Origin of the sequence: Oceanobacillus halotolerans (assembly GCF_010993955.1) — a bacterium.
Taxonomy (GTDB): Bacteria; Bacillota; Bacilli; order Bacillales; family Amphibacillaceae; genus Oceanibacillus_A; species Oceanibacillus_A halotolerans.
On the sequence record NZ_WIXL01000002.1, the window covers coordinates 230,687 to 288,357 of the forward strand.

The 57,671-nt window shown below is 35.7% G+C and carries 54 protein-coding genes, 6 tRNA genes and 1 other annotated feature; of the genes, 6 read left to right on the forward strand and 54 right to left on the reverse strand.

What is annotated here, in order from left to right; all coding sequences use genetic code 11:
• The first annotated feature begins 248 nt into the window (after positions 1–248).
• Positions 249–473, forward strand: a complete 225-nt coding sequence (locus GHC26_RS04140; protein WP_163970009.1) for a hypothetical protein — start codon at positions 249–251, stop codon at positions 471–473.
• Between the two features lie 33 nt (positions 474–506).
• Complete coding sequence (locus GHC26_RS15785; protein ID WP_205599198.1) at positions 507–1,058, forward strand: hypothetical protein; 552 nt, start codon at positions 507–509, stop codon at positions 1,056–1,058.
• Between the two features lie 40 nt (positions 1,059–1,098).
• Here GHC26_RS15785 and GHC26_RS04150 read toward each other — a convergent pair whose 3' ends face one another.
• The 11 genes from GHC26_RS04150 to GHC26_RS04200 all read right to left on the reverse strand — a co-directional run bounded on the left by GHC26_RS04150 (position 1,099) and on the right by GHC26_RS04200 (position 9,687).
• Positions 1,099–3,207, reverse strand: coding sequence for a peptidoglycan D,D-transpeptidase FtsI family protein (locus GHC26_RS04150; protein ID WP_163970010.1), 2,109 nt, complete (start codon positions 3,205–3,207; stop codon positions 1,099–1,101).
• 70 nt (positions 3,208–3,277) lie between these two features.
• A complete protein-coding gene (locus GHC26_RS04155; RefSeq protein WP_163970011.1) occupies positions 3,278–4,549 on the reverse strand; it encodes an MFS transporter in 1,272 nt (423 codons plus the stop codon).
• A gap of 124 nt (positions 4,550–4,673) precedes the next feature.
• The gene (locus GHC26_RS04160; protein ID WP_163970012.1) at positions 4,674–5,285 is read right to left on the reverse strand and encodes a superoxide dismutase; all 612 of its coding nucleotides are present in this window, start codon (positions 5,283–5,285) and stop codon (positions 4,674–4,676) included.
• A 583-nt stretch (positions 5,286–5,868) separates the two neighbouring features.
• Positions 5,869–5,941: transfer RNA gene (locus tag GHC26_RS04165), tRNA-Phe, on the reverse strand.
• 47 nt (positions 5,942–5,988) lie between these two features.
• Positions 5,989–6,081: transfer RNA gene (locus tag GHC26_RS04170), tRNA-Ser, on the reverse strand.
• 10 nt (positions 6,082–6,091) lie between these two features.
• Positions 6,092–6,168 (reverse strand) — tRNA-Ile (locus tag GHC26_RS04175).
• Positions 6,169–6,184: 16 nt separating this feature from the next.
• Positions 6,185–6,260 (reverse strand) — tRNA-His (locus GHC26_RS04180).
• 8 nt (positions 6,261–6,268) lie between these two features.
• Positions 6,269–6,345 (reverse strand) — tRNA-Met (locus tag GHC26_RS04185).
• Between the two features lies 1 nt (position 6,346).
• A tRNA-Asn gene (locus GHC26_RS04190) sits at positions 6,347–6,421 on the reverse strand.
• Positions 6,422–7,087: 666 nt separating this feature from the next.
• Positions 7,088–8,713: a Na/Pi cotransporter family protein gene (locus GHC26_RS04195; RefSeq protein WP_163970013.1), complete on the reverse strand. Its 1,626-nt coding sequence runs from the start codon at positions 8,711–8,713 to the stop codon at positions 7,088–7,090.
• Positions 8,714–9,048: 335 nt separating this feature from the next.
• The gene (locus tag GHC26_RS04200; protein ID WP_163970014.1) at positions 9,049–9,687 is read right to left on the reverse strand and encodes an NfeD family protein; all 639 of its coding nucleotides are present in this window, start codon (positions 9,685–9,687) and stop codon (positions 9,049–9,051) included.
• A gap of 79 nt (positions 9,688–9,766) precedes the next feature.
• Between GHC26_RS04200 and GHC26_RS04205 the strand changes: the two genes are divergently transcribed.
• A complete protein-coding gene (locus tag GHC26_RS04205) occupies positions 9,767–10,120 on the forward strand; it encodes a hypothetical protein (RefSeq protein WP_163970015.1) in 354 nt (117 codons plus the stop codon).
• Positions 10,121–10,288: 168 nt separating this feature from the next.
• Here GHC26_RS04205 and GHC26_RS04210 read toward each other — a convergent pair whose 3' ends face one another.
• Complete coding sequence (locus GHC26_RS04210) at positions 10,289–10,705, reverse strand: DUF4190 domain-containing protein (RefSeq protein WP_163970016.1); 417 nt, start codon at positions 10,703–10,705, stop codon at positions 10,289–10,291.
• Between the two features lie 180 nt (positions 10,706–10,885).
• On the opposite strand from GHC26_RS04210, the gene GHC26_RS04215 reads away from it, so the two are divergent.
• A complete protein-coding gene (locus GHC26_RS04215) occupies positions 10,886–11,170 on the forward strand; it encodes a DUF2624 domain-containing protein (RefSeq protein WP_163970017.1) in 285 nt (94 codons plus the stop codon).
• A gap of 39 nt (positions 11,171–11,209) precedes the next feature.
• Here GHC26_RS04215 and GHC26_RS04220 read toward each other — a convergent pair whose 3' ends face one another.
• From GHC26_RS04220 to gpr, 38 genes are all read right to left on the reverse strand, one after another.
• Positions 11,210–12,103, reverse strand: a complete 894-nt coding sequence (locus GHC26_RS04220; RefSeq protein ID WP_163970018.1) for a deoxyribonuclease IV — start codon at positions 12,101–12,103, stop codon at positions 11,210–11,212.
• A 51-nt stretch (positions 12,104–12,154) separates the two neighbouring features.
• Positions 12,155–13,468 carry a DEAD/DEAH box helicase gene (locus GHC26_RS04225; protein WP_163970019.1) on the reverse strand — a complete coding sequence of 438 codons (1,314 nt, stop codon included), beginning with the start codon at positions 13,466–13,468 and terminating at the stop codon, positions 12,155–12,157.
• A gap of 48 nt (positions 13,469–13,516) precedes the next feature.
• Positions 13,517–14,626: a Nif3-like dinuclear metal center hexameric protein gene (locus GHC26_RS04230; protein WP_163970020.1), complete on the reverse strand. Its 1,110-nt coding sequence runs from the start codon at positions 14,624–14,626 to the stop codon at positions 13,517–13,519.
• A complete protein-coding gene (locus GHC26_RS04235) occupies positions 14,607–15,323 on the reverse strand; it encodes a tRNA (adenine(22)-N(1))-methyltransferase (RefSeq protein ID WP_163970021.1) in 717 nt (238 codons plus the stop codon). The genes GHC26_RS04230 and GHC26_RS04235 overlap by 20 nt, the downstream gene beginning before the upstream one ends.
• A 98-nt stretch (positions 15,324–15,421) precedes the next feature.
• Positions 15,422–15,802 (reverse strand): cytochrome c550, encoded by a 381-nt coding sequence (cccA, locus tag GHC26_RS04240; protein ID WP_163970022.1) that lies wholly within the window; start codon positions 15,800–15,802, stop codon positions 15,422–15,424.
• 380 nt (positions 15,803–16,182) lie between these two features.
• Positions 16,183–17,304, reverse strand: a complete 1,122-nt coding sequence (rpoD, locus tag GHC26_RS04245) for an RNA polymerase sigma factor RpoD (protein ID WP_163970023.1) — start codon at positions 17,302–17,304, stop codon at positions 16,183–16,185.
• Between the two features lie 31 nt (positions 17,305–17,335).
• Positions 17,336–19,150 (reverse strand): DNA primase, encoded by a 1,815-nt coding sequence (gene dnaG, locus GHC26_RS04250; protein WP_163970024.1) that lies wholly within the window; start codon positions 19,148–19,150, stop codon positions 17,336–17,338.
• Between the two features lie 536 nt (positions 19,151–19,686).
• The gene (locus GHC26_RS04255; protein WP_163970025.1) at positions 19,687–20,493 is read right to left on the reverse strand and encodes a pyruvate, water dikinase regulatory protein; all 807 of its coding nucleotides are present in this window, start codon (positions 20,491–20,493) and stop codon (positions 19,687–19,689) included.
• 20 nt (positions 20,494–20,513) lie between these two features.
• Complete coding sequence (locus GHC26_RS04260) at positions 20,514–21,143, reverse strand: helix-turn-helix transcriptional regulator (protein ID WP_163970026.1); 630 nt, start codon at positions 21,141–21,143, stop codon at positions 20,514–20,516.
• Between the two features lie 105 nt (positions 21,144–21,248).
• Positions 21,249–23,336, reverse strand: a complete 2,088-nt coding sequence (glyS, locus tag GHC26_RS04265) for a glycine--tRNA ligase subunit beta (protein WP_163970027.1) — start codon at positions 23,334–23,336, stop codon at positions 21,249–21,251.
• A 2-nt stretch (positions 23,337–23,338) separates the two neighbouring features.
• Entirely contained in the window at positions 23,339–24,214 is an 876-nt protein-coding gene (glyQ, locus tag GHC26_RS04270; protein ID WP_163970028.1) for a glycine--tRNA ligase subunit alpha, read from the reverse strand.
• 349 nt (positions 24,215–24,563) lie between these two features.
• Positions 24,564–24,737: a binding site (T-box leader), on the reverse strand.
• Positions 24,738–24,800: 63 nt separating this feature from the next.
• Positions 24,801–25,544, reverse strand: a complete 744-nt coding sequence (gene recO, locus GHC26_RS04275; protein ID WP_163970029.1) for a DNA repair protein RecO — start codon at positions 25,542–25,544, stop codon at positions 24,801–24,803.
• A gap of 38 nt (positions 25,545–25,582) precedes the next feature.
• Entirely contained in the window at positions 25,583–25,732 is a 150-nt protein-coding gene (locus tag GHC26_RS04280) for a YqzL family protein (RefSeq protein WP_163970030.1), read from the reverse strand.
• 97 nt (positions 25,733–25,829) lie between these two features.
• Positions 25,830–26,732 carry a GTPase Era gene (gene era, locus GHC26_RS04285; RefSeq protein ID WP_163970031.1) on the reverse strand — a complete coding sequence of 301 codons (903 nt, stop codon included), beginning with the start codon at positions 26,730–26,732 and terminating at the stop codon, positions 25,830–25,832.
• 301 nt (positions 26,733–27,033) lie between these two features.
• Positions 27,034–27,411, reverse strand: coding sequence for a diacylglycerol kinase family protein (locus tag GHC26_RS04290; protein WP_226376844.1), 378 nt, complete (start codon positions 27,409–27,411; stop codon positions 27,034–27,036).
• Positions 27,401–27,865 carry an rRNA maturation RNase YbeY gene (gene ybeY / locus GHC26_RS04295; protein WP_163970033.1) on the reverse strand — a complete coding sequence of 155 codons (465 nt, stop codon included), beginning with the start codon at positions 27,863–27,865 and terminating at the stop codon, positions 27,401–27,403. The genes GHC26_RS04290 and ybeY overlap by 11 nt, the downstream gene beginning before the upstream one ends.
• A complete protein-coding gene (locus GHC26_RS04300) occupies positions 27,865–30,006 on the reverse strand; it encodes an HD family phosphohydrolase (RefSeq protein ID WP_163970034.1) in 2,142 nt (713 codons plus the stop codon). The genes ybeY and GHC26_RS04300 overlap by 1 nt, the downstream gene beginning before the upstream one ends.
• Positions 30,007–30,078: 72 nt before the next feature.
• A complete protein-coding gene (locus GHC26_RS04305) occupies positions 30,079–31,041 on the reverse strand; it encodes a PhoH family protein (RefSeq protein ID WP_163970035.1) in 963 nt (320 codons plus the stop codon).
• 2 nt (positions 31,042–31,043) lie between these two features.
• Positions 31,044–32,279 carry a sporulation protein YqfD gene (yqfD, locus tag GHC26_RS04310; RefSeq protein ID WP_163970036.1) on the reverse strand — a complete coding sequence of 412 codons (1,236 nt, stop codon included), beginning with the start codon at positions 32,277–32,279 and terminating at the stop codon, positions 31,044–31,046.
• Between the two features lie 9 nt (positions 32,280–32,288).
• Positions 32,289–32,579, reverse strand: coding sequence for a sporulation protein YqfC (gene yqfC / locus GHC26_RS04315; RefSeq protein ID WP_163970037.1), 291 nt, complete (start codon positions 32,577–32,579; stop codon positions 32,289–32,291).
• Between the two features lie 96 nt (positions 32,580–32,675).
• Positions 32,676–33,215 carry a hypothetical protein gene (locus tag GHC26_RS04320; protein ID WP_163970038.1) on the reverse strand — a complete coding sequence of 180 codons (540 nt, stop codon included), beginning with the start codon at positions 33,213–33,215 and terminating at the stop codon, positions 32,676–32,678.
• A 30-nt stretch (positions 33,216–33,245) separates the two neighbouring features.
• Complete coding sequence (gene floA / locus GHC26_RS04325) at positions 33,246–34,238, reverse strand: flotillin-like protein FloA (protein WP_163970039.1); 993 nt, start codon at positions 34,236–34,238, stop codon at positions 33,246–33,248.
• A 12-nt stretch (positions 34,239–34,250) separates the two neighbouring features.
• Entirely contained in the window at positions 34,251–35,597 is a 1,347-nt protein-coding gene (locus GHC26_RS04330) for an NfeD family protein (protein ID WP_163970040.1), read from the reverse strand.
• Between the two features lie 791 nt (positions 35,598–36,388).
• A complete protein-coding gene (locus GHC26_RS04335; protein WP_163970041.1) occupies positions 36,389–36,838 on the reverse strand; it encodes a GatB/YqeY domain-containing protein in 450 nt (149 codons plus the stop codon).
• 18 nt (positions 36,839–36,856) lie between these two features.
• Complete coding sequence (gene rpsU / locus GHC26_RS04340) at positions 36,857–37,030, reverse strand: 30S ribosomal protein S21 (protein ID WP_163970042.1); 174 nt, start codon at positions 37,028–37,030, stop codon at positions 36,857–36,859.
• Between the two features lie 247 nt (positions 37,031–37,277).
• Complete coding sequence (deoC, locus tag GHC26_RS04345; protein ID WP_163970043.1) at positions 37,278–37,949, reverse strand: deoxyribose-phosphate aldolase; 672 nt, start codon at positions 37,947–37,949, stop codon at positions 37,278–37,280.
• Positions 37,950–38,068: 119 nt separating this feature from the next.
• A complete protein-coding gene (gene mtaB / locus GHC26_RS04350) occupies positions 38,069–39,421 on the reverse strand; it encodes a tRNA (N(6)-L-threonylcarbamoyladenosine(37)-C(2))-methylthiotransferase MtaB (protein WP_163970044.1) in 1,353 nt (450 codons plus the stop codon).
• Positions 39,421–40,179, reverse strand: a complete 759-nt coding sequence (locus GHC26_RS04355) for a 16S rRNA (uracil(1498)-N(3))-methyltransferase (protein WP_163970045.1) — start codon at positions 40,177–40,179, stop codon at positions 39,421–39,423. The genes mtaB and GHC26_RS04355 overlap by 1 nt, the downstream gene beginning before the upstream one ends.
• A gap of 17 nt (positions 40,180–40,196) precedes the next feature.
• Entirely contained in the window at positions 40,197–41,147 is a 951-nt protein-coding gene (gene prmA / locus GHC26_RS04360; protein ID WP_163970046.1) for a 50S ribosomal protein L11 methyltransferase, read from the reverse strand.
• Between the two features lie 50 nt (positions 41,148–41,197).
• The gene (gene dnaJ / locus GHC26_RS04365) at positions 41,198–42,322 is read right to left on the reverse strand and encodes a molecular chaperone DnaJ (RefSeq protein ID WP_163970047.1); all 1,125 of its coding nucleotides are present in this window, start codon (positions 42,320–42,322) and stop codon (positions 41,198–41,200) included.
• 193 nt (positions 42,323–42,515) lie between these two features.
• Positions 42,516–44,351: a molecular chaperone DnaK gene (gene dnaK, locus GHC26_RS04370; protein ID WP_163970048.1), complete on the reverse strand. Its 1,836-nt coding sequence runs from the start codon at positions 44,349–44,351 to the stop codon at positions 42,516–42,518.
• Positions 44,352–44,375: 24 nt separating this feature from the next.
• Entirely contained in the window at positions 44,376–44,999 is a 624-nt protein-coding gene (gene grpE, locus GHC26_RS04375; protein ID WP_163970049.1) for a nucleotide exchange factor GrpE, read from the reverse strand.
• 127 nt (positions 45,000–45,126) lie between these two features.
• Positions 45,127–46,155, reverse strand: a complete 1,029-nt coding sequence (hrcA, locus tag GHC26_RS04380) for a heat-inducible transcriptional repressor HrcA (protein ID WP_163970050.1) — start codon at positions 46,153–46,155, stop codon at positions 45,127–45,129.
• Between the two features lie 76 nt (positions 46,156–46,231).
• Positions 46,232–47,389, reverse strand: coding sequence for a radical SAM family heme chaperone HemW (gene hemW, locus GHC26_RS04385; protein WP_163970051.1), 1,158 nt, complete (start codon positions 47,387–47,389; stop codon positions 46,232–46,234).
• Between the two features lie 88 nt (positions 47,390–47,477).
• On the reverse strand, positions 47,478–49,286 hold the full coding sequence (gene lepA / locus GHC26_RS04390) for a translation elongation factor 4 (RefSeq protein WP_163970052.1): 1,809 nt from the start codon (positions 49,284–49,286) through the stop codon (positions 47,478–47,480).
• A gap of 150 nt (positions 49,287–49,436) precedes the next feature.
• Positions 49,437–49,766, reverse strand: coding sequence for a hypothetical protein (locus tag GHC26_RS04395; RefSeq protein WP_163970053.1), 330 nt, complete (start codon positions 49,764–49,766; stop codon positions 49,437–49,439).
• A 6-nt stretch (positions 49,767–49,772) separates the two neighbouring features.
• Positions 49,773–50,954, reverse strand: a complete 1,182-nt coding sequence (spoIIP, locus tag GHC26_RS04400) for a stage II sporulation protein P (protein ID WP_226376845.1) — start codon at positions 50,952–50,954, stop codon at positions 49,773–49,775.
• Positions 50,955–51,060: 106 nt separating this feature from the next.
• Entirely contained in the window at positions 51,061–52,158 is a 1,098-nt protein-coding gene (gene gpr / locus GHC26_RS04405; protein WP_163970054.1) for a GPR endopeptidase, read from the reverse strand.
• Between the two features lie 536 nt (positions 52,159–52,694).
• Here gpr and rpsT point away from each other — a divergent pair.
• A complete protein-coding gene (rpsT, locus tag GHC26_RS04410; RefSeq protein ID WP_163970055.1) occupies positions 52,695–52,961 on the forward strand; it encodes a 30S ribosomal protein S20 in 267 nt (88 codons plus the stop codon).
• Positions 52,962–53,008: 47 nt separating this feature from the next.
• Here the strand turns inward: rpsT and holA are convergent, their stop codons facing one another.
• The gene (holA, locus tag GHC26_RS04415) at positions 53,009–54,025 is read right to left on the reverse strand and encodes a DNA polymerase III subunit delta (protein WP_226376846.1); all 1,017 of its coding nucleotides are present in this window, start codon (positions 54,023–54,025) and stop codon (positions 53,009–53,011) included.
• A complete protein-coding gene (locus GHC26_RS04420) occupies positions 53,991–54,173 on the reverse strand; it encodes a hypothetical protein (protein ID WP_163970056.1) in 183 nt (60 codons plus the stop codon). Before GHC26_RS04420 ends, holA begins: the two co-directional genes overlap by 35 nt.
• 214 nt (positions 54,174–54,387) lie before the next feature.
• Between GHC26_RS04420 and GHC26_RS04425 the strand changes: the two genes are divergently transcribed.
• Positions 54,388–54,522 carry a YqzM family protein gene (locus GHC26_RS04425; RefSeq protein WP_163970057.1) on the forward strand — a complete coding sequence of 45 codons (135 nt, stop codon included), beginning with the start codon at positions 54,388–54,390 and terminating at the stop codon, positions 54,520–54,522.
• A 220-nt stretch (positions 54,523–54,742) separates the two neighbouring features.
• Here GHC26_RS04425 and GHC26_RS04430 read toward each other — a convergent pair whose 3' ends face one another.
• Positions 54,743–57,016, reverse strand: a complete 2,274-nt coding sequence (locus GHC26_RS04430) for a DNA internalization-related competence protein ComEC/Rec2 (protein WP_163970058.1) — start codon at positions 57,014–57,016, stop codon at positions 54,743–54,745.
• A 13-nt stretch (positions 57,017–57,029) separates the two neighbouring features.
• Positions 57,030–57,599 carry a ComE operon protein 2 gene (locus GHC26_RS04435; RefSeq protein WP_163970059.1) on the reverse strand — a complete coding sequence of 190 codons (570 nt, stop codon included), beginning with the start codon at positions 57,597–57,599 and terminating at the stop codon, positions 57,030–57,032.
• Positions 57,600–57,671 lie beyond the last annotated feature (72 nt).

A 57,671-nucleotide genomic window follows, 5' to 3' on the forward strand; every position in this document is an offset into this window, starting at 1 on the left:
TCCTGCGGGAAGGGAGGCATAGGTGAGACCCCGCAGTGTGAAGCGCGAGGAGGCTCTCCAGCCGCCCGCTAAAAAGCGTAGTGTATTTCCGCAGCGGAAACTCTTTACGACGTATAATATAAAAGATGCGACGTCATAATTTGACATAAAATTACTATTTTCTCTTCTCGAATAGTATGGTATAACTATAATGATGGAAAAAAATAATAGCACATTAGTGATTAATTATAATTGGGGGTAATTTCTAAATGTTGTTTGTTATACTAAGTATCATAATCATCGCGATTGCTTTGTTTGTTTTATCATTTTTCATGAGTGATAAGTTTGAATCATTAGAAAGTCAATTAGAACAATTTTCAATATCAACTATGCAAGAAACGTATCAAATGAAAAAGAAAATTAAAATATTAGAGGAAGAATTACTGACAGAAGATATTTCAAATGACATACTACAAAAGAAAGACGATCAGTAATCATCTATATTTAATGAAGAAAAGGAGATTATCATGAAACAGCCTATCCGTGCATTTGCAATAGGGTTATTTACTGCAGGTTTCATCATATTGATTGTTTTCTTCTTTACCAATCAATCCGATACACCATCAGCAGAAGAATTAGCAACAGAAGAAATGATTGATGCAATCGAAAATGAAGGTTATCGTGTTATTACAGAAACCGAATATATAACCATGTCCGTTAATAAAGAAAACAATAGTCATCCAAAAGAAGAAGATAAAAATGAATCAGATAAGAATAAAGATGAAGAAGAAGATAAAACAAATGATGATACATCTGATCAAAAAGAGGATGAAGAATCAGAAGAAGAGGATGAAGAATCAGAAGTGAGTTCAGAAAGGACTTACACCTTAGAAATTGAATCTGGAATGCCATCATCTGAAATCGGAACAATATTAGAAGAAAACAATATTATTGATGACGGAAATGAATTTACCCAATACCTTGAAGAAGAAGAGTATACATTACTGGTTCAAATTGGTGAACATGAAGTATCAAGTGACATGAGCTTCTATGAAATTGCAGAGACCATAACAAATTAAAAAACCGTATTGTGACAATAGCTGTCACAATACGGTTTTTTTATTCTTCCTCTTCTTTAGAATCATCATTATCGTCGGATTGGTTCTGTTGATCTCTTTCCTCTTTTAATTCAAAATACGTATCTAATATTCCTTCACCAATTAAATGATTAATTGGATGTCTACCATTGACTCTTCCATTGTTCGGGACAACTACTGCAAAAGCAACTTCTGGTTCATCATATGGTGCATACCCTACCAATGTTAAGTTTTCCGTTTCTGCTAATAATTTCCCATCTTCATAAACTTCATTTTCTGCTGTTCCCGTTTTTCCAGCAGGATTATAATCTTTATCAGCAAAGTAACTTGCTGCAGTTCCGCCAGATTCTTGGAAGACTTGACGAAATCCTTCTTGGACCCGTTCAACATAACTTTGATCCATTTGAACTTTGTTTAAGACTTCTGTATTATTTCGTTTATAAACAGATCCTAATTTATCATCATAGGAAGTTGGTTCACGAACCTCTTTTAAAAAGTGTGGTTGTACTCGGTAACCATCATTAGCAATGGTAGCAACATATTGTGCTAACTGCATTGTTGTATACGTATCATACTGACCGATGGCAAAGTCTAATAATTGCCCTGCTGTCTTTTCACCCACATAGCCAGTAGCCTCATAAGGAAAATCAATTCCTGTCCGGCTACCCAAGCCGAATTGTCTGAAATAATTTCGCATCTCCTGGAACGGATCTCCCGTAAAGGATAGTGGATCGTTTGACTGATGATTATAATGTCCACCTATACGCATTGCTATATAAAACATATAGACGTTTGAGGAATATTTTAATGCATCGTAATCATTAACTAAACCAAGATTTCGATGAGATGCTTTAGGTTCTGTGTCCTTTATTTTAATTGGAGCATCATAAAATGTTTGACCAGGTGAAATAACTCCAGATTCGTAACCTGCTAACACGGTTGCACCTTTTATAGCGGATCCTGGTCGATGCTGATCATATAGTGTTTTCAATGCTGCATCCGTAAACTCGCCTTCTTCCCGATCATAATGCTGACCAGATACTGCTAGTAATTCCCCTGTTTGTGGATCTATTACAACTGCCAAGGCATCTTCTAAATATCTCTGTTGGCCTGGATGTTTTTGAATCGCTGTTTCTAGCTCTTTTTGTACAATTTCATCCACTCGTTCTTGTAGTTCCATATCAATGGTTAGAACTAGGTCTTTACCTCGTTCTCCTTCCACTACAACTTCAGAATCAATGACTTTCCCATTTTTATTTGTTGTATGCTCAATTTGTTCCTTTCTGCCTCGTAACAAGTTTTCATATTGCTCTTCTAGCCCACTCCTACCAACACGATCATTCCGACTATAACCTCGTGTTAAATAATAATCTTCTTTTTCGGCTAAAATTCCTTGTTCTTCTGATGTTATCGTTCCAACTATATTTCTTAGTGTATTATTGAAAGGATAAGACCGGTTCCAATCAGTGGTTGCATTAATCCCTGGTAATTCATCAAGATGTTCTGCAACTTGTGCGTATTCCTTTGGTGTTACATTTTCATTTTTTACGGTTTGTGGTGTTAACGAATAAGCCTTATCTAATTCTTTTTTAATCAGGATGATTTCTAAATCTTGTTCTGAAAAATCACTTATTTCTTCCTCTGTTATACGTTCTAAGATAGTGTTATACTGATCTGCTGGTTCCATTTGAGCAGCTTCCTCTTCAGATAAACGACTATCTGCTTCTTCCTGATTATTTAAATACCAATATTCTTTCTTATCCCGTTCAGTAATTGTCTCTAAAACATCTTCCTTATTGGATTCATCATACATTGAAATATATTCCGATAATTTAGTTGCTACATCCAAACGATCATCAGCTTGAACACCTTTAGCAGGCGTATACGTAATCGAATATAATGGCTTATTATCAACAATTACATTATGGTTTCGGTCTACTATTTTCCCTCGTGGAACAGGTATTTTTGTGGTATCTTGAATGGTTCGATCTATTTCTTCCTGGAAATCCTCCCCATTTAAAATTTGTACAACACCTAATTGTAAAATTAAAACGGAAAACAAGAGGAAAACAACAAAAAATAATATATTTAGACGAAAAGGTAACTGTGCCTTTTTCTTTTTCTTATTCAACGATTTTCTCTCCCTTTATCAAATCCTCTCTAACACATTATAACATTTCCTTCAGCAAATTCTATAAAATTTAGCGATTTTCTTCATCGGTAATCTGTTCTTTAACCATCATATCTTTTTTCTGCCCACTTGTTAAATAAATGTCTTTCATAAAAAAGTAAATAAACAAGTGGCCTGTTCCAAAAATGACTAACAAATAAGGGATGACATTTTCGGCATTAGCTAGCATGACAGTTACTAAAAATGTGAGAATGGAAAAAACCCTTCCGATATTAATAAATAGTTCACGCACTACAATATATTCTACCCGTAGGTCTTTTGCCTTCCATGCCTTTCCAATAACATCATAGGTTAAAGATGCATAAGGCACATTAATAATTGGATATGCAATACCAATTAAGATTGCATAAATAATTAGCTGTGTATACGTAATATCAAATAAAATGATAAAAATCGAACCATAAAGAATAACGGCTCCTGCAAGTATTGCTCTTTTTCTTAAAGAAGGTTTGATAAACTTTGTCACAATAAAATAACAAACAAAAGAAAGACCTGATAAAACTAAATTAAACATCCCTAGAGAAAACTCACTACCTGTTACAAGGAATACCCAAATGGAAATAACAAAAACAAAAATACCCTCTCTTAATCCTTGGAAAGTATGTGCATTTAGAACTCTTCTCCAGTTTTTATTGTGACGTCTTTCCTCCAAAATACGTCTAAAATAAAAGCTTCCTTCTGCTTTCCGACGTTTAATAAAGAAACTCGTTGCTACTGCACAAATAAATAAAATAAATGAAATAGTAAAGATGGTTGTATAACCTGCATTATCTGTCATCTTACCAATGATAATACCAGCTAATAAGGGGCCAATCATCCCACCAAATGATTGTAAAACACCTAAAAACCCATTAAAGAAATCTCTCGTTTCAGGTTCTGTTATTTCAAAAGTTAATACGTTATATGCCAACCAGTAAAAGCCATACCCTATTCCCAATAAGCTACCTAATATAAAATTATATTTAGCTGCCTGATCGGCGATAAGTAAAACACTTAAAAAGAAAAGTGATAACGTAATAACTCCTAAACGTAAAACAATGACACGATCTACTTTCTTTGCTACTTTTCCCGCTAAAATAAAGGTGATTGGCTGAAATATATATACAGCTAAATTATAAATCGCGATTGTAATGTAGTCGCCTGCTTGTTTCCACAAATAAATATTAACGAACGTATTTGAAAGAAAAATTCCTAAAGAATAAAGTCCTCCAATTACAAGCAATAATATTAAATCACGATTTATATCCACCTTTCCTGCTAAAAACTGTAACCCTTTTTGCATATATCAAATCCCCTTTTATTACACTTATAGTTTGGTCAATATGGGATGAGATATGCAAAAGGTGTGGTTAGCTTTTGATGTGAATTAAAAAAACGCGGGAATTATTCCCACGTTTTTGTAAGTATTATTTTGCATTGTTATAGTTGTTTGCAACTTCTTCCCAATTTACAACATTCCAGAATGCTTTAATATATTCAGGGCGTTTATTTTGATATTTTAAGTAGTAAGCATGCTCCCAGACATCTAATCCTAATAATGGGGTTTTGCCTTCCATAATTGGTGTGTCTTGATTAGGTGTACTTGTTACTTCTAATTCTCCATTATTAGATATTAACCAAGCCCAACCAGAACCGAAACGTGTTGTTGCTGCCGTTTCAAATTCTTCTTTAAATTTAGCAAAGCTACCAAATTTCTCATTGATTTTTTCTGCTAATTCTCCTGTTGGTTCTCCACCACCATTTGGTGATAATACTTTCCAGAATAAACTGTGGTTTGCATGGCCACCACCATTGTTACGGACAGCGGTACGAATATTCTCAGGTACGGCATCAAGATTACTTAATAAATCCTCTAGTGATTTTTCTTGAAGATCACTTTGACCTTCTAAAGCACCATTTAGTTTTGTTACATATGTGTTGTGATGTTTCGTATGGTGAATATTCATCGTTTCTTTATCAATAGATGGTTCTAATGCATCATATGCATATGGTAATTCTGGCAATTCAAATTTAGCCATGTTCATCGTCCTCCTTTAATTCTTTTAATCAAAAGGATTACTTTATCCTCTTTTAATCAAAGATTATCAAAGGTTTTTATAACTTGCAAATCATATGCATATTTTTACAGTGAAGATAGTAAATACTAAAAGGTTGGACTGTTTTATTCAAAAACACATTTCGCAAACGCTCCGGAAATACACTTCGCTTTCCGCGGGCGGCTGGTGAACCTCCTCGTGCTTACGCACTGCGGGGTCTCATCGATGCCTTTGTTCCCGCAGGAGTCTTCGTGTATTTCCTCCGCTGATTTTGTGCTATTCTACTATGGCTAATATAAAGGTTGATTGGAGCATAGGCTAGTCGCTTTTCTTCCGAGGAGACTGAAACGTTCACGTGGCAAAGAAGACACTGTAAAAACGAACAAGTTTGAACAGATGTCGCGCTTGTGCTCGTGGTGAAAGCGACTGTCCTTAGGTCGAAATCAACATTATTGTTACATCACACTAAAGTTACGTCGTAATCTATAGAAGCTACGACGTTAACAACAAATTATGCAAAAAATGCCTTACAAAAAAACAAGCATTTTCTGCTTGTTTTGGAGGATGGCTCGGGACGGAATCGAACCGCCGACACACGGATTTTCAGTCCGTTGCTCTACCGACTGAGCTACCGAGCCATATTGTTTTCTGCTATTATCAGATAATTTTCGGACTATATTATGTATGGAGGAGGTAGAGGGATTCGAACCCCCGCGCGGTTTGACCCGCCTGTCGGTTTTCAAGACCGATCCCTTCAGCCAGACTTGGGTATACCTCCGAGTAAAAAATGGTGGACCCTGCAGGATTCGAACCTGCGACCGATCGGTTATGAGCCGATAGCTCTGACCAGCTGAGCTAAGGGTCCTTATATTTTGTTTTAATGGGGCGACCGGTGGGAATCGAACCCACGAATGCCGGAGCCACAATCCGGTGCGTTAACCACTTCGCCACGACCGCCATATTTTTGGTGGCGGCGGAGGGGATCGAACCCCCGACCTCACGGGTATGAACCGTACGCTCTCGCCAGCTGAGCTACGCCGCCATGGCTCCACAGGTAGGATTCGAACCTACGACCGATCGGTTAACAGCCGATTGCTCTACCACTGAGCTACTGTGGAATAATCTAATATGAATTTCATTGTATTATAATCAAATGCTGTTGTGTTCGTCGTGTTGCTTGATCATTCAATGAAGCCGCACTCCTCACAAGCCTGCACATGGTTGTTATTCCTCGGATGTCTGCGGCTAGCTACTGTGGAATAATCTAATATGAATTTCATTGTATTATAATCCAATGCTGTTGTGTTCGTCGTGTTGCTTGATCATTCAATGAAGCTGCACTCCTCACAAGCCTGCACATGGTTGTTATTCCTCGGATGTCTGCGGCTAGCTACTGTGGAATAATCTAATATGAATTTCATTGTATTATAATCAAATGCTGTTGTGTTCGTCGTGTTGCTTGACATTCAATGAAGCCGCACTCCTCACAAGCCTGGACATGGTTGTTATTCCTTGGATGTCTACGGCTAGCTACTGTGGAATAATCTAATATGAACTTCATTGTACTGCTTGAGATGCATGTTTTTATTTTAACGACGAGATATAATTTATCATGTCTAAGAAGTAATGTCAATCATTTCTTATAAAAAATATCAAAAGTTTTTATTAACTTTTAAACAAGCGACAATTAATACTATAACATGTCCAACTAATAAATTCAATAGTTAATTTTTATGTTTACAAATGGAAGGAAGGATAATATCCTTCCTTCATTCTTCAACATATTATTCTCCTATAACCTCTTCTGCAATGTTAACCGCATGATCCCCTATTCGTTCTAAGTTACTGATGATATCTACAAATACAATGCCAGCCGAACCTGTGCATGTGCCTTCATTCATGCGAATAATATGTCTTTTACGGAAGTTACGCTCCATCTTATCAATTTGATCTTCTTTTTGAATAACGGCAAGCGCCTCTTCTCGATCCATATTATCTAAAGCTTTTATTGCTTGTTTTAATGTTAAAATGGTTAAATCAAACATATTATTTAAGTCTTCTTGTGCATGCTCTGTAATTTGAACTTTGTTGGAAATTTTATAATCGATTAATTCAATAATGTTCTCAAAATGATCTCCAATTCGCTCTATATCACGAACAGAATCCATTAATGCTGTATGTTTACTACTTTCCAATTCTGACATTGATCTTCCTGATAATTCGACTAAATACTCCGTTATCTTACGGTCTAAATTATTTAGTGCACCTTCAATTTGCATTGCCATTTCAGAATGCTTTTGCTCATTAGTGGTTAAATAGAGATTTGTTTCCTCCAATCCTTTAGATGCATATTCCCCCATTCGTATTACTTCAGCTTTAGCTTGATCTAATGCTAACGATGAAGACTGTTGAATAAAGATCGGATCTAAATGTTTTGGTTTATATTCCACTACAACATCTTTTCCTGGAACAAGTTTGGTTACTAACCATGCTAAAGCGCCGATAAATGGAAACTGAATAATGGTATTGACAATATTAAAGCTTCCATGTGCAAATGCAATCGTCATTTCAGAATTTAACTCTAATTGTCCTTGTAGCCACACTACATAATTTGTAAATGGTACTAATAAAATGAGGACAATCGTTGTACCGAGTAAATTAAATATTACATGTGTAAATGCGGCTCTTTTAGCTGCTACTGTTGCACCTATTGAAGCAAGTATGGCGGTAATTGTAGTACCGATATTGTCACCAAATAATACTGGTAAGGCAGCCTGTAATTCAATAGCTCCTTCTGAGAATAGGCCTTGTAAAATACCAATTGTTGCTGAAGAGCTTTGAACGATAAAGGTAAATACTGTACCGATTACAACACCTAATACTGGGTTTGAGCTCATACTGACTGTTAAATCTTGAAATGCTTGTACCTCACGTAATGGGGACATACCACTACTCATTAATTCAAGCCCAAAAAATAGAGAACCAAATCCGAACACGGTTTGTCCAATCGCACTTACTTTCTTATTATTAAAGAAGAATATTAACATTGCTCCTGCCGCCATAATAGGAAGTGCGTATTCTCCAAGATCAATCCCAATAATAAACGCGGTTACAGTGGTACCAATGTTAGCACCCATTATAACGCCAATGGCTTGCCTTAACGTCATAAAACCTGCGTTTACTAACCCAACAGTTAGCACAGTCGTTCCAGAGCTACTTTGGATCAATATCGTTACAATAATTCCAGCTAGTACTCCTAAAAAAGGATTACTCGTGAAACGATCTAAAATATCACGTAATCGATCGCCTGCTGTTTTTTGCAATCCATCACCCATGTATTTAATCCCTAACAGAAAGATTCCAAGTCCACCTATAAATTCAAAAAGTAATGTTTGTATATCAATATCCAAAGGCTACCCCCATCCCTTCATTTTATGTTGAAAATTGTCAAGTCTCATTATTCATTATGAAAAGCCTTTTGTAAATATATATATAGAATTCTTAACATTAAATTTACAAAAGTAGTTCGGATACACATTTTTTGTTTACATTTCTTTAATACTACATACTTTATTTATTTCAAGAAAAAAAGATAATAGTCATGAATCAGGTACTTTTCATGAAGATTATCTTTTCCTTTTATTTCTTCTATATAAAGTGAACTCATTCAGTGGGGGTTCGACGCACAGGACGTGGCGTTCCTAGTCCGCTTGCCAATTACATCCAGAATAAAGCTTTTTACAGCTTACCTCTCTTCTTCTATTCTTTCAACTTGAATTTTCGTCCCATCTACATATACAACCCGTATTTGGGTATTATGTGGAATCCATTGACCATTTGAAATAGCACTATACTGTTTATTATTTACACGAATTGTACCAACAGGACGCATATCACTAACTGTTATCCCTTTTTCATGTAGCAAGGTTTCATACGTTTCATTCATGGAATTATATCCATCCTCTTTTGTGAGGCGATCCATTAGCGTCATTTTAGACCACATGTCCCTTCGTTTAAATACCTTTAAAAAGAGTAGTGAACATCCAGCACCAATTAAAACACCCATTACGGCATACATTCCAGCAAAAAAGTTAGGTGCAGGTAGTGCTACAGCCAAAATCATACTCGCGATACCTAACGTAGCCAATGTGCCATCATTGACCAATTTTCCATCTACAACTATTAGTAATAATCCGACAAAGTAAATAATAAGCATCAACATAAGGGAGCTTGTTTCTAAATAAACAGTAAAATATACTGTCATAAATCCAATGCCTAAAATTGCAAATAATCCACGCATATTTACAACAATCTCACCAAGTAAAAATAACGTTCCTAATCCTGTAATAATAAAAGCAACCCAATCCGATGTAAAAATTTCCACTTTTTATCACACTCACTTTCCATATTTATACGAATGATATATCGCATATGTTTCATTTTTCCGAAAAGGAGTTCCTAGAATGTTCAAACGAATAGGAATATATATTGTTATTATACTATTCATTATGAGTATATATAAGGACTTACAAAGAGAAATACCGAACATGTCCAGTGAAGAAAACACAACTCCTAGTTCTATACCTGAAGAAAGAGCAGATTACACGATCTTAAAGGTAAAAGTATCAAGTGGGGATACAGTTTTATCTGTTATCGATCAGATTCATAATAAGTCGTTGGAAACGGTGGACATTGGTACCATTATGGCTGATTTCCATGAATTAAATCCAAATGCTGATCCGCATCATTTATCACCAAACACCTATTATTTCTTCCCACAATATCATACCACAGATCCACCATATACCAACGATTAGAAAAACTTGCATTCGCTCGACCTTACGAATGTGTTCGTTTTTCTTATACTTGGGACATTAAAATTTTAGCCACGTCGAATCCACTTCTTAGCTAAAAATTTTATGCTTTCCTAATCTAAAAAAAAGGCTGACAAGTAGCGTCAGCCTAAAAAAAGGATTAATTTTGTTTTAGACAAATGGAAGTACAAACATGGTAATTAAAATGGAAATAGCACCAGCTATAATCGCCGTATTTCCTAACGTCTCTGCACCTCGATTTCTGGAAATAAACCCTAAAATAATCCCTGCTCCACCTAATATAATAGGCATAAAGAAAAAGGAAACAAGTGATAGTACAAGGGCAAACCAGCCAACAGCACTATTTACTTGCGTATCCGTTTCTGTTTCGTTCTCTTCTCTTTCAAGTGTACCTTCATAGTCATCTGCAGTTAACTCTGCAGCAATTTCTTCATTTCGTGTACTATGAGGATCTATATCTTCAAGTTGATGATCTTCTAAATCCGTTGTAATAATATCTTTATTTTCTTCCTCACCGTGATTGGGTGCTTCCTCTACATTATGATGGTGATTTTTTTCGTCAGCCATAAAGCAAAACCTCTCTTTCCTTTTCGAGGTGCATTATTAGTTTATGGCTTGCTACACTATTTTACTTACGTTAGATGTTGGTAAATTTTTGGTTAAAATTAACAAAGATAATGGTCAAGTTTACTTTATTGATCCTGTTGCATATAGTGTAACAGTATATATGTAAAGGGGAATTGCACCATGTCACAGTTTGTGAAGGAAATGATTAACAAAAAGGCAAAGACGCTTTCCGTAAAGGAAATATTGGAATACAGCAAAAAATATGATTTCCATATAAATCAGCAAGAGGCAAAAGCAATTGCAACCTATTTAAAGCAACACAGCATAGATCCATTTGATCCTAATGAACGTGCTCAAATGCTTAAAGAACTAGCCCGTATCACTGATATTCAAACTGCAAAAAAAGCACAGAAGCTCTTTTTTGAGATTATCAAGTCATACGGGCTAGAGCATTTACTTAAATAAGTACTGGTGGGAATATTGCGCGAAAGCATGTTCCCACCTTTACTGATTTACAATGGTCTCCTTTAAACCTTGTATGAACGAACCATCTTTAATCATTTGAATCTCATACTTATATGGAGGTTTTTTATTTTTCTTATCTTCTCCAACATAAGGAGTTTCTAAAATCTTTGGCAAATCCTTTAACTGCGGATGATAAATTACACCATGCAATGCCTCAAAGCCGATGTAGCCAAAACCAATATTTTCGTGACGGTCTTTTTGAGCGCCTCTTTCATTTTTACTATCATTGACGTGAACCACTTTAAGTCGATCGATTCCAATGATTTTGTCAAACTCATTTAACACACCATCAAAATCTTCAACAATATTATAGCCAGCATCATGAACATGACATGTATCTAAACAAATAGATAACTTTTCATTATGTGTAACACCATCAATAATTTTTGCTAACTCATCAAAACTACGTCCAATTTCTGATCCTTTTCCAGCCATTGTTTCTAATGCAATTTGGACGTTACGGTCTTTTTCAAGGACTTCATTTAGACCTTCAATTATTTTTTTAATCCCCGCTTCCTGACCAGCCCCAACATGTGCCCCAGGGTGTAAGACAATTTGCTTAGCACCTAATGCAACAGTGCGATCCATTTCATTACGTAAAAAATTAACCCCTAGTTCAAATGTTTCGGTTTTTACAGTGTTCCCGATATTTATAATATACGGTGCATGCACAACAATATTATCAATTCCATTTTCATTCATATGTTCCATACCCGCATTAATATTTAACTCTTCAATTGGCTTTCTACGTGTATTTTGTGGTGCACCAGTATAAATCATAAATGTATTTGCGCCATATGAAGCTGCTTCTTCACTTGATCCGAGAAGCATCTTTTTCCCTTTCAATGACACATGTGATCCAATTTTTACCAATTATAACACCTCTCCCAAGGAAATAATTTCACCTTATTATAGCATTCATATTTATTTTTTGTATTTATTTTTCTTGATCATTTGCTTTTTAATGGTCTCCTGCTGTCTTTTCATTTTTTTCTTATATCCAGGTTTAACTTTCTTCTTTTTCTTTACTCTTTTCCATGCTTCTCGGTCTACATTTGTTGACACCTTTGTTCGCATCTTCCGTTCATTATAAGGTTTAGAAACAACCCATTCTCCTTTTTTGACATCATAAAATGTAAACGAAAGTCCTTTTTTCTCTAATTTTTCAATCAACGGAAGATCCGTATCTTGATACAGACTAACAGCAGTTCCTTCCATTCCTGCTCTTGCAGTACGCCCTACTCGATGAATGTAAAAATCTTCCTCTTTCGGCAATTGTGCATTTATCACATGACTTACACCTTTAATGTCGATTCCCCTAGCAGCTAAGTCTGTTGCAACAATGTATTGGTAACGTAGCTGTTGGATGTCTTTTAATGCTCTTTTTCGCTCCCTAGGGCTTAATCCGCCATGTATAATACCAACATCTAACCCTTTTTGTAGTAACTGGTCAGTCAATTGATTAGCTTGTTCTTTCCCATTTGTAAAAATAATGGCTAAATATGGATGAATGGCTTTGGTAATCTCCATAATGATATCAGCTATTTCACGGTGTCGCACTGGAATTAATCGGTGTTCCATAGTTTCTGGAGATAACTGGTCGTCTATTTTTACATGATATGGATTTTCTAAATATTTACGAAAGAAATGTTCTAATCGTTGTGGAATTGTTGCAGAAAAGACATGCAGTTGTATATCTGTTCGGCATCGAATCAATAGTTGGTCAATATCCTCTATAAAACCCATATCTAACATTAGATCAGCTTCGTCAACTACAAAAGATTTGGCAGTATAAATTGATAAGACATCTTCTTTAACCATATCTAAAATTCTACCAGGTGTACCAACGACAATATGTGGTGGTTGTTTCAATTTTTCTGTCATTTTTTGTTTATCTGTCCCACCAACTAATAACTTCGCCTTCCATTCATTACCTTTTCCGGCAAATTGAATTATTTTTTTTACTTCATCATAAATTTGCATAGCCAATTCACGAGTTGGAGCTGTAATGACAAATTGTACCTCTCTTCTGGAACTATTTAAGTTATCAAACAATGGTAGTAAATAAGCATGTGTTTTGCCAGATCCAGTATGGGACTGTCCAATAACACTTTCTCCTTTAAGAATAGCTGGAATAATTTGATTCTGTATGTCCGTAGGTTTATGGAATTCTAACTTTTTAATAACGTCCATTATATGTGATTGAAATGAAAACTGCTCGAATTGATTATTTGTCATGATGAAAATACTCCTTTTGGTAATTCTAACAATTTATCTATTGTTAATTTACATAAACTGAAATGGATCAGTATCAATTTCTGAAACTAAAACGTCTACCTCACCAAAGTGCTCATCTAAGTATTCCTTGACACCTTGTTTCATTACCTTTTCAATATGGTGACCAGGATCAACAACAGATATCCCTAAGTTCCAAGCATCTTGGGCAGAATGAAATGTCATATCACCAGTGATATAGACATCGGCGCCTTTTTGATATGCTTTGGAAAAATACTTCTCTCCACTACCACCTAAAACGGCAATCTTTTGAACCTGTTGATCTAAATCACCAGTTACTCGCAAATGATTTATATCTAATCTTTCTTTTATCTCTTCACAAAATGCTCGTAATGTTATGGTTTGGTTCAATGATCCAATTCGCCCAAGGCCATGACGCTTTCCTTTATTAGCTAATGGATATATATCATAAGCTGCTTCTTCGTAAGGGTGAGCCTTCACCATTTCTTTAATAACTGTGGATAACTTGTCTTCTGGTATGATTGTTTCTATTTTGATCTCATCTACTCGAGCTAATTCATTTTTTGCACCAATAAATGGATCAGTACCTTCTTGCGGCATAAAGGTACCTTGGCCCTCTGTTTGAAATGTACAGTGACTATAATTCCCAATAAATCCTGCTCCTGCTTTACCTAATGCATTTTGAACAGCATCTGCATGGCTAGTAGGGACAAACACAGAAATCTTAAACAAATTTTCAACATGCGTTTCGACTAGTACTTCAGTTGATTCAATTCCAAGTGTTCGAGCTAACATATCATTAACACCACCTGAAGCAATATCTAAATTCGTATGGGCAGCATAAACCGTAATGTCATGCTGTAATAACTTCCGAAGAATACGGCCCTGTGGTGTATGTACATTCATTTGTTTAAGAGGTTTAAAGAGTAATGGGTGATGTGCAATAATTACATCCACCTTAGCCTGGATTGCTTCATCGACTATCTTCTCTGTTACATCTAATGTAATCATTACTTTGTTAACATGTTTGTTGTAAGATCCAACCTGTAACCCAACATTATCCCAATCATAGGCAAAATGTTTCGGAGCCCATTTTTCGATTAATTGAAATATATCGCCACTACGTACTTCTTTTGACATTTGACAATACCTCCTCTATCCATTTCCTTTCTTTTTCAAATTCGCTTGTTTTATTTTTGTCGGGGTACTTTGCATTTTTCAATTGCCGGAGAATATAGTCATATTTTTGTTTTTCCTGATGCCATTTATCATAAAACGGAGTTGACCTTTCTTTTAATAGGATAGGACCAAAAAGTAGTTCTTTCTCCGATAACGTTGGAAGATATGAATCTGCCTTACGATCCGCTACAATTATTTCGTAAATATGCCCATTTTCCTCTAGAATGGCTTCATCTGTAATCTGAAATTGGAGCCTTCCAAAGCACTTCCTTAATGTTCGAGCATCAATATTTGGTTGTGCAATAATTCGATTTACAGATTGTAATTGCTGCTGTCCTTTCTCTAGTATAGTGTTAATCAGACTTCCACCCATTCCTGCAATCACAATTTGCTCAATACCATCTTTTTTTTGAATTACTTCTAGACCATTTCCAAGGCGTACATCAACTTTGTGTGTTAATTGAAGTGATTCGACCGTTTCTTTAGCACTTTGGAGTGGACCCACCTTTACTTCTCCAGCAATTGCTCTTGCTGTATCGTCACTTAAACATACATAGCAGGGTAAGTAGGCATGATCTGATCCGATATCCGCAAAAATAGCACCCTTAGGTAAAAAAGATGCCACCTTTTTTAACCGATTAGATAGCTTTATCTCCATTATTTGCAATCTCCTTTATTTGTCAGCAACATCTTATCGCGATAAAAGAAAAGCTTTCTGCATGATATCAGAAAGCTTACTCCATTCGTATACGTTTATTATTTCATTTCGGAAAGCCAATCTGCAAGTACTTCTGCCTCTTCATTTGTAGCCATACCTGCTGGCATTCCTCCATCAGTACCATTAATAATAATATCTTGAATTTCATCTTTTGATCGATTGCTTCCAACTTCTGTCAAAGCTGGTCCTCCACCACCCGATAGGTCACCACCATGACAGCTAGCACAATTGCTTTCGTAAATTGCTTCTGGATCATCAGCAGTTTCTCCTTCTTGTGCATCATCCTGTTGCTCTGCTCCGCCTTCTTCTTCATTTTGAAGGGTATCACGCTGATCCAACCCTATGAATGAAACACCAATAACTAGAAGAATTCCTATTAACGCAATAATTGCATATGGTATGACTGGATTTCTCTTCATTATGTTTCCTCCTTATGTAATCCCCATATTCTATTTTGTTGAAAAGCTATATCTATTTTACTCGAAATTACAATTAGTTTAAAGCAATAAGATGTGAATATTATTCAACAATACGAAACTGTAGTGGCATAAGGCTCATCGTCTTTATAAATGAGGAAGATGATAAAAATCTTCAAAACCAATTTGCAAAACAAGCAGAATTTGCGTAAAATAGATAGCAAGAAATGAAAACGCCAACAAAAAACGTATGACGATTTGGGAGTCGTTGAAAAGGGTAATATGACAGCGTTACCTTCTCAACTAATCCCGACAATCATCTATTGTGCTAATGACAAATAAAACAAACGTTAATCATAAACGGATTTTTAGATCATCCATTCCTATTCAAGGAAATCCTTTAATCGTTTACTACGACTTGGGTGTCTTAACTTTCGTAAAGCTTTTGCTTCGATCTGACGGATACGTTCACGCGTTACGCCAAACACTTTACCAACTTCTTCTAGTGTACGTGTGCGGCCGTCATCAAGGCCAAAACGAAGACGGAGAACATTTTCTTCTCGATCTGTCAGTGTATCCAACACATCTTCTAACTGTTCTTTAAGTAATTCATATGCAGCATGATCTGATGGAGACACAGCCTCTTGGTCTTCAATAAAATCTCCTAAATGGGAGTCATCTTCTTCTCCGATTGGTGTTTCAAGAGAAACTGGTTCTTGTGCAATTTTTAGGATGTCTCGAACCTTATCTGGTGATAAATCCATTTCTTTACCAATTTCTTCTGGTGTTGGTTCACGTCCAAACTCTTGTAGTAATTGACGTTGAACTCGAATCAACTTGTTTATTGTTTCCACCATATGAACTGGAATCCGAATTGTTCTAGCTTGATCTGCAATTGCCCTAGTTATTGCTTGGCGAATCCACCAAGTCGCATACGTACTAAATTTATATCCTTTTCGATAATCAAACTTCTCAACAGCTTTAATAAGCCCCATATTTCCTTCTTGGATTAAATCCAAAAAGAGCATCCCACGACCTACATAGCGTTTCGCAATACTAACTACTAAACGTAAGTTCGCTTCAGCCAAACGCCTTTTTGCCTCTTCCTCATCATTTTCAATTCGTTTAGCTAACTCTATTTCCTCTGCAGCAGACAATAAATCAACTCGTCCTATTTCCTTCAAATACATACGGACTGGATCATTTATTTTAATACCTAATGGTACGCTTAAGTCATTTAAATCAAACTCTTCTTCTTTTGCAATTTGTTGCATACTTGGATCTTCTTCTGATTCACCTATTACTTCTACACCTTGTTCGTTTAGGTACTCATAATACTCATCCATTTGATCGGATTCTATTTCAAAGCTAGATAACCGGTCTGCAATTTCTTCATATGCTAAAACACCTCGTTTTTTGCCAATTTCAAGTAATTGATCTTTTACTTGTTCGAGTGTTAGCTCATTTGCATTTTCCTTCGTTTGTGAAGGTTTCTTTTCAGCCATGAGTCCCCCTCCTTCCAGACTACATTTTCTCTCAATTTGATTTACTTAATTGTTTATGGATATCAATAATTTTCATGGCAATTTGTGCCGCTCTTATTGGATCATTCTGCTGCTCAGCTATTCTCTGCTCTTCTTTTAATGATTCCAAATGGACCATATCACTATTTTGTGTTTTGATTAGTCGAATGTAATCATTAAGTTCCTTATCATTAATATCTTCTTGTAGAGAAGTCATTGCAATCTCTGCCACTACTTGTTTGATGTGTGTATCTGTTAACCATTCAATAAACAAACTGACATCTGGCGGATTGCCTTCTTCATAAAACGCATATAAATGCGTGACAATAATTTTATGTTCATCAATATTAAATGATGCCCCAATTTCTTCTTGTACTTTATCTACAATCGATGAATCCTGTAACAAATAGGCAATTAACATTCTTTCTGCATTATGAAATGCTGGCAATAATTTCTTGGAAGCGTATGTTGCTGTTTTTTTATTAGTATTTCGTTCCCTGTTACGCTTATCCTTTTTAGTACCTAACTTTTGACGATACGCTTCTAATTCTTCCTTTAATGTTTCCATTGATACATGATATTCATCATGCAATACTTTCATATAATATTCTCGTTCAATGGGACTTTCAATCGTTGCAAGCTGTTGTAGAATCTTTTCTATATAGTTAATGCGATCTCCTTCGAGACTAAGGTTATAGTCTCTTTTAAAATATCGCATGTAAAAACTCATAAATGTATGACTTGCTTTTATCACTTCATGTTGAAAGGCATCTGGACCATAGGTATTAATATAACTATCTGGATCCATTCCATCTTTTAAATTTGCAACTTTCACCTGACATCCAACTTGTCTCAGTAGGACAGCCGCTTTATATGTTGCCTCTATTCCAGGCTTGTCAGCATCGTAACAAATTATAACAGTATCAACATAACGTTTTAGCAGCTTTGCCTGCATTTCCGTAAGTGAAGTACCTAGTGTCGCAACACCATTTTTCACACCTGCTTGATAGGCTGAAATCGTATCCATATATCCTTCAAATAAAACGACTTCATTCAATTTACGGATATGTTTTTTTGCTAAATCAAAGTTATAGAGCATTTTTCCTTTTTGAAATAAATCACTCTCAGAACTATTTAAGTATTTTGGTTCCTGGTCATGTATTGTACGGCCGCCGAATCCTACCGTTTTTCCTAAATGGTTGCGTATCGGAAAAACTACCCGACCACGAAACCGATCTGTTACATGCCCATCATCATGTAATGAAAGAAAACCAGCTTTTACTAAGGTTTGCGCTTGGTATCCTTTTTTCTTTAAGAATTCAGTTGTAAAGTCATTTACATTTGGCGCATATCCTAACTGGAATTTATCAATGATATCATCTGTGATACCTCTTTCATTAAAATATTGATACCCTTCCTTCCCATCTTTTGTATATCGTAATAGATGGTGATATAGCTTTGTTAACCATTCATATGCCGATAATATGTCTTGGTTTTCCTCTGAAAGGGAATTTTCTGTATTTAAGGCTGTCTCAGGTAACTCAATTCCATTACGTTCGGCCAGATATCGTATTGCTTCCTGGAAAGAAAAATCTTCTATTTCCATTAGAAATGTAACTACATTTCCGCCTTTGCCACACCCAAAGCAACGAAAAATTTGCTTCTCCTGAGTCACAGAGAAAGACGGTGTTTTTTCCCCATGAAACGGACACAGACCAAAGTAATTCCGCCCCTGCTTTTTAAGTTGTACATATTCCCCGATCACATCAACAATATCAGTTGATTGTCGGATTTCGGATATGACATCTTCTGGTATTTGATTTGACACAAGAACCACCATACTTCACTCTTAATATTCGTGACGAACGAAATAAAATCCTTCGTCATTCGACAAATTTTTTTATTATGCGAAAAAAATTTCCTTCTAACATATTGCTGAGACTTAGAAGGATTATCATCTTGAATTTACAGGTTATCCACAAATGGCAAATCACTACCCATTGTACCCAGGATATCTACCCGTAAACCTCCTTTATGGAATGTGAGTTTATAAATAGAAGTTCTAGTGTAAACTATCCTAATGGTACATTATTTCTACACGTTGTCGGCAGATTCCTTCTTATTTCTCAATGTTTTATTTTTCTGAATATCTGACTTACTCACCGAAAAAGGACCTATATCGAATTATTATTCTATTTTTACACAAATATTAATTATAATACAATATTTTATAAATTGCTATAGATTTTTTTAATTTTTTAAGGTTTTTTTGATGATTTAGGCATAAGAAAACATTCTGCCTCTGTTTCTGCAGAATGTTTTCCTCCATGTCTAGATACGTATGAGCATTTCTTTCTTTTATACTTAATGCTTATTGATTAGTTGTAAAATAATATTTGCAGTCTCTTCAACTGCTTTATGCGAAACATCTACAACTTGACAGCCAATCTTCTCCACCACTTGATCAAAATAATCTAACTCTTGGTGGATTCTAGACAAATTCGCATAGGTTGCTTGGTCTCCAAGTCCTAATGCTTTTAATCTCTCTTTTCTTATATTATTCAGTTTCTGTGCGTTTATTTTTAGCCCTATACATTTTGCTGGGTCAACTTCGTATAACTCTTCTGGTGGATCGACTTCTGGGACAATTGGAACATTTGCAACCTTTAATCGCTTGTGTGCTAAGTATTGTGATAGTGGCGTTTTAGACGTTCTTGACACACCGATTAGTATAATATCGGCTCTTGCTATTCCTCTTGGGTCACGGCCATCATCGTATTTTACTGCAAATTCAATTGCTTCTACCCGCTTGAAATAGTCTTCATCTAATTTATGTACTAAACCAGGTTCTAACCTTGGATCTTTTTCAAACACCCGTTCCATTGCATCCATCATTGGACCCATAATATCGATTGCTTCAATGTTTAATTTACCTGCTTGTTCATTGGTATGCTGTCTTAAAGTGGGATCGACTAATGTGAATCCAACAATTGCTTGGTTTTCTTTTGCTATTTGTAGCGTATCATCAATTGTTTGTTTATCTTCCACATAGGGGATACGTTGAATTTTATAATCACTATGATTAAACTGACTTAACCCTGCTTTAATAACTAGTTCAGCCGTCTCACCAACAGAATCAGATATAACATAAACAAGTGGTTTTTGAACCATGTTTAAGCTCCTCTCTTATCCTATATACGATCTTCTGTAACTAATTCAACAAAAACTTTTGTAATCGTTGTTTTTGTAATGCGTCCAATTACTTCTAAACCATTGGCTGTATCCTTAATTACTGGAATTCCATCAATTTGTTTAACAATTAATTGTTTGGCAACATCAATCAATAAATCATCTTTTCGACAAACTGTAATATTTGGCATTCTAGTCATAATGATATGGACGGGGACAGCATTTAGATCTTGGGAACCAATACTGGCTCTTAATAAATCTTTTCGAGACAATACACCTGTTAGACAAGCATGCTGATCGACAACAAATAACGTACCAACATCCTCCAAAAACATTGTCGAAATCGCATCATATACAGAAGTATCTTCTTTTACAACAACCGGTACAGATTGAAATTCATGGATTTGATATTGTTTTATCTTTTCCGTTAATAGTTCGGTTCCTGTTTTACCTGTGAAAAAATACCCCACACGCGGCCGTGCATCTAAAAAGCCTGCCATTGTTAAGATAGCTAAATCCGGCCGTAATGTTGCACGTGTTAAGTCAAGCTTTTCTGCTATATTCTCTCCTGTTATCGGGCCATGTTCTTTAACAATGCTCAATATTTTTTCTTGTCTATTTGATAATTCCACTTTTCCACCACCTACGAAAACAATGTGCCCTACTATTTATAAATATTATATACTAAATAGAGTGAAAAGGGAAATTTTGTTATACAGTTAACTCCTTCACGGTCATTAAAGTTGCTGTTGTTTCCATTCAATGGCAGCTAAATCTGCAAAGTCATAAATTAATTGTGCGATCAATGTAACGAGTGATTGTCGATTATTTCTTATCGTTTCGTCCTTTGCCATAACCATGTTATTTTCAAAAAACTCATGGATAGGCTGTGCTAATTTATCTAGCTGATTTAAAGCATCTAATGCATCCTGATTTTCTTTTGCCTTTTGATATGCCTCTTTAGCAATATCATACATCCTATATAATTCTTTTTCTGAACTTGTTTCAAAAATGGACTCGTCTACCTTAGTAGGATTATCCGCTTTTGATAGTTTCAAGATCCTCACGAATGATTCCTGGTAAAACTTATATTGTTCATCATGGCGTTTTTTTGATAACAAGCGCGCCTTTTCGATGGTATAACTAATAACTCCGATTTCTTGATGTAATACCGCATCAATCACATCTTGTTCCACTGCTAGTTCTTTTAGCATATATGTCATACGAAGTCGAAAGAATCCATTTATATCTTCTTTAACTTGATCAAACGAATTCTGTTTAATATCCAATGTTTGATAGAGGTCATACGCTATGTCTAGTAAGGACTCAAGGGATATTTGCCACCCTTTTTCATGCATAATTTTAAGAATACCAATTGCTTGTCTCCTCAAACCATGTGGATCTTGTGAACCAGTTGGTAGTAACCCAACGGAAATACAACCGACAATGGTATCTAATTTATCTGCAATACTAACAAAAGCACCTTCTACTGATGTTGGTACACTATCACTCGCTTGCACTGGTAAATAGTGCTCACGAACAGCTTTAGCAACACGTTCATTCTCCCCAAATTTTAGTGCATATGTTTCTCCAATGATTCCTTGTAACTCCGTAAATTCATTGACCATGTTTGTTGTTAAATCAAACTTACAGATTTCTGCAGCACGCGTAGCAACCTTTTCTGTGTTCGTATCCGCCTTTAATAAACGAGCGAAATGTTCTGTTAAATGTACCACACGTTTTACCTTATTGCTAATGGTTCCAAGCTTATCTTGGAAAACGACCTTCTCTAGTTTTTGTAAATAATGATCTATAGAGTGTTTTTGATCTTCTTCAAAGAAAAATTGTGCATCAGATAGCCGTGCGTGTAACACTTTTTCATTCCCTTTAATAACAGTGTCAATTGCTGTATCATCCCCATTACGAACACCAACAAAATGTGCTAGTAATTCTCCTTCATGACTACGAACAGGGAAATACCGTTGATGTTCCTTCATTGATGTGATTAAGACATCAGATGGTAATGTTAAGAAGGAAGATTGGAAAGAGCCAATAAAAACAGTAGGGTATTCCACTAAGTTGCGTACTTCATTTAGTAATCCCGGATCAACGGGAATGTGTATATCTTTCTCTTTTTCCATGTCATGTAGCTGTTCTTCAATATATTTTTCTCGTTCATTTGGGTCAACAATGACGTAGTTTTGCCGTAACATATCAACATATTGTTCTGGATTTGTTATCGTTATCGATTCTCCTAGAAAACGATGACCATAGGTAACATTACTAGACTTTACGTTTGTTACCTCAAGTGGAATTATTTCATCCTCATATAACGCAACCATCCATCGAATTGGACGTGCATAACGTAATGTTTCTTTGGCCCATCGCATATTCTTTGGAAATGTTAAATTTTTAATGACGTTATCAAAGGCTGGCAGCAACTCGGAGGTTTCTTTTCCAACAATTTTCTTTTTCACAAAAATATAAGGTGTTCCTTTTATTTCTTTTGTGTAAATATCTTCTGTTGATTTTCCTTGCCCTTTTGTAAACCCAATTGCTGCCTTTGTCCAATTACCTTCATCATCTTTAGCAATTTTAACGGCTGGACCCTTTATTTCTTCTTCTATGGTTTGTTGTTTTTCTGCGACAGCTTGTATCATTACAGCTAATCTCCTAGGTGTTGAAAAAGATATAACAGAATCATAATCAACACGCAATTCATCTAGCCATGTCTTTGTTTTTTCTTCTAATTGTTTTTGTGCATCATCAACAAAACGTGCTGGTAGTTCTTCTAATCCTATTTCAAATAGTATATTTTTTGTCATCTCTAATCCTCCTCTTTTAGCATTGGAAATCCTAGTCTTTCACGTTCGGCTACATAGGTTTTTGCGATACTCCGAGCTAAATTACGTATTCTTCCAATATATCCAGTTCTTTCTGTAACCGAAATAACTCCCTTTGCGTCCAATAAATTAAAGGTATGAGAACATTTTAAAACATAATCGTAGGCTGGGAAGACTAATCCCTTTTCCATTGTTTCTTTAGCCTCTTTTTCATACATCGCAAATTGTTGAAATAACATTTCTGTATTAGATTCTTCAAATGTATACGTTGAATGTTCATACTCTGGTTGGAAAAAGATATCATGAACGGTTACGCCATCCGTCCACTCTAACTCAAACACATTATCTTTATCTTGTATATAGGATGCTAAGCGTTCTATACCATATGTCAACTCTACTGTAACAGGATTCGCTTCTAACCCACCAATTTGTTGAAAGTAAGTAAATTGGGTTATTTCCATCCCATCTAACCATACTTCCCAACCTAAACCGGCAGCGCCTAGTGTCGGGTTTTCCCAGTTATCCTCAACAAAACGGATATCATGCTTTAGTGGATCAATCCCTAATGCTTTTAAAGAATCTAAATATAGTTCTTGTATATTATTTGGAGAAGGCTTCATGATAACTTGGAACTGATGATGTTGGTATAGCCGATTAGGATTTTGTCCATATCTACCATCAGCTGGCCTTCTGGATGGCTCTACATATGCTACATTCCATGGTTCAGGACCTAAACTTCGAAGTAATGTCATAGGAGACATTGTTCCTGCACCCTTTTCGACATCATACGCCTGCATTAAAATACAGTTTTGCTTCGACCAGTATGTTTGTAAGGTTAAAATCATTTCTTGAATATTCATCTTATGATACCTCCTGTTTATATTGAATTGCTGCTGTTTTTATCATATGACTGTTTTTAAGTCGATTGTTGCTTTCCACATCTTATTTAAAGTGGGTAAGTTTTAGCTTACAGATGATAGATGTCGCACTTGTCTCCATGGTGAAAGCGGAGTATTCTGCTGGAACGTATCAAAGCACTCAACTAATCATTGAATGAGAAAAACAACAATCCGGAGTGGAAATCATACCTACACTATGTTCCGTTGCAGTTTATATCAACTCCGATGGTGAGAAAACAACATAGTCCGCTGAAATAGTCTATTATATAAAACATTAAAACCCGTCCCTATGCCTAGTATCCTTTCTAGGCATAGGGACGGGTTTGTTTTTCCCGCGGTTCCACCCTATTTGCTTGTATACACAAGCCTCTTTATTATTAATGCTCCAGAGTGCCATTCCTTACTGATTATTATCCAGCTTTCACCCTCCTGGACTCGCTATGAATAACTTCTAGTAAGTACTACTCTCCTTCACCGCAACATTAATTATCCAAAATATGTACAAATCATACGTCAATCATCTAGCTCATGTCAATTGAAACACATTTTACATAAGCTTGTCCAATTGTTGCAGGAACTTCCTTGACTTTATATAATAACCTCCATATTGATCATAATAAGCATCTAATAAAGTACGTAATTTTGTTCGGTTCTCTTCTTTTACTGATATATTCCCAACTTGTTCTAACCCTACATTTAGAAATAGCTGTAAAAGTTTTGGGATAACTGGTGATACATCTCTTGATTGTGGGTCTAGATACTGACACCTCTCACATAATAGTCCGCCTTCTGCAATAGAAAACGTATAGGAGGAAGCTTTTTTGCCACAATTCACACAATGATCTACTGTTGGGGCAAACCCTCCTTTTTGATACATCTTTAGCTCATACATCATCATCGGTACTTCACTTTCCTCATTGTCCGCAATCCAAGTTAATGTTTGAAACAATTGATCATAAAGATATCCATCTGGTTCTCGACTTTCCAATAGTTTATCCGTTAATTCAATGATGTAAGCGGCATAAGCAGTTTTTATAATATCTTCCCTAATGGCACGTAATGACTGAATAACCTCTCCTTGTTGCATCGTGCTTAAACCTGATTGGACATATACGAGAAATTCTCCATATATGAATGGCTGCGTAACAGCAGCCATTCGGCTTTTTGGCTTTTTTGCTCCCCTTGCTATACCTGAAATCTTACCAAGCTTTTTCGTAAATAATGTAACAATTTTGTGTGTTTCCCCATAATTCTGTGTTTTGATAATAATGCCTTCTAATTTCTCTAACACACAGTTTCACCTATCCCTATTTATACAATTTTAATTGGTTACATTTTGGTATCAACTGTTGAGCCATCTTCATGTTGTTCTAGCTCTTCTTTACTACTATTTATTCCATCCTTTTCTAATTCTTTTAACAATAAATAGGTTTCAATGTTTCCTGTTTGACTAAATACTTTCCACGTAAAGTCGATCACAAGAAACCCCACCTTTCTATGTCTGATTTTGAGAATGTAACGTATTCATAGGTTGACACACATCCGATAAATCCATTAGTTAAAAAATTTTCCATATCTAATACTCATCATTTCGATACCCATACTCCCGTAGTTGTGTTTCTTTATTACGCCAATCCTTTTGTACCTTCACCCATAGCTCTAAATAGACCTTTGAACCAAGAAGTGCCTCAATATCTTTTCTGGCACTTTTTCCAATATTTTTTAGCATCGAACCTTGTTTTCCAATTAAAATCCCTTTTTGTGTTTTCCGTTCTGTAATAATCGTTGCTTGAATAAAAATAGCATTTTTTTCCCTTTCTTCCATATTTTCTAACACAACTGCAATCGAGTGTGGAATTTCTTCTCTTGTTAGCTGCAATACTTTTTCTCGAATTAATTCTGTAATAATAAACCGCTCAGGATGATCTGTTACTTGATCACTAGGATAATATTGTGGACCCTCTGGCAGATGTTCACGAATGACATCTAATAAATGACTAACATTATTGCCTTCTAGTGCGGATATTGGAACAATTTCTTTAAAATCATGCTTATCTTTGTATTGGTCAATTAAGGGAAGGAGATCATCAGGATGAACTAAATCAATTTTATTAATAATTAAGTATACTGGTCGCTTCACCTGTTTTAAGCGATCTAATATAAATTGATCCCCTTTACCATACCCTTCTTTCGCATTAATCATAAACAAAATCGCATCTACTTCGTTTAATGTGTTCTCTGCAACCTTCACCATAAAGTCACCTAATTGGTGTTTTGGTTTATGGATCCCTGGTGTATCAATAAACACCATTTGTGCATGATCTTCCGTTAATACACCTTGAATTTTATTACGTGTTGTTTGCGCCTTATCACTCATGATAGCAATTTTTTGACCAATTACGTGATTTAAAAATGTGGATTTACCAACATTTGGTCGTCCAATAATGGCAATAAAGCCTGATTTAAAATTTGTCTCCATTGTTGAATCCTCCGAAGCAGTTATTTTTATTCTATGATACTACAAAAAATTTGTTGTTTCATATAATCGACAAAAGCTGTAAAAAGTTCTTGTTTTTTTACATTTCTTGACGTAGATTGTGAAATAGTCCTCACCTAGCTATCAATACTTTCTGTAGCTGTCTTTTAGAAAGCCCTTTTTATATTCTTTGTTGTTTTAACGTCGCATCTTATCAACTATGCATTAATATTTATACTTGAAAAAGCAACAGTATTTTAGAAAACAGCCTACCTTACAAAAGAAACCCATCTGTCATATGGGTTTAAAGGAATAGGTGAAGTAGTTTGGGGCCAAAAAGAAAAATCCCAATAAAAATTGCTGTAATTGCTGCTAGTAAAACACTAGCAGCAGAAATATCTTTTATAAATTTTGCGATTGGATGTATCTCTGGTTTAAGATAATCAATTAATTTTTCAATTGCGGTATTGACAATCTCTACAATCAGTACAAGACCTATTGCAAATACAAGTAATGCCCACTCAAGTCTGGTTATCCCCGTATAGAATCCAGTTATGACTGCTAGAGTGGCCATTATTAAGTGAACTTGAAAATTACGTTCCGTTTTGGACATGGTTATAAGTCCTTCGATGGCATAGGAAAAACCAAAGCCTTTTTTTGTTTTTTTATCTTTATCGTTCAATGCCAAATTCACCTAAAATCGTTTCTTGTTTTTGAAACATTTGTTTTTCTTCATCCTCTGTCATATGGTCATAACCGAGTAAATGTAGAAAACCATGTACCGCTAAAAAAGCTAATTCCCTCTTAAAGCTATGACCATAATCGGTTGCCTGTTCCTTTGCTTTTTCAACAGAAATAATAATATCCCCTAAAGCTACTGGTATTTCCGCACCTTTAATGGTTACTTCTTCCTCAACCTGTTCCTCCAATGCAAATGAAATGACATCTGTTGGTTTATCCTTCCCGCGATAATCCCGGTTAATTGTTTGGATTTCATTATTGGTTACAAGTGTAACAGACAGCTCTGCATTAGATGAAACATCCTCTTTTTCAGCTGTAAAGTGTAATACACGTTTTAGTAAATCAACGTAATCAGACTCTATCGTGTTTGTTTGATCATGAAAATCGACATTCATTAGTTTGCCTCCTTGGCAGGATACTGAATTCGTGAATGGAATATACCCTTTAATGTTTCACAGACAGCTACTTGTATGTTTTTTATCTCCATTAATGTTAATGGACTTTCATCCAATTGGCCATCCATTAACCGATCATTCACAATAGATGAAACAATTTCCTCTATTTTCTCTTCTGTTGGCTCTTGTAATGATCTTACTGCAGCCTCAATTGAATCGCAAATACATACAATAGCTGCTTCTTTTGTTTGAGGCTTTGGTCCTGGATAGCGATAATCTGATTCTTTCACGTTTGGATTAGTTTCTTTCTCTTTATAATAAAAATACTTTAACAATGTTTTTCCATGGTGCTCCTCTGCTATATCAATAATTTCCTGTGGTAATTTGTATTTTCGTAACATGTCAGCTCCATCATAAGGATGGGCAATAATAATTTCAGCACTTTGACTTGGTGCCATTACATCATGTGGGTTTTTTATTGCCATTTGATTTTCAATAAAATATTGTGGTCTTACCGTCTTCCCAATATCATGATAATAAGCTCCTACTCTTGCTAATAACCCATTTGCCCCAATTGCCTCACAGGCTGTTTCACTTAAATTCGCTACCATTACAGAGTGATGATAAGTTCCAGGTGCTTCCGTTAATATTTTTCGCAATAAAGGTTGGTTAGGGTTAGATAATGAAAGTAATTTAATATCAGATAGAATTCCTAAACCTGTTTCAAAAAAAGGCAATAATCCAATTGTTAATACGGCCGAAAGAAAAGCCGCAGCAAGAGCAAAGCCAGAGTGAATTAAGGCATCAATCCACGTATATTTCTCAAAAGATAAGAATATAAATAGTAGTACGGTTAATATATTAGCAATTGACATGCCTATCCCAGATCGGACAATTGATAATCTATCTCTCACATTTCTAAGGAAAATAATTCCTGCAATTTGTGAGAAGAAGAAATAAATCCCTGCTTCTATATTAAAAGCTTCTGGTATAGCTTCATTAAAAATAATGCTTCCTAAAATAGCATATAGACTAGCTAATACAATGGCTAGACGCTCATGGATTAATTGTTTTAAAAGTAATGCACCTGTTGCTGCTGGTACAACGAAAAAGAGTTGATTAACTTGTGTTGTGTATAGGCTAACAATTTTCATCAATGAGATGACGACAAAACTGATTAATAAAATAGCTATTACTTTCCGTTTATCTAGTTGTTTTTTCTTAGCCAATCGCATAATCTCATACCCGATAACACTAGTGGTCAATCCAATCAATAACAGTAAGCCAATAATCGGAAACACATTTCGCTCGGTATTGAGTAAGCCTACTAACTCTAACTTTTCATATACTTCATTCGTAATAGTTTGACCTTCTCGAATAATTACCTCTCCAGCACGTATGAGGACTGGATCTACATTACTTGCTGCTTCTTTACGAGCATCCATTGTTTTTTCCACATCAAAAAAGGAGTTTTCGACAATTGCAAATTCACTTAATTCCGTTAAAGATTCTTTTATGTTTGGATCTAGAGTTGAATATTTAATTTGCTGTTGTACATTATTTCGCGCACTTTCGATATTTTCCGTTCGAACTCCATTTTCAAAGACAGTCGTTAATGACGATAGTAATAATTCTTTTCCTTCTTCTCGCTCACTTTCTGTTGAGCCCAATAGTTGATAAAATACACCATCATTAACGTTATCTGTTATTTCTTCTGACAACATCTCCTTCAATAATTCTACTTTATCTTGATTAGAGAGGCTTTCTATATCCTCTTTTTGTAGGTTATCTTCATTTATTATATCTTCATTTTCCATTGTATTGATGGCATCGAATACTTCACTAACATATTCAATTTGTTCTGTCGTAATCTCCTCAGATATAGTAAATCGATCCTCTACAGCTTGAACCGTTTCCCTTGTTTTTCGCTCTGTTTCCTGTTCATTTTCAATGGTAATTGGGGAATAAATCGTTTCCTTTGCACTAGTAAAGCGTTCAATCTCATAGGTTTCTGTTGATACATTGTTCATGGTGACTAGAAAGAAAAAAATACCTAGAACAATAACTGGTATCCATATAAAAAATTTACTAAATTCACGGTCTCTGATCCAATTTCTAACGTTTCTTATGTATTTTTTCATTCGTTTCCCCCCAAAGAAAAGGCATATATATAGAAATAAGACCCATCATCTTAGGGTCTTACATAGGCATCGTTAATCATTTGTTTGTTCATAGGCATCAATTATTCGTTGAACTAGTGGATGGCGAACCACATCAGTTTGCGTCAAATAAATAAACGAGATTCCTTTTACAGATGCTAATCGTTTACTTGCAACGTGTAACCCTGACGTTACACCTTTTGGTAAATCGACCTGTGTGATATCACCAGTAATAACCATTTTGGAACCAAATCCTAAACGTGTTAAAAACATCTTCATTTGTTCCGGTGTTGTATTTTGTGCTTCATCTAAAATGACAAAGGCATCATCAAGGGTTCTTCCACGCATGTATGCTAAAGGCGCAATTTCTATGGTGTCCCGCTCCGTTAAACGAATGGTGTGTTCTGCACCTAATACATCATGTAATGCATCATATAAAGGTCTTAAATAAGGATCGACTTTCTCTTTTAAGTCACCTGGTAAAAAGCCTAAACTCTCACCAGCTTCAACAGCTGGTCGGGTTAAAATAATCCGTTTTACTTCTCCATTTTTTAATGCATGTACAGCCATGACCACTGCCAAATACGTTTTTCCTGTTCCAGCGGGTCCAATCCCAAAAACGAGATCATTTTCCTTAATAGCTGTAATATAATTTTTTTGTCCTAATGTTTTGACACGAATCGATTTGCCTTTTACATTCTTCGTAATTTCATCCTCAAATAAGGTTTCAAACTGGTTGATTTTCCCATCCTTTGCTAAATCAACTGCATATACAACATCACGTTCAGAAATGGTTAATCCTTTGCGGACGACAGAAAGCAAGGTTAGCAAGATGTCTTGAACAAGTACAATATCTTCTTCTGAACCAGATACACGAACCTGTTCTCCTCTGGTGACAATCGAGACCTGTAATTGTTCTTCAAGCTGTTTTAAGTGTTTATCATTTGTTCCAAATAAAGTCAGTGCTTCATTTGGATTTGTTAATTGCAAATCAATGACACTTAGGTTTTCTGACATAATCAATCTCCTTGATTTATAGGCTCTTCTTTTACAATATCTTCTTCTACAGTAATATACAACGTTAATTTAACTTTACCATTCTCCGTAGTTTCATGCAAAACTTTTTCAGAAATTATTTCTGCTTTTGGACCTAAGTGAAGTTGCAATTCTTGTTTAGCCTGTTTAATCCCATAATCGATTGCCTCTTCTTTCGTTCTTTCCACTTCATGGTATTCCTTTTCGCTTAATGTAGTGGTAACAAATTTAATAGGCAATTCCCATGTAAGAAAATGGATTGGTTGTTCATATTTTTCGCGATGTATTTGATCATATTCAGGTGACTTAAATCCCCAAATCGGAAATTCGATGTTCCCAATCCTTATGGCATATTTTTTTTCTTTATTTCCAGTTAACGTCTCATTATTCGTACTTAATGGAACTTCTACATTTGTCTCATACCATGTTTTAGCAGTGATGTCGCCTTCTGCAGCAATCAACTCCACTTCTTCCTCATCTTTTTCATCATCATTTTCTTCTTCCCCTTCAGATGCTTGTCCAGATGGTATTTCGCCAGATACTAATACGTCACCTGGTTCTACATAATCATTAACTTGTACTTTAGGAACACCTTTTGACACATACATTTCTTGAATAACACCTTTTTTTGTTGCAACCAGGTTACGCGGACCATCCACCTCTTCTTCTTCTACTACTACTTTTTCGACACCTTCTAACATATAAGTTGTCCCTTTTTTATGAACACCAACCCATAAAAGTTCAGGTACATCGTTTAACAACCTCTGTTGAATAACACTTGGTGAGTCAATTGTGAAAGACCATGAGCCACGATGCACACCATATTGTTCTAATTGATTAGTTATTTTCTCTTCTAAATCGTTTGGAACGCCAGTAATCTTTACTTCCCAAACAATATTAGATAAAAAAACAATTAATAATAGGCTTAAACACAATCCAAGTAAAAGTGGTTTTTTTTGAAAAAACTGATTAATGAGAAATGGATACCCTTTTCGACCTATAAAACGCAACTTATAGTCGTTTGTTTCTCGTTTAATCTGCTTTAAGTATTTCACATCCCCTAATGCAACATTTCCTGAACAAGTGTTATTTGTTTCTTTTTTTATATCCCAAACTGCAATTCCTCTATTCGTACACGCTTGGAAAAACCGCTCTGGTCGTTCCCCTTTTACTAATACTTTTACATATCCTCTCAAATAAGACCCTTGTATACGTTTCATTTTCCCCTCCTACTCTTGAATATCCGGCAAGAATTTTATATCTGAAATATGACCTTCTAATAAAATTTCTTCAGGTAACATCATCTTTAAAACGAAGGAAGACCCTTTGATTTGAATGTAGCCTTTATTTGCTTTTAGCGTTAATTCATTATCTGAGTAGACCGCTATCCCCTTATGATTTTCTATGTATACATGTAATTGTCCTATCACCGTAATTCTGGGTAGTTCCAACATCACATCAGAAGGAAGTGCTAAGTAGTTAATTAACCATGATTTAATACGATGTTGCCAATTTTTCAAGGCGCAACCCCCTCTCTACATCATAATTATGACGCAATAGAGAAGATAAGAACAAAAAACCACCAACAATTTATATTGTTGGTGGTCACAAAATCGCTATTTATTTCGTTCATGGATAATGCTTTGATATGGCTTTCTTGACCTAGGGGGTCCAAGTACTTCGGCCATAACAATACCATTTACCAATCCCTTTTTCGTTAAATTGTGTTTTATTTGCTGCTTTAATTGAAATTGTTCTTCTGTTAATTGTTGTTTTTGTCTTTTATCCTCGTTTGTCTGCATTATATCTTGTATTGCTTCATTTTGTACTTTTTCATCTAAGTCTTGTTTACCTTCTGTTTGGATTTGATCTGCTAACCGCTTCATTTGATCTTCTCTTTGTTGTTCAATAGAAGTGCTTTGAATCTGGCGTGATGAATCAACTGGAGAAGAGTCTACTTTTTTTGCTTGAGTAGGTCCACTCGGTGTTCTTGATGGTCTTGGTTGACGTGTTGGACTTGGCCGCTGTTGTCTAGGTCTTTGCTCTTGTTTTTTATTACCTTTAGCAGCATTGTCACGCAAGAATCCTAATAAACCAGCAATAATCACAATAATGATGAAAAAGTTACTAAAAATTGCTTCTAGGAGACCTTGCATGAAAACCCTCCTCTTGCAGGAGATTTAAAATTACTGTTCATTTTCATCATTCTCATCTTTCGTTAATTTTCCGATTGTGTCACGCATATCGGTATCGGCATTTATATTTTGGTAATTCATATAATCCATTACACCCATGTTTCCTGAACGTAATGCTTCTGATAGAGCTCGTGGAACATCTGCTTCTGCTTCCACAACTTTTGCACGCATTTCCTGCACACGTGCAACCATTTCTTGCTCTTGGGCAACAGCCATTGCACGTCTTTCTTCTGCTTTAGCCTGTGCAATATTTTTATCTGCCTCAGCTTGGTCAGTTTGTAAAATAGCACCAATGTTCTTGCCGATATCAACATCTGCAATATCGATGGACAAAATTTCAAAAGCAGTACCTGCATCTAAACCACTATTCAATACATTATGGGAAATGGAATCTGGATTCTCCAGCACTTTTGTGTGTGCATTTGAACTACCAATTGTACTTACGACACCTTCACCTACACGGGCAATAACCGTATCCTCACCAGCACCCCCGACTAAGCGGTCAATATTTGCGCGCACGGTGATTCTAGCTTTCGCTTTTACTTCAATTCCATCCATGGCAATACCAGCGATAAACGGTGTTTCAATAACCTTTGGATTAACGCTCATCTGTACTGCCTCTAAAACATCACGGCCTGCTAAATCAATTGCTGCACAACGTTCAAATGATAGCTCGATATTGGCACGGTGAGCTGCAATCAATGCATTAACTACACGGTCCACATTACCACCAGCTAAATAGTGACTCTCTAGTTGATTGGTTGTTACATTTAAACCAGCTTTATGCGCCTTAATTAGCGGATTGATCACACGTGATGGTACAACCCGACGTAAGCGCATTCCAACTAAAGTAAAGATACCGACTTTCACACCAGCAGCTAATGCGCTAATCCATAGCATGACAGGTATAAACGTAAATAAGACTGCAACTGCAATTATAATAACTGCAATAACAATAATTGGTGTTAACTCTTGAATACTCATATGTAATTCCTCCTATTCATCTTTGTTAACTATTTCGCGAACAACAATACGAACTCCTTCAACTTTAACAATTTTCACTGGTTTATTAAGTGCAATAAATCCCCCCTCTGATATAACATCTAATCGCTCATTGTCAAATATTGCAGTACCAGATGGCCTTAATGGGGTCACGGTCGTACCTTCCAAACCAATTAATTCTAAACGATTTTCAGAAGACACATAGCCTAGTTCGGTTGTTGTTTGGTCCTTTAAAATAATATGTCGAAAAAAACCTTTTTCCATACCAATTGTTTTAAATAAAACAACCGAGGCTACTACTGCTACAATAAATGCGATAGCAATACTCATAGACATATGGCCAATATCATATCCAGACATAATAAGGGATGCGATGACAGCCCCAATACCTATCAGTCCGATAATCCCACCTGGTACAAAAAACTCGGCGATAATCAGTACAATGCCTACAATCAGTAGAACAATAGCTTCCATTCCAGCTAATCCTGCAACAATATGTCCATAGAAAAATAAAATTAATGAAACAATTCCCATGATACCTGGAATTCCAAATCCTGGGGAATATAACTCAACAATCAATCCCAGACTTGCTACTGACAACAATATCGGGATAACGACAGGGTTTGTTAAAAAACGCGCAATTTCTTCTGACAAGGTCGTTTCTGTCTCCACCACTGTCGCATTCGACAAGCCAAGTTGATCTAACAACTGTACACGATCTTCGACAATACCTTCTGCATAATCTACTTCAACTGCAGTATTTGGTCCTAATGTTAAAAATTCCCCTTCACCTGCACCGTATTCAGGAAGGTCGATACTTTCATCTGCCATTGCTTTAGCATAAAGTGGATCTCTTCCTTTCGATTCTGCAGCCGATTCCATTTGAGCTAACCAGGCAGATTGTGCCTTTTTATCTGCTGCCGTACCATCTTGATTAATGACCCCACTTGCGCCCATACGAGCATGTGGTTTCATATAAATATGATCCGTATTTAAAGCGATATAGGAGCCCGCAGATAATGCCTCATTCACAATGTATGAAGTTGTTGTTATTTCTAAGTCTTGCAGTAATGTTCCAATTTGTCCAGCAGAATCTACTCTTCCACCGGGCGTATCAATTTCAAATATAATGTGGTCCGCACCTTCAGTTACCGCTTCTTCAGTGGTTCTGGAAAGAAATGCTTCTAAACCACGTTCAACCTCTTTTTCAATTGGTATTATGTATACTAATTTGCCACTACTATCCTCCTCTGCATTGAAAGAATGAAAAGGAATAAAGACAAGTAATGGTAAAAGGAAAACTAAACTAAATATCCATGTTATCAATCGCTTATACCTCAAGATGACACCTCCTTAACGTTGTATTTGTATATACGTGCCATATTATAAAAAGTTTCATTTTATTATAACCTATTTCTACTATGTGTATCATTTCAGGGACTGAAAAACTTATTTTTAGAGGGCTTTTCGCATACTTTGTTGTTTTCTACGACACATAATGTATATTATATGCAGTAGTTTTATCTAAAAAACCGCTACGGAAATACACTTCGCTTTCCGCGGGCGGCTGTTGAGCCTCCTCGTGCTACGCACTCCGGGGTCTCACCTATGCCTCTTCTCCCGCAGGAGTCTCCGTGTATTTCCTTCGCTAAAGTGAGCTGTCCTAATTTTAATCATTTTTATTGACAATGCACAATTGATCCAAGCGAGTAATAGACACATTGGATTATAGTGTCTTATTCCTTGTATAGAAAGCTGTTCGAAGCTGCGGAAAATGCGAGACTCCTACGGAAAAGGAACAGTCTGAAGACCCCGCAGCGAGCGTACTTTGCTCGCGAGGAGGCTGAAGCGTTCCCCGAGGGAAAGAAAACACTGTGAAAACGACCGCTGGGAGTTTGAACAGATGTTGCCCTTGTGCCCATGGTGAAAGCGAGTGTTTTTCCGCTGCGGTGGTTGAGCACTCATCCTATAAATGATGATAAAGATGCATGTCAAAGTTACTGCGTATAATATATCTTATATGCATGACGTTTCATACCTGAAAGCAACAATCTTTTAGAAAAAAGCCTTTTTAAAAACCCTTGTCATACTATAGTTGACAAGGGTTTTTGTTAAACTTATCTTTTATGGAGTTATGAATTTAAGTGCTTTTGCACTAGTTGATTAATTTTGGCGCCGTCTGTCTTCCCTTTTACTTTTGGCATAATCGCACTCATAACTTTACCCATTTCTTTTTTCGATGTCGCATTCACTTCATGAATCGTTGTTTTTACTATATCCTCAAGTTCATCATTTGTTAGCTGTTTTGGCATATATTCTTGTAAAATAGTGATCTCCTGAGTTAACTTTTCTACAAGATCATCGCGTCCAGCTGATTTGAATTCTTGGAGGGAATCTTTTCTTTGTTTCAACTCTCTAGACAAAATGGTTAATTCTTCGTCTTCTGAAAGTTCGTCTTTACCAAGATTAATCGATTCATTTTGAACAGAAGCTTTAATCATTCGAATAACACTAAGGGTATCTTTATCTTTATTCTTCATTGCTTGTTTCATATCGTTATTAAGTTTATTAATTAATGACATCTACCTGCACCCTCTTTGTTATTTACGTTTTCTAGCAGCTTCTGATTTTTTCTTACGACGAACGCTTGGTTTTTCATAATATTCACGCTTACGATATTCAGACAATGTACCACTTTTTGATACACTACGCTTAAAGCGACGAAGAGCATCCTCAAGAGACTCGTTTTTACGAACGCGAGTTGTATTTGACATACTAATTTCCCTCCCTCCGAAGCATCAACAGGATTATACAGACATATGTAAATCACATGCCTTGTTAAATTATAATATACTTAGGTCTAAAGGTCAAATTTTATTAGACAACTTGGCTTTTCATCAAGCCTTGGTTTACTTATGTTAGTCAAGTTAAAGTTACGTCACATTTTCATCAACTATTAGATAAAACTTCATCACTCATAAAAGGGTGTGGATTGAAACAATCTTTTAGAAACAGCCTTTTTTAATAATCACTTGTTCCTTTATTCCCTGCTATAATATCAACACCTGCACTAGCTCCGATTCTTGTTGCACCAGCTTCAATCATAGCATTGGTAGATTCTAAATCACGAACTCCTCCAGAAGCTTTGACACCCATTTCGTCACCAACTACTTCACGCATGAGACGGATATCTTCAACAGAAGCCCCACCACCAGAAAAACCTGTTGATGTTTTAACATAATCTGCACCAGCTTCTTTTGCCAGCTTACAAGCAATACGTTTTTCATCATCATTTAGAAGGGATGTTTCAATAATAACTTTTGTAAGAGCTTTGCCTTTAGCAGCATCAACAACTGATTTAATATCCTTTTTCACAAAATCAGTATTTCCAGACTTTAACTCTCCTATATTAATAACCATATCAACTTCTTCAGCACCATCTGAGATCGCTTGTTTTGTTTCAAATTCCTTAACTGCTGAAGTAGTAGCTCCAAGTGGAAACCCTATTACGGTACAAACCTTCACGTTCGTATCTTTTAACTGATTATAACAGTAACTAACCCAATGAGGATTTACACATACGGATACAAATCCATTTTCACGAGCCTCTTCAATAATAGTATCCATTTTTTCTTTCGTTGTATCCGGTTTTAATTGTGTGTGGTCAATATACTTAGCCAATTCCTTCGTCATGGTTTAACTCCCTTTCTATTGTTGTACGTACATCTATGTCCAATCATAGCATGTCCCTTCTTAAATTGCTACTAACATCATTATCTTTATACATTATAAAATCCCAGTAAGAACTGGGATTAAGATGTAGCTTTGATTTGTTGTGCATGTGTTGCATCCTCTATAACACGTACAAATTTTCCTTCGTTATAAGGATAACCAGCACGATCAATTTTCACTCGGATAAGTTTTCCAATCATATCTTCTGTTCCAGAGAACTTCACCTTCAAATAATTATCTGTGTATCCAACAAGTGTACCTGGTTCATCACTATCCCGTTCTTCTGGAATGACTTCTAAAACATCATTTTCAAAATTAGATGCATATTCTTTTGCAAGCTGATTCGATAATTCGATCATTTCTTGAACTCGTCTGTGTTTTGTATGATCATCAACTTGATTTTCCATTCTTGCAGCTGGTGTTCCTGTCCGACGAGAGAATGGAAATACATGTAATTCTGCATAGCCAATTTCTTTTACAAAATTGTACGTCTCTTGAAATTCCTCTTCTGTTTCGCCAGGAAATCCGACGATAACATCCGACGTAATAGCTAAGTTAGGCAAGGCTTTTTTTATTTTATCGACTTTTTGCTTATAATAACTGCTAGAATACTTACGTCGCATGCGCTCTAATACCGAATCAGATCCAGATTGTAATGGGATATGTAAATGGCGAACAATTTTTTCAGATTGATCTAATACCTCTATTACCTCATCTGTAATTTGGCTCGCTTCAATAGAAGAGATACGAATTCGCTTCAGACCATCTACCTTAGCTTCAAGTTCTTTTAATAGTTTTGCAAAATTATAATCCTTCATATCCTCTCCATAGCCAGCAGTATGGATTCCTGTTAGAACGATTTCTTTATAACCAGCATCGACAAGGCTTTGTGCTTGTTTAATAACATTTTCAGGTTCTCTTGACCGTAAAAGACCTCTTGACCAAGGAATGATACAAAATGTACAAAAGTTATTACACCCTTCTTGAATTTTTAATGAAGCTCTGGTTCGGTCTGTAAATGCTGGTACATCCATTTCTTCAAACACCCGGTTCTTCATAATGTTGGATACACCATTAATTGGTTCCCTCGTTTTTTGGTGTTCTTCAATGTAACCGATCATTTTTTTGCGATCTTGTGTCCCAACAATAATATCGACACCTGGAATTTCCATGATTTCTCCTGGAGAAGTCTGCGCATAACAACCAGTTACGCAAACAATTGCTTCTGGATTCTTTCTTACTGCTCGACGTATGACTTGTCGGCTTTTTTTATCTCCTGTATTAGTCACTGTACACGTATTAATGACATATACATCTGCTTGACGGTCAAACTCGACCCGTTCATACCCGTCCTCTTTAAACATTCTCCAAATTCCTTCTGTTTCATAATGATTTACTTTACAGCCTAACGTATGAAATGCTACTTTTGGCATTATGGACACCCCGATTCTTCAAAATGATATGAAATAGTTGCTAATACATATAATGGTGCTGTTTCAGTACGCAAGATACGTGGTCCTAAACGGATGGGATTGAATCCATTTTGCAACAACAAATTCACTTCGTTATTGGAAAAACCCCCCTCAGGGCCAATAAAAAGAAGTATGGTTTGGCCTGGCTTAATTTGATCAAACACATCCCTCAAAAGTTGAGATGGAGTCCGTTTTGCTTCATCTTCATATGCAAATAACCTTACATCATAGGAAGTAGCCTGTTGAACTAACTCTTTTGTAGATTGTATTGGCATTATATTAGGAATTCGATTACGATGACTTTGCTCGCTCGCTTCTTTCATAATTTTTTCAAAGCGTTGCATTTTTTTTGCAGCTTTTTTCATATCCCATTTCACAACAGAACGATCTGCCTGAATAGGAATAAAGCCAGCAGCTCCTAATTCCGTACCTTTTTGTAGTACAAGTTCTAGTTTATCACTTTTCGGTAGTCCTTGTGCAATTATTACATCTACAGGTAATTCCACTGATTCCTCCAACCATTCTTTTATGGAAACCTGTACCATATCGTTGTCAATTGCTGTTATTTCACAAATGGCTACTCTCCCGTCAGGATGATTACAAATTAGTTGATCACCTTCTTTAAGACGCATAACACGAATGATATGGTGCGCATCATCACCACTTATGTGGACTTCATCTTTGTACCACTTTTCCTCGGAAATAAAATATCGTTGCAACTAACACACCACTTTCCTTATGGAGTTAAGACTGGTTTCTTCGCTACAATGGAAACCCAATCCTCCATCTCATTGACCTCAATGATTGTAAAGCCACATTTTTCTAATTTTTTTACGACAAGTTGTTTTTTTGCCTGAATAATACCAGATGTTATAAACAATCCGCCTTCTTTTAAGTTATTCCATGCATCTTCTACAAAACGTACAATAATTTCTGCTAGTATATTAGATACAATAACATCTGCTTTTCGTTGAACATGATCTAGTAAATTATTTTGCTTTGTCACAATTTGCTTGTCTATTTTATTTAATTTAGCATTGATTTTTGTACTTTTTACAGCAATGTCGTCTAAATCGTAAGCAAATACTTGATCAGCTCCTAATAAAACAGAAGCTATACTTAATACACCTGAACCACTTCCTACATCAATAACGGTGTCCCCTTTATTCAGATATTGTTCCAAAGCTTGTATACTTAATACGGTTGTAGGGTGTGTTCCTGTACCAAAAGCCATTCCTGGATCAAGTTCTATGATGATTTCATCTGTTGATACAGGGGTATATTCTTCCCAAGTCGGAATGATGGTTATTTTTTTTGAAATTTTTACGGGTTTATAGTATTTTTTCCAAGCTGTTGCCCATTCCTCTTCATGTACTTCACTTAATGTCACATTATTTAGTCCAATATCGATATCATACAATATGAGGTTATTAATCGCTTGTTTAATTTGATCGACTGTTTCACCTAAAAAACTATTTATTGGTAAGTAGGCCTTTACATATACGCCTTCTTCTGGATAATCATTTTCACTTAGATCATAGACCTCCCCAAAAAACGTATCCCTTTCTTTTTCAAGGTCCATTGGATCTTCAATCACAACCCCACTTGCTCCTGTTTCATGCAGGATATTTGAAATCGGTTCTACTGCTTCATTGGTGGTATGAATACATATTTCAGACCATTTCATCGTTCTCACTCATTTCTTCTATGTATGCGGTGTATCATGAAACACCGCCACTAATCACCTTTAAATGCCTTTTTAAATCGTTGAAAAATAGAATCTTCTTGTTCGTCCAATGATTCGTTTCCTTCAATTTCATTAAATTCACGTAATAACTCTTTTTGTCTATCTGTAAGCTTGGTTGGTGTCACAATTCGAACCTTAATATGTTGATCACCATGTCCATATCCGCGAACATTTGGAGCACCTTTTCCTTTTAATCGGAAGGTCTTACCTGATTGTGTCCCTGCTGGTATTTTTAACTTTACTTTCCCATGTACAGTTGGTACTTCCACTTCATCACCTAAAGCTGCTTGTGAGAATGTTAATGGGAGTTCACAATAGATGTGGTCTCCTTCTCGCTCAAAAAATTCATGAGGTCTAATTTGAATGACAACGAATAAATCTCCAGGTGGTCCTCCATTTTCGCCAGGCTCCCCTTTTCCAGCTACACGAATTTGTTGTCCTTCATCAATACCTGCTGGAATGGAAATATGAATGTTTTTATGTTTTTTAACTTTACCAGTACCACCACATGTATTACATTTTTCCGGAATGATTTTTCCAGAACCATTACAATGGTGACATACACGCCGATTGACAACACGACCAAATGGTGTGTTTTGTTCCGTATTTAATTGACCCGAACCATTACAATGGGTACATGTTTTCGTTTTGGTACCTGGCTTTGCTCCAGATCCATTACAAGTATCACAATTCTCTTCTTTTGGTATACGTATATCTGTTTCTTTACCAAAGATTGCTTCCTCAAAACCTAGTGTCATCGTGTATTGTAGATCATTTCCTTGGCGTGGTGCATTTGGATCACGTCTTGTGCCACCACCAAAGAACATATCGAATATATCACCAAAACCTCCAAAGTCCTGTGCACCACCACCAAAACCACCAAATCCTTGATCTTGTGCTCCTGCATGGCCAAATTGATCGTATTGAGCACGTTTCTGTTCATTACTTAATACTTCATAAGCTTCTTTCGCTTCTTTAAATTTTTCTGAAGCATCTGCTTCTTTATTCACATCTGGATGATACTTTCTTGCTAATTTTCGATATGCTTTTTTTATCTCATCTTTAGAGGCATTTTTATCAACACCTAGCACATCATAATAATCTCGTTTACTCACTTGTTAATCACTCTCCCGATACACTATAGCATACGTTTTATCATATCATCATTTATGTTGTCATAGCAAACAACATATAGAACACAGCATCAAAACGTGTAAAAAGTCAAAGTCAAGAAGATCCTGACTTTGACTTTTTACTTCCTTTATTTCAATAAAACATAGCCGTTTTTATGATACATCGATAGATTAATTATTTTTTCTTGCCTTCATCATCTACCTCTTGGTAATCTGCATCAACTACATCATCATCTGCACCTTCTGCTTGTTCCTGTCCTTGCCCAGCAGCTTGTTGTTGCTGCATTTGCTCATACATTTTAACAGACAACTGTTGTACTTGTTCTTCCAATGCTTCTTTCTTTTGTTTAATTTGCTCTATATCGTCAGACTCTATTGCTGATTTCAACTCATCTTTTGCAGTTTCTGCTTTTTGTTTCTCATCTTCTGAAACCTTATCACCTAAGTCTTTGATTGTTTTGTCTGTTGTAAAGATAAGTTGGTCTGCTTCATTACGTAAATCGATTTCTTCACGACGTTTCTTATCTTCTTCTGCATTTTCCTCTGCTTCTTGAACCATGCGTTCAACTTCATCATCTGAAAGGCCAGAAGAAGATTTAATTGTTATGGACTGCTCTTTATTCGTACCTAAATCCTTTGCACTTACATTCACAATACCATTCGCATCAATATCAAAGGACACTTCAATTTGAGGTACCCCTCTTGGAGCTGGTGGGATATCCGTTAATTGAAAACGGCCAAGTGTTTTATTGTCTTGAGCCATTTCACGTTCCCCTTGAAGGACGTGAATGTCAACAGCTGTTTGGTTATCTGCTGCTGTTGAGAATACTTGAGAATGACTAGTTGGGATTGTTGTATTGCGTTCAATTAATTTTGTTGTTACGCCACCCATTGTTTCAATTCCTAAGGATAATGGTGTAACGTCAAGTAATACAACATCTTTTACGTCGCCTTGTAATACGCCACCTTGAATTGCTGCACCTAAGGCAACTACTTCATCTGGATTAACCCCTTTTGAAGGATCTTTTCCAATTTCTCGTTTAATCGCTTCTTGTACTGCAGGAATACGTGTAGAACCACCAACTAAAATTACTTTATCAATTTCATTAGCAGCTAAGTCAGCATCACTTAATGCTTTACGTGTTGGTTGCATCGTGCGTTCCACTAAATCAGACGATAATTCTTCAAATTTCGCACGTGTAAGATTCATTTCCAAATGTAATGGACCTGCTTCCCCTGCTGTAATAAATGGTAAAGAGATTTGTGTTTGGGTTACACCAGACAGATCTTTTTTCGCTTTTTCTGCTGCATCTTTTAAACGTTGGGCCGCCATTTTATCTTGAGATAGATCAATTCCATTTTCTTTCTTAAATTCTGCTACCATATGGTCAATAATTACTTGGTCGAAGTCATCTCCACCTAAACGGTTATCCCCTGCAGTTGAAACTACTTCGAATGTACCATCACCAATATCTAAGATGGATACATCAAATGTACCGCCACCCAAGTCATATACAAGGATTGTTTGATCTTGATCCTCTTTATCAATACCATATGCTAATGCTGCTGCTGTCGGCTCATTAATAATACGTTCTACTTCCAAACCTGCAATTTTACCAGCATCTTTTGTTGCTTGACGTTCAGCATCATTGAAGTAAGCAGGTACGGTAATAACTGCTTTTTCTACTGTTTCGCCAATGTAATCCTCCGCATAGGATTTGATGTGTTGTAATATAATTGCTGAAACTTCTTGTGGTGTATATTCTTTATCTTCAATTTTAACCTTGTAATCTGTACCCATATGACGTTTAATAGATTGGATCGTATTTGGGTTAGTAATTGCTTGTCGCTTTGCAACCTCCCCTACTTGACGTTCCCCATTTTTAAATGCCACAACAGATGGTGTTGTACGGTTTCCTTCTGGATTCGGGATGACAACTGCTTCTCCACCTTCCATTACGGAAACACATGAATTTGTTGTTCCTAAATCAATTCCGATGATTTTACTCATAGTCAATTCCTCCTTAAGCCGATTCTATTTATTTACTTTAACCATAGCAGGTCGGATAACACGATCTTTAAGTATATAGCCTTTTTGTAGCTCTTCCACTACTATATCAGATCCTTGTTCTTCATCTTCTATTTGCATTACTGCATGATGTATGGTTGGATCAAATGGCTTGCCAACAGTTTCTATTTCTTCTACACCTTGTGCTTTTAGAGCATCTTTTAACTGCTGGTATACCATCGTCATTCCTTCTACAAAACTAGCGGTTGTTTCTGTCACTTCTACTTGTAATGCACGTTCAAAGTTATCGATTGCTGGAAGTAGTTCTGTAATTATATCCTGTGCTTTATACTTACTAGCAGCTTCTTTTTCTTTTTGTGTTCGTTTTTTGAAATTATCAAACTCTGCTTGGATTCTCAGCATCTTTTCATTTGCTTGATCTTTTTCCTTTTGCAAACGTTCCACATCAGCTTGTAATTGTGCTAGTTTTGCTTCATCTGATTCTAAGTGTTGCTTTTCTTCTTGGCTAGAATCAATTACTTCTACTTCTGGTTCTGATTGATCTGTTTCTTGATCAACTTCCTCAATGTTTTCTGTATTATTTCGTACAGTTTCTTCATTCGTATCCATTGCTTCATTTTTTTCTTCCATTAATGCCACCTCCTTAGGTAAAACGCCATATAGACTATAACATGAATAGTTTTTGAATTAAACTAACACACAAAGAATTGATGGGTAAATCCCATCAAACAAACTATTATATTAGATTGTTCTTTTATTAATTTTGTTTATACCACACATGTAATACATCCGTCATTTCATGTGATAGCGTATTTAACAAAGTGATCACTTTCTTGTACTCCATACGTGTTGGTCCTAATAATGCTATTGTTCCCATTTGGTTATCCCCTAAACGATATGGGGCTGTAATTAAACTGAAGTCTTTTATTGCTTCTATCTTATTTTCGTTTCCGATTGTTACCTTTATACCATTCGTTCCATTTTTTAATAGGCTAGCTATTTCATCTTCATTTTCCATCATTCTATAAAAGGAGCGGATTTTTTCAACATCTTTAAATTCAGGTTGCATTAATATATTCGTCTTTCCACTCACATACAATTTCACTGGGTGATCATGTAAAAATGCTGCCTTTAAATAGTCATAAGTTCGCTCAAAGTCATCTACATAATTTTTCATTAAGCTAACAATTTCTCGGTTAAGTTTATGTGGTAGTTGAACAAGTGGTACATTATATAATCGATCGTTTAAAATATTTACCATCTTCTCTAAATCAGATGCATTAATCTTATTAGGAACAGTAAATGAACGATGCTCGACATGACCCGTGTTTGTAACTAAAATCGCAACAGCTGTTTGTGGAGAAGTCGTAACAAATTGAAGTTGCCTTAGCTTTGCTTCAAAGATTTCAGGACCTAATATAATGGAAGTATAATTTGTTAAATCTGATAATACTTCTGCGGTCTTTTGAACAACTTGTTCTAATTCAATAAAACCATCTTCTATTATATGTTCCAGCACATTAATATTGCCACTTGCTATATAAGGCGAGATGATATGGTCCACATAATAACGATACCCTTTCTCAGACGGTACTCTTCCAGATGAAGAGTGTGTCTTTTCTAAGTAACCCATATCTTCTAAATCAGCCATATCATTACGAATGGTTGCAGGGCTAAATGGAACTTCTTCTCTTTTGGCAATAGCACGAGAACCTACTGGTAATGCAGTCTCAATGAAATCATCAATTATGACTTGCAAGATTAATAATTGTCTATTTGTTAACATGATGATCACCTCTGTTAGCACTCCAGAACACCGAGTGCTAATGCTATTATTAAATTATCAAATCCTATTTTCTTTGTCAATAAACAAGCTCCAGGTCACTATTTTCCAATAAAAATTGTGCAAAGACATCATTTCCAAAAAGAATTCCTTCATCCGTTAACTTAATATATTGTTGATCCTCTGCCAACCATCCCTTTTGTATTAAATTGCTAACGGTTTGGCCATAAAGCTTGTTATAGGTAAAACCAAATTTTTTCTCAAAACTACTTTTACTTACCCCTTCAAGCTTTCGTAAGCCAAGGAAAAACTCTTCCTCAATCTGTTCCTTTAGTCCTATCTCCTCTGTTGTTAAGACTGGCATACCATTATCCAAAGCTTTCTTTATATAGTGTGGCAGTGGTCTAATATTTCCAATTCGCTTTCCTGGTAAATAGCCATGTGCACCTGCACCAAATCCATAATAATAATCATTGTTCCAATAGGTTAAATTATGTTGACTTTCATAACCCTGTTTAGCAAAGTTACTAATTTCATATTGATATACATCATTTGCCTGCATGGTGTCTTTTAAAATGGTGTACATTTCAACTTCAGCTTCTTGTGGTGGACGATGAAGCTGTCCCTTTTTATAACGTTGGTAAAAAATTGTCTTCGGTTCAATTTGTAATGCATACGTTGAATAGTGAGGTAAATTAAACGTCATTGCTTCTTGTAAGGATTTCTCAAATTGGTTTACTGTTTGATTTGGTAAAGCATAAATGAGATCAAGACTAATATTGGAAAAATGCTGTTGCGTTAATAAATCAATCGTTCGATAGACATCTTTCACCTTATGAATTCGCCCTAGTTCTTCTAACATCTTGTCATCAAATACCTGAACACCTAAGGAAATTCGATTAACACCATAAGACTTCAACAATTTTATTTTATCGATATCAAAGTCTCCAGGATTTGCTTCTATCGTAAACTCCTTGCAATTTGCTATATCAAATTTTTTATAAATAAGATTCAATAATGACCGTAATTGCTCGACAGTTAATGCAGTTGGCGTTCCTCCGCCAACATAGATGGTTTTAACATACGTCTTCTCATTAGGGATATTTTGATTTATTTCATTCGCTAACGCTTCAATATATTCGTTTGCTGCTGCTTCATTATAAAAGAATTTTGTAAAATCACAGTAATGACAAAGCTGTTGGCAAAACGGTATATGAATATATACAGAATTTATCATCGGTTTCTCTCCTACTTTGAAAAGAAAAGAGATAAACCTTTAGCAAGTAACATGCATCAAAGTTTACCCTTTTTCCTTTCCCACTATTTTAATCATCATTCATTTCTAATACTGCCATAAATGCTTCTTGTGGCACCTCCACAGAGCCGACCATTTTCATACGCTTTTTCCCTTCTTTTTGCTTTTCTAATAATTTTCGTTTCCGGGAAATATCTCCACCATAGCATTTTGATAATACATTTTTTCGCATAGCCTTAATGGTCGATCGTGCCACAATTTTATTGCCAATTGCAGCTTGAACAGGCACTTCAAATTGTTGTCTTGGTATCAAATCCTTTAATTTGTCAACAATGTGCTTGCCACGTTCATACGCAAAATCTCGATGAACGATAAATGACAATGCATCAATGGTTTCCCCATTCAATAAAATATCCATTTTAACTAAGTTTGATGGATGGTAGCCAATTAAATCATAGTCAAAAGAAGCATATCCTTTTGTTTGAGATTTTAGTTGATCGAAAAAGTCATATACAATTTCTGATAACGGAATATGGTAAATGACATTAACACGTATATCATCTAAGTACTCCATATCCATAAACTGGCCACGTTTCTTTTGCGCAATTTCCATCACAGCTCCAACGTAATCGTTCGGAACCATTATCGTTGCTTTCACAAAAGGCTCTCGCACTTCCTTAATGATTTGTGGATCTGGCATTACAGATGGGTTATCGACTTCAACAGTTTCTCCACTTGTCTCTTCCACTTCATAGATAACACTTGGTGCTGTGGTAATCAAGTCAATATTAAATTCCCTTTCAATACGTTCTTGAATAATTTCCATATGCAGTAAACCTAAGAACCCACAACGAAAACCAAAACCAAGTGCTTGCGATGTTTCGGCTTCATATTGTAAAGAGGAATCATTTAATTCCAATCGTTCAAGAGCTTCACGTAAATCATTATACTTATTAGAATCAACTGGGAAAAGACCACAAAATACCATTGGGTTTAACCGGCGGTACCCTGGAAGTGGGGTATCTGCTTCGTTCTTTGCTAATGTAATCGTATCCCCAACACGTGTGTCCCCAACATTTTTAATGGAGGCAGTCAGAAAGCCTACATCCCCGACTGTTAATTCATCCTTATTAACTGGTTTTGGAGTGAAAACACCAAGGTCATTCACTTCAAATTCTTTACCAGTTGCCATCATTTTAATTTTATCGCCTATTTTGACAGCACCATCCTTTACACAAACATAAGCGATTACACCTCGATACGGATCATACAATGAATCAAAAATAAGTGCTTTTAAAGGTTCTTCACTCTCACCTTGTGGTGCCGGTATATCAGTCACAATCCGTTCCAGAATTTCCTCAATTCCGATATTGTCTTTTGCTGAAGCTAGAATAACGTCATCTTTATCTATCCCGATAACATCCTCTAACTCTTGGGCTACACGCTCTGGGTCTGCATTTGGTAAATCAATTTTATTAATGACTGGAATAATTTCTAAATCATTATCCAATGCAAGATACACATTCGCAAGCGTCTGTGCTTCAATACCTTGAGCTGCATCAACAACTAAAACAGCACCTTCACAGGCAGCAAGACTACGGGACACTTCATATGTAAAATCAACATGACCTGGTGTATCAATTAAATGGAAGGTATATTCTTCCCCATCTTTACTTGCATATTGTAACTGAACTGCATTTAGTTTAATTGTGATGCCACGTTCCCTTTCTAAATCCATTGCATCTAAAAATTGTTCTTTCATTTCTCGTTGTGTTAAAGCTTTCGTATTCTCTAAAATACGATCAGCTAACGTAGATTTTCCATGATCAATATGTGCGATAATGGAAAAGTTGCGCACATTTTTTTGTTTTTTCACCATTAGTGATGTCACTCCTACATGTCAAATACACGACGTTAAAAATGTTCATAACTAGGATTGATTATAGCAATTGCACATGATACATTCAATTAATAATGATTTTTTCTTTTAGATTGGCAAAATGCTTCATTTTTTTATCACTCTTTAGGGTTAAAAAAACAGTTGTGAAACTTGATACATAATTTGAACAATTGCTTCATAAAAGCCTTTCACAGCTGTCTCTAAAAAAGTAGCCATTTTTTGAGTGAAATGAGTTGGTTCTTCCACTTCAATGGCTCCTACGGTGTTTGTTACATCCTCTTTAGTCGGTTGTTCTACCAATTGTTGCTCATCAGAAATAGCCTGGGATTCCTGTTCATATGGAGGTATGATCTCTTCCTGGTTCTCCTCTGCATATTGGTTTTCTTGACCCATACCAAAGACCATACCTGACAGAAAAAATACCGCTAACAATAAAATGACAATAAAAGAGCGTACCATCACCATTCACCTCGTTTCACTTGTATCTACTTTTTCAGCATCCCAATAGAACTCACTGAATACTTCAGCTAATGCATCTGCTGAACGATACAATTCATCCATGTTATTATCAACACCGCCCAATTCGAATAAAATGGCATTATCTGATAAATCTTGATTATAAACACCATTTGATTGTGGACCACCCTTTGGTTCAACACCCCGGCTTAGTCCTGGGTATTTCTCTTCCATTAATTTGTGTAGTTGTGATGCTAACTTAGCATTCTGTTCATAGTTAGCGCTATCTTCGCCTACAACCATCATAATTCTTGCATAACTTTTTCCATTAATTTCTTTTGTTGTTACATCTCTTCGCTGAGAGTCTCGGTGTATATCAAAAATATATTGAATATCCTTATTACTAGAGAATGCTTCTTGAACTACTTCTCTAGAAGCATTATAAGCTTGGCCATAGCTCCAACCTTTATTATTTAAAACTGTCATAATATCCGTATCATCTATTTGGGAACCAATCCCATATTTCTCTAATTGATCTTTTAGCCGTTCGTTTACCATGGTGATATTTACTTCACTATGCTGTGCAAGGTCTGGATCTTCCTCATCTGGTAAATGTGGTAAAAATGATTCACGATTATGTGTACTGTAAATAAATACGACATTTCTTTCACCAGTGGTAGGAGTATCTTCCCGATTATCCGTATGATCTTCTTCATCTTCCTCTATGGTTATTTCAGCTTCTCGATCTTTTAAGACATCTTCTAGTGGAGGGCTAGATTCATATGTTAGATTTGTATAATTTGTTCCTTCGCCTGCTACAATGAGTTGATTGTCATAAATGGAGAAACCTGGAATTTCCCGTCCTAATAAACTTCTTGGATCATTTGGCTTCATACTTGTTGTCATTTGAAACAAGGTTGTCGATAATTTCGGTACTGGCTGATCTTCTGGGTATGCTTCTTGAAAAGCTCTATTTTCCATTCCAATTAAATATAAGAAGGTAGAACTATCGATTTCATTTGTCCATTGTTCAATCGTTTGAGATGAAAAACGATAGGCGGGCTGGATAGTTGTAAGGATACTAATAAGTACAAACAAACCAACCACTGCAACAATATAAAGACCACTTCTTTTATATAATGGACGTATCATCCGAATGATGTCACTTTTTAACATATTATGTTTTTTCATTGTTCCACCCTTTCTGAAGGTTTAAATCATATAGTAAAATCTATGACACCCCTTCAGAAAGTAGAACAATGAATTAATCAATTTAATAGAGCTAACGAGATTTTGTTTACCGTGTATAGGAGGATAAGTTTTCTACATCAACCTTCTGGTGTAAGGAAGCGTTAATGCCAGATGCTATTAAATTTGCCATATCTTTCATAAATCCATCTACCTCTTTTGGCGTTACCATTAAATTATGACCGATTGGTGTTAAAACCTCTTTAATAAGTGATCTTTTTTCTTCATCAGAAAGTGTCCCCACCATTCCCATAAAGGTCTTTCGCTTCTCTTCATCTGGTAAATCCTCTTCTGTGAATTCCTTACTTCCAAAAGCAAAACTAGCTGGAGCTATCGATTTGGAAGGTCTATCTTTTTCCTTCCATTCTCTACCAAAATGTTTCAATAGAAGATCTATCGTATCACTTGTTATGGTAACTGCGTCAACAACAGTCGGAACCCCAATAGCAATAACTGGAACACCTAACGTATCGCGACTTAATTCTTTTCGCTTATTTCCAACCCCAGAACCTGGATGGATACCAGAGTCTGATAACTGTATTGTTTCATTTACTCGTTCTATTGAACGTGAAGCTAGTGCATCCACAGCAATCACAAAATCTGGATTAAATTTCTCCACGATACCAAAAATAATATCGCTTGTTTCAATTCCTGTTACCCCCATTACTCCTGGTGTAACAGATGCGACAGAACGATACCCTTCTGATACACTTTCATATTGGAGCTGAAATAAATGACTTGTCACCAAAATTTTCTCAGCGGTCATAGGCCCTAATGCATCAGGTGTCACTTGCCAGTTACCAAGGCCAACAATTAATCCTGTCCCATTTTCAGGTATTTCATTTTTCTTTAACAATTCTTCTAATTCTTTTGCTAAAATTTCTGCAGCAACCTCTTGTTTTTTGGTATCTTGTCGTTTTACCCCATCTGCATAAATCGTTACATAAGACCCTGGCTTTTTATTTAATAATGCTTCTCCCTCCGCTGAAATATCAACATATGAAATCTTAATATCATTCTCTTGGCGTTCTTTTATGGTAACGCCTTCTATTTCTTCTTCTTTTTTTGCTTCCTTTTCAACATACATATCTTTCGCTTCTACCGCCAAGTCTGTTCGTACTTGATAATTATCTTGTTCATTACGCATAAAAGACACCCTTTCAAAACTATAATTACCTTCGTCAGGTTCTCATCATTAGACTTCACATAATCGCGCCAAAACATACAACATCGCAGACTTCAAACAATTTATCATCAGTTATAAAAAGAACCTTCAATTTATACAATTTTCCTTTTCTGTGCAGAGAGTAGTTTTTTCCGTCGCATCATGTATATTATGTGCAGTAGTTAGGATATGCACACTTAGCTTCGCTACGGAAATCAACGGCTTTAATTTGCTGCGCATAATACATCTACTATTCATTAAAGTGTATACTTAAAAAAGCAAGGATCTTATAGAAAACAGCTTTTATTTAAATACCAATAAATAAAGTTATTGAAAACATAACAAGCCTTTGATAAAATATGTCTTGCTGATATTCACAAAATTGTTCCTAGATGCGAAGAACGTTACGTTTTCACATTGAGGTAGTTAGACCGTTTAGAAACGTAGTATAAGAAATTGACATTTTCTCGTAATGTAAGACGTTATGATGTCGAGTTTTCTTCTAAGGAGGTGAAAGAATGGCTAACATTAAATCTGCAGAAAAGCGTATTGATGTAAACAATAAAAAACACGCTCTAAATAACTCATTTAAATCTGACATGCGTACTCAAGTGAAACGTGTTGAGAAACTAGTGGAGGCAAATGATGTAGATAATGCTAAAACAGCATTAGAAAAAGCTGTGAAAAAGATCGATAAAGCTGTACAAAGAGGGGTTATTCATAAAAATAATGGTAATCGCCAGAAATCCCGTTTAGCTAAAAAAGTAAAAGAAATTAGTGCATAAGGAACAAAAAACAAAAACGATCCGGATTATGGATCGTTTTTTTTTACTTATATTATGTCATATAGTAATAATTCAAATGCTAATTGTTTTTCCATTTCTCCTCGTTTAATTTGGGTATCCGCTTTAGTTAAGCGATCCATAATATTTTCCAGTTTTTCTTGTGTGAACATTTTTTCTCTATTTACTGCTATCTTGATAACATATGGGTGTACGCCTAATTGTTTTTGCATTTGAGACTGACTGTATCCTTTGTTTTTCAGTAATTTCACACGGAGTATCGTACGAAATTGGAATGCTAGTAAAGCAATCAATGCTATTGGCTCTTCTTTCATTTTTTCTAAGTCCTTATAAATTGATATTGCTTTATATAAATCTTTATCAATGACGGCATCAACTAATCGTAGGGATGAGCTATTTGGAGAATGGGATATCATTGTCTCCGCTACTTCTTTTGTAACAATACCATCTTTACCTACATAAAAGGCTAATTTAGTTAATTCGCTTTGTAATAAATTCAGATCACTTGAAAATTCTGCTTCAATCATCTCGAATGCGTCAGGTTCAATCGAAATCTCTAAGCTTTCTGATAATTGTTTAATCCATTTACCTACCTCATATTCCTTGATCGGACTACAATTCGCCAATAATCCATGCTTCTTTAGTGATTTACTTACTTTTTTTCGTTCATCCATTTTTTCAAACGGTCCTATTAATACTAAAATGGAATAATCAACTGGATTTGCGACATATTGTTCTAACGCTTGGACATCATGTTCAAATGGTAATTTGTCTGGTTTAGGCTTTAAAAAAGTTGGGTTATAAGCGAATATTAGTTTTTTTTCTCCAAAAAATGGATAGGTTTCAACATCTGCTATCACTTCTTGAATTGGTGTTTCCTCTAGGTCATATGTAGTAAGATTATCTCTTTCATTGGCTGGTAAAACCACTTTTGTTATTTCGTCTTTTAATTGTTGTATGAAATATGATTCCGTTCCATATAATATGTACACTGGTACAATTTGCTTTTTTCTAACCTGCTGCATAACTTCCATATAAGTTGCCATGATATTTCACTCCAATTATTTTCTTTTCAAAACCATTACATAAACGTTTAACGGGGTCTTTTTGTATTATTAATGGTAAAACGGAATAATTGGAATAGCAAGTACTATGTAGAGAAAGAGGAGGGGGATGTTCCTTAGTACACACCATTTAAGATCCCCTCCTCGGATCTATATTAACGTTTAAAGCTCAGACCTAGGAACTGAACTTTAAACGATGTTTGCTGTGTACTTATAGATTTTCCATTTATGTTTAAAGTATAGATGTAAACTCTTGCTAGTATTGGATATCATTCATTTTGTAGTGTACAAGTGGATTTTTTTTCTGTTTTATTTTATACTTGATTTGTATAGGAGGGGTAAAAATGAATGAATTTGAACAAGATGTGCAATCAAAAAATAATGATGTTGTAGACTCGATTAAAGGGTTTGTATCCTCGTTTGTATTCTTTTTGTTAATTTTTACAATTGGTGTCGTTATAAGTGTTATTGGTTCGTAAGTTTAATAATACATAGGAAGTGTGTGCTAAGAGACTGCTCCAACAGTCTCTTTTTCGTTTGTCTAGAAATTATAATACCCGTGAATAAGTTATTACAGCAACAGGATACAAATTGCTACATCAGAGATATACCGCACGATAGTTTTGGTAAAACGTACGTGTGCATAGCCTGCTAAAAGGCCACTTGCTCTTTTGTATTAATCGCTTTCTCACTAATACCTTATGGTAAATACTTAAAAAATGTTCCATCTTCATCTTTAAATTGAAATTGCACCGCTCCATCTATATCTGTACGAAAGATACGTACCCCCTCTTCATGAAGAAGAGTCAAAACATTGTTTGTCGGGTGCCCATACCGATTTTCAATACCTACAGAGATCATAGCAATAGAGGGGTCAACCGTTTCTAAAAAGGAATCCTCTGTTGAGGTATCACTACCATGATGAGCTACTTTTAACACATCAACACGTAAATTGGGATATGTTTGAATTAGCTCTTTTTCCGTTTCTTTTCCAATATCACCTGTGAAAAGCCATCTTTTCCCACCTAATGTGGTGTATATAACTAACGAGTTTTCATTTGGGTCTTGTTTTGAAACTGCGGGTCCCAAAATAAAAAATTGGTGTTCTCCAATAGCAATACGGTCGTTTTGGCCCATTCTTACTAGCTGCGTCTCGTTATTTCCCCATGTTGTATCATCTTCTGGATAAAATTGACTAACAATCACTTTTTTTACAGAAAAATCGTTCATTAAATAAGAAACACTTCCATTATGATCGGTATCCTCATGCGATATAAAAATAGCGTCAATTTGTTGAATTCCCCTAGAGTGTAAATACGGTTCAATAATCTGTTCTTTAACAGTAGAGGTAGGCTCTCTATCTTCAAACGAGAATGTAGATCCAGCATCAATAAGGATGACACCTTTACGATATGGCAACTCAATTACAAAAGCATCACCTTGTCCTATATCAAGCATCGTAATGGATCCCACATTAGAAAAATAGGGCTTTACCAAGAAAACACAGATCAATACAAGCTTCATGCAGCCATATGTGAAAGCCCTGGTGAGCTTTCCTTTCTCCAGACTACTCATAAAAAATAGCAATAACCCGTAATAAAGAATAACCGTAAAGCCTGGTAATGGACCTGAGACCCATGGGAAGTATGCTAGTTGATCGACGCGCTCAATAAAATTAATAACAAATGAATGGACTATAACAAAAAATGCATCCATTAAGGTGACAATCCATTTAATAGGAGAAAGGAGCAATACTAAGAATAGAAATGGAATAACAAAAAATGAAAAATAAGGAACGATAACAATATTCAATAAGATAGATAACGGCTGGAACGTATAAAAATAAGAAAACTGAAATGGCAGTATCATCATCTGTGAGATAAAACTTATTTTAGCAATGGTCCATACAGAAGATTGACTTTGTCGAATCCAATTTTTTGATAAAAGTAGTCCTAACGTTACAGCAAAAGATAACTGGAATCCAACATGATAGACAATATAGGGATCAAAAAGAATTAGTATCATCATCACAATACTAAGCACATCTGTAACACTGAGCCTTAATTTAAACTGCTTTAATATAATAAAGAGCATAACCATCATACTAGCACGCCAGACAGAGGGTTCCCCTCCTGCAATAAGTGCATAGCATGGTAAAAATAGTAAAAGTATCCATGTTGCTTTCTCTCTAGTTACCATTCCTAATTTTATTAAAAGAAAGTAAAATAAGGTGATGACTAAGCCAACATGAAGGCCAGATATTGCTAATAGATGGGACAAATTCCATCTACGAAATAAATCAATCACGTTTTCATCAATCAAAACATCATTCCCTAATACAAGTCCATTTAACCAAGCTGATGTTTCTACACTAGTCATGTCACTTATATAAGAAAATAATTTATAGCGAAGATCGTATAGACGACTGATTGAAGAAGCTCCTGTACATTGAATATCCTCTAATGAGTCTAGGGTCATTTGATACGTAATTCCGCGGGATAGTAAGTAGGTTTGATAATCAAACTGCCCGGGATTACGACTAGACTCGGGAAGTTCTATTTTTCCATTCACTACACAGTTCGCACCATATGTTAATTTTTTTCTGTCAATGGAACTGATTAATTCGTTATTTGAGAAAAAATACGTAATAAGAAAGACTCTATCCGTGTTATTTTCATGAAGGACAAGATCAATTTTGTTATTTGTTTCATCAATCGAACTTTTGATTTTGCCGTTAATGGTAGAATTATTCGCTGGAGTTGTATATTCAGTGGGCGTGATGACGGGAATATAAAAGAGAAAAAAGAGGAAGAAGGCTAAAGATAGTATAATTTGTGTTTTCCCTAGCCATTTAAATAAATATAAGTAACCAAACCATACGAGCAAAGGAACAATAATCCACTTGTTTTGTGACAAAACACAAATGATACTTCCTACAACTGAAATAGCTGGCAAATGCCAATATCCATTCACTGGCATTTACCCTTTAGGATCTTTGTATATCAAAGATCTGTTCTGCTTTTTCTTGTAATTTTTGAAATTTAGCTGGATCTGTTGTGTCTGCCAGTTCATCCAATAATTCATTAACATACGATAATTTTTCATCATGATTTCGTTCAACGGACACTTGTGTTAGTTCTACTTTACTTGTATGAACACCTGCTTCGTTAAATAGTTCAATTGCATAAGGGTGATTTCGATAATCATTGGCATAATAAACTGTCTTAATACCTGCTTGAATAATTTGTTTGCAACATTGCAAACAAGGAAAATGAGTTACATACATTTCTGCATCCTTTGTTGGTACACCAAATTTAGCACATTGTAATAGAGCATTTGCCTCAGCATGTACCGTTCGAACACAGTGACCATCAATCACATAACAACCTTCATCAATACAATGAACACCGCCTGATACACTACCATTATATCCGCCAGCAATAATTCGTTTTTCTCTTACAATCGTTGCACCAACCATTAGCCTGGCACATGTACTACGTAACGCTAACAAGTTGCTTTGTGCCATAAAATATTGGTCCCATGAAATTCGCTCCATGACTGTATCTCCTTTTCGTAAAATAAGAATATATTTTTTATTCATAACGTTAACTGTACTCTATACTGTTCA

What these genes read in the sequence shown, in the direction of transcription:
- holA (WP_226376846.1), bottom strand. Translation starts at nt 54,025, where the DNA reads ATGGCAACTTATATGGAAGTTATGCAGCAGGTTAGAAAAAAGCAAATT.
- GHC26_RS04155 (WP_163970011.1), bottom strand. Translation starts at nt 4,549, where the DNA reads ATGCAAAAAGGGTTACAGTTTTTAGCAGGAAAGGTGGATATAAATCGT.
- cccA (WP_163970022.1), bottom strand. Translation starts at nt 15,802, where the DNA reads ATGAAGAGAAATCCAGTCATACCATATGCAATTATTGCGTTAATAGGA.
- GHC26_RS04235 (WP_163970021.1), bottom strand. Translation starts at nt 15,323, where the DNA reads ATGGAGATAAAGCTATCTAATCGGTTAAAAAAGGTGGCATCTTTTTTA.
- gpr (WP_163970054.1), bottom strand. Translation starts at nt 52,158, where the DNA reads ATGCGTAATGAACAAGATAATTATCAAGTACGAACAGACTTGGCGGTA.
- era (WP_163970031.1), bottom strand. Translation starts at nt 26,732, where the DNA reads ATGGAGACAAATTTTAAATCAGGCTTTATTGCCATTATTGGACGACCA.
- GHC26_RS04230 (WP_163970020.1), bottom strand. Translation starts at nt 14,626, where the DNA reads ATGTCAAAAGAAGTACGTAGTGGCGATATATTTCAATTAATCGAAAAA.
- GHC26_RS04215 (WP_163970017.1), top strand. Translation starts at nt 10,886, where the DNA reads ATGTCACAGTTTGTGAAGGAAATGATTAACAAAAAGGCAAAGACGCTT.
- GHC26_RS04255 (WP_163970025.1), bottom strand. Translation starts at nt 20,493, where the DNA reads ATGGTTCAAAAACCACTTGTTTATGTTATATCTGATTCTGTTGGTGAG.
- GHC26_RS04420 (WP_163970056.1), bottom strand. Translation starts at nt 54,173, where the DNA reads ATGGTGTGTACTAAGGAACATCCCCCTCCTCTTTCTCTACATAGTACT.
- rpsT (WP_163970055.1), top strand. Translation starts at nt 52,695, where the DNA reads ATGGCTAACATTAAATCTGCAGAAAAGCGTATTGATGTAAACAATAAA.
- GHC26_RS04320 (WP_163970038.1), bottom strand. Translation starts at nt 33,215, where the DNA reads ATGCAAGGTCTCCTAGAAGCAATTTTTAGTAACTTTTTCATCATTATT.
- GHC26_RS04300 (WP_163970034.1), bottom strand. Translation starts at nt 30,006, where the DNA reads ATGAAAAAATACATAAGAAACGTTAGAAATTGGATCAGAGACCGTGAA.
- hrcA (WP_163970050.1), bottom strand. Translation starts at nt 46,155, where the DNA reads ATGTTAACAAATAGACAATTATTAATCTTGCAAGTCATAATTGATGAT.
- floA (WP_163970039.1), bottom strand. Translation starts at nt 34,238, where the DNA reads ATGAGTATTCAAGAGTTAACACCAATTATTGTTATTGCAGTTATTATA.
- GHC26_RS04395 (WP_163970053.1), bottom strand. Translation starts at nt 49,766, where the DNA reads ATGGTACGCTCTTTTATTGTCATTTTATTGTTAGCGGTATTTTTTCTG.
- lepA (WP_163970052.1), bottom strand. Translation starts at nt 49,286, where the DNA reads ATGGTGAAAAAACAAAAAAATGTGCGCAACTTTTCCATTATCGCACAT.
- mtaB (WP_163970044.1), bottom strand. Translation starts at nt 39,421, where the DNA reads ATGCCAAAAGTAGCATTTCATACGTTAGGCTGTAAAGTAAATCATTAT.
- glyS (WP_163970027.1), bottom strand. Translation starts at nt 23,336, where the DNA reads ATGACAAAAAATATACTATTTGAAATAGGATTAGAAGAACTACCAGCA.
- GHC26_RS04140 (WP_163970009.1), top strand. Translation starts at nt 249, where the DNA reads ATGTTGTTTGTTATACTAAGTATCATAATCATCGCGATTGCTTTGTTT.
- yqfD (WP_163970036.1), bottom strand. Translation starts at nt 32,279, where the DNA reads ATGAAACGTATACAAGGGTCTTATTTGAGAGGATATGTAAAAGTATTA.
- GHC26_RS04335 (WP_163970041.1), bottom strand. Translation starts at nt 36,838, where the DNA reads ATGTCATTAATTAATAAACTTAATAACGATATGAAACAAGCAATGAAG.
- deoC (WP_163970043.1), bottom strand. Translation starts at nt 37,949, where the DNA reads ATGACGAAGGAATTGGCTAAGTATATTGACCACACACAATTAAAACCG.
- ybeY (WP_163970033.1), bottom strand. Translation starts at nt 27,865, where the DNA reads ATGAATGTCGATTTTCATGATCAAACAAACACGATAGAGTCTGATTAC.
- GHC26_RS04435 (WP_163970059.1), bottom strand. Translation starts at nt 57,599, where the DNA reads ATGGAGCGAATTTCATGGGACCAATATTTTATGGCACAAAGCAACTTG.
- grpE (WP_163970049.1), bottom strand. Translation starts at nt 44,999, where the DNA reads ATGGAAGAAAAAAATGAAGCAATGGATACGAATGAAGAAACTGTACGA.
- prmA (WP_163970046.1), bottom strand. Translation starts at nt 41,147, where the DNA reads ATGAAATGGTCTGAAATATGTATTCATACCACCAATGAAGCAGTAGAA.
- GHC26_RS04205 (WP_163970015.1), top strand. Translation starts at nt 9,767, where the DNA reads ATGTTCAAACGAATAGGAATATATATTGTTATTATACTATTCATTATG.
- rpoD (WP_163970023.1), bottom strand. Translation starts at nt 17,304, where the DNA reads ATGGCTGAAAAGAAACCTTCACAAACGAAGGAAAATGCAAATGAGCTA.
- spoIIP (WP_226376845.1), bottom strand. Translation starts at nt 50,954, where the DNA reads ATGAAAAAACATAATATGTTAAAAAGTGACATCATTCGGATGATACGT.
- GHC26_RS04225 (WP_163970019.1), bottom strand. Translation starts at nt 13,468, where the DNA reads ATGACAAATAATCAATTCGAGCAGTTTTCATTTCAATCACATATAATG.
- rpsU (WP_163970042.1), bottom strand. Translation starts at nt 37,030, where the DNA reads ATGTCAAATACAACTCGCGTTCGTAAAAACGAGTCTCTTGAGGATGCT.
- dnaK (WP_163970048.1), bottom strand. Translation starts at nt 44,351, where the DNA reads ATGAGTAAAATCATCGGAATTGATTTAGGAACAACAAATTCATGTGTT.
- GHC26_RS04160 (WP_163970012.1), bottom strand. Translation starts at nt 5,285, where the DNA reads ATGGCTAAATTTGAATTGCCAGAATTACCATATGCATATGATGCATTA.
- GHC26_RS15785 (WP_205599198.1), top strand. Translation starts at nt 507, where the DNA reads ATGAAACAGCCTATCCGTGCATTTGCAATAGGGTTATTTACTGCAGGT.
- GHC26_RS04210 (WP_163970016.1), bottom strand. Translation starts at nt 10,705, where the DNA reads ATGGCTGACGAAAAAAATCACCATCATAATGTAGAGGAAGCACCCAAT.
- GHC26_RS04305 (WP_163970035.1), bottom strand. Translation starts at nt 31,041, where the DNA reads ATGTCAGAAAACCTAAGTGTCATTGATTTGCAATTAACAAATCCAAAT.
- hemW (WP_163970051.1), bottom strand. Translation starts at nt 47,389, where the DNA reads ATGATAAATTCTGTATATATTCATATACCGTTTTGCCAACAGCTTTGT.
- glyQ (WP_163970028.1), bottom strand. Translation starts at nt 24,214, where the DNA reads ATGAATATTCAAGAAATGATTTTAACCTTACAAACATACTGGTCGAAG.
- GHC26_RS04425 (WP_163970057.1), top strand. Translation starts at nt 54,388, where the DNA reads ATGAATGAATTTGAACAAGATGTGCAATCAAAAAATAATGATGTTGTA.